The 57671-nt window shown below is 58.1% G+C and carries 36 protein-coding genes, 2 tRNA genes and 1 pseudogene (1 of these 39 only partly in view); 27 read left to right on the top strand and 12 right to left on the bottom strand.

Annotation, left to right across the window (positions count from 1 at the left end; all coding sequences use genetic code 11):
- Positions 1-552: 552 nt before the first annotated feature.
- The 5 genes from AXF13_RS05420 (at position 553) to AXF13_RS05400 (ending at position 5381) form a co-directional block, all read left to right on the top strand.
- Positions 553-1431, top strand: a complete 879-nt coding sequence (locus AXF13_RS05420; RefSeq protein ID WP_062251952.1) for an alpha/beta hydrolase — start codon at positions 553-555, stop codon at positions 1429-1431.
- 48 nt (positions 1432-1479) lie between these two features.
- Positions 1480-2097 carry an aminoacyl-tRNA hydrolase gene (pth, locus tag AXF13_RS05415; RefSeq protein ID WP_062251951.1) on the top strand — a complete coding sequence of 206 codons (618 nt, stop codon included), beginning with the start codon at positions 1480-1482 and terminating at the stop codon, positions 2095-2097.
- A gap of 306 nt (positions 2098-2403) precedes the next feature.
- The gene (locus tag AXF13_RS05410; RefSeq protein WP_008684373.1) at positions 2404-2919 is read left to right on the top strand and encodes a CarD family transcriptional regulator; all 516 of its coding nucleotides are present in this window, start codon (positions 2404-2406) and stop codon (positions 2917-2919) included.
- Between the two features lie 243 nt (positions 2920-3162).
- A complete protein-coding gene (gene rho, locus AXF13_RS05405) occupies positions 3163-4458 on the top strand; it encodes a transcription termination factor Rho (protein WP_008684374.1) in 1296 nt (431 codons plus the stop codon).
- 74 nt (positions 4459-4532) lie between these two features.
- Positions 4533-5381 carry a hypothetical protein gene (locus AXF13_RS05400; RefSeq protein WP_062251950.1) on the top strand — a complete coding sequence of 283 codons (849 nt, stop codon included), beginning with the start codon at positions 4533-4535 and terminating at the stop codon, positions 5379-5381.
- 116 nt (positions 5382-5497) lie between these two features.
- Here AXF13_RS05400 and tpx read toward each other — a convergent pair whose 3' ends face one another.
- Both tpx and AXF13_RS05390 read right to left on the bottom strand, forming a co-directional pair.
- Complete coding sequence (gene tpx / locus AXF13_RS05395) at positions 5498-6001, bottom strand: thiol peroxidase (protein ID WP_062251949.1); 504 nt, start codon at positions 5999-6001, stop codon at positions 5498-5500.
- Between the two features lie 112 nt (positions 6002-6113).
- Positions 6114-6962: a 50S ribosomal protein L11 methyltransferase gene (locus tag AXF13_RS05390; RefSeq protein ID WP_062251948.1), complete on the bottom strand. Its 849-nt coding sequence runs from the start codon at positions 6960-6962 to the stop codon at positions 6114-6116.
- Positions 6963-7231: 269 nt separating this feature from the next.
- Between AXF13_RS05390 and AXF13_RS05385 the strand changes: the two genes are divergently transcribed.
- Positions 7232-7951 (top strand): class I SAM-dependent methyltransferase, encoded by a 720-nt coding sequence (locus AXF13_RS05385; protein WP_062251947.1) that lies wholly within the window; start codon positions 7232-7234, stop codon positions 7949-7951.
- Positions 7948-9684 (top strand): YcaO-like family protein, encoded by a 1737-nt coding sequence (locus AXF13_RS05380; protein WP_083521968.1) that lies wholly within the window; start codon positions 7948-7950, stop codon positions 9682-9684. The genes AXF13_RS05385 and AXF13_RS05380 overlap by 4 nt, the downstream gene beginning before the upstream one ends.
- A 287-nt stretch (positions 9685-9971) precedes the next feature.
- Here AXF13_RS05380 and AXF13_RS05375 read toward each other — a convergent pair whose 3' ends face one another.
- Positions 9972-11174 (bottom strand): HlyD family secretion protein, encoded by a 1203-nt coding sequence (locus tag AXF13_RS05375; protein WP_062251946.1) that lies wholly within the window; start codon positions 11172-11174, stop codon positions 9972-9974.
- 171 nt (positions 11175-11345) lie between these two features.
- On the opposite strand from AXF13_RS05375, the gene AXF13_RS05370 reads away from it, so the two are divergent.
- Positions 11346-12059: a hypothetical protein gene (locus AXF13_RS05370; protein ID WP_062251945.1), complete on the top strand. Its 714-nt coding sequence runs from the start codon at positions 11346-11348 to the stop codon at positions 12057-12059.
- Positions 12060-12342: 283 nt separating this feature from the next.
- On the top strand, positions 12343-14067 hold the full coding sequence (locus AXF13_RS05365; protein WP_062251944.1) for a potassium channel family protein: 1725 nt from the start codon (positions 12343-12345) through the stop codon (positions 14065-14067).
- A 247-nt stretch (positions 14068-14314) separates the two neighbouring features.
- Here AXF13_RS05365 and tnpA (AXF13_RS05360) read toward each other — a convergent pair.
- Together tnpA (AXF13_RS05360) and AXF13_RS05355 are read right to left on the bottom strand one after the other, a co-directional pair.
- Positions 14315-14767, bottom strand: a pseudogene (gene tnpA, locus AXF13_RS05360) (IS200/IS605 family transposase).
- A 182-nt stretch (positions 14768-14949) separates the two neighbouring features.
- Positions 14950-16215 (bottom strand): O-acetylhomoserine aminocarboxypropyltransferase/cysteine synthase family protein, encoded by a 1266-nt coding sequence (locus AXF13_RS05355; RefSeq protein WP_062251943.1) that lies wholly within the window; start codon positions 16213-16215, stop codon positions 14950-14952.
- A 586-nt stretch (positions 16216-16801) separates the two neighbouring features.
- Between AXF13_RS05355 and AXF13_RS05350 the strand changes: the two genes are divergently transcribed.
- The 3 genes from AXF13_RS05350 (at position 16802) to AXF13_RS05340 (ending at position 20022) form a co-directional block, all read left to right on the top strand.
- On the top strand, positions 16802-17749 hold the full coding sequence (locus tag AXF13_RS05350; RefSeq protein ID WP_062251942.1) for a hydrogenase small subunit: 948 nt from the start codon (positions 16802-16804) through the stop codon (positions 17747-17749).
- A gap of 10 nt (positions 17750-17759) precedes the next feature.
- Positions 17760-19442 (top strand): nickel-dependent hydrogenase large subunit, encoded by a 1683-nt coding sequence (locus AXF13_RS05345; RefSeq protein ID WP_062251941.1) that lies wholly within the window; start codon positions 17760-17762, stop codon positions 19440-19442.
- Between the two features lie 88 nt (positions 19443-19530).
- Entirely contained in the window at positions 19531-20022 is a 492-nt protein-coding gene (locus AXF13_RS05340) for a HyaD/HybD family hydrogenase maturation endopeptidase (protein ID WP_062251940.1), read from the top strand.
- A 169-nt stretch (positions 20023-20191) separates the two neighbouring features.
- On the opposite strand, the gene AXF13_RS05335 is transcribed toward AXF13_RS05340, so the two are convergent.
- Genes AXF13_RS05335 through AXF13_RS05325 form a run of 3 tightly spaced genes read right to left on the bottom strand, consistent with a single transcriptional unit; the run spans position 20192 to position 22712 of the window.
- Positions 20192-20659, bottom strand: coding sequence for a 2-thiouracil desulfurase family protein (locus tag AXF13_RS05335; RefSeq protein ID WP_083521967.1), 468 nt, complete (start codon positions 20657-20659; stop codon positions 20192-20194).
- A 2-nt stretch (positions 20660-20661) separates the two neighbouring features.
- Complete coding sequence (locus tag AXF13_RS05330) at positions 20662-20922, bottom strand: hypothetical protein (protein ID WP_062251939.1); 261 nt, start codon at positions 20920-20922, stop codon at positions 20662-20664.
- A gap of 59 nt (positions 20923-20981) precedes the next feature.
- Positions 20982-22712, bottom strand: a complete 1731-nt coding sequence (locus AXF13_RS05325; protein WP_062251938.1) for a YeiH family protein — start codon at positions 22710-22712, stop codon at positions 20982-20984.
- A 261-nt stretch (positions 22713-22973) separates the two neighbouring features.
- Between AXF13_RS05325 and AXF13_RS05320 the strand changes: the two genes are divergently transcribed.
- Together AXF13_RS05320 and AXF13_RS05315 are read left to right on the top strand one after the other, a co-directional pair.
- A tRNA-Gln gene (locus AXF13_RS05320) sits at positions 22974-23048 on the top strand.
- 8 nt (positions 23049-23056) lie between these two features.
- Positions 23057-23133: transfer RNA gene (locus AXF13_RS05315), tRNA-Glu, on the top strand.
- Between the two features lie 118 nt (positions 23134-23251).
- Here the strand turns inward: AXF13_RS05315 and tnpA (AXF13_RS05310) are convergent.
- Positions 23252-23710: an IS200/IS605 family transposase gene (gene tnpA / locus AXF13_RS05310; protein ID WP_062251401.1), complete on the bottom strand. Its 459-nt coding sequence runs from the start codon at positions 23708-23710 to the stop codon at positions 23252-23254.
- A gap of 365 nt (positions 23711-24075) precedes the next feature.
- On the opposite strand from tnpA (AXF13_RS05310), the gene AXF13_RS05305 reads away from it, so the two are divergent.
- Positions 24076-24414 (top strand): Arm DNA-binding domain-containing protein, encoded by a 339-nt coding sequence (locus tag AXF13_RS05305; protein WP_062251937.1) that lies wholly within the window; start codon positions 24076-24078, stop codon positions 24412-24414.
- 244 nt (positions 24415-24658) lie between these two features.
- Here AXF13_RS05305 and AXF13_RS05300 read toward each other — a convergent pair whose 3' ends face one another.
- Positions 24659-31426: a non-ribosomal peptide synthetase gene (locus AXF13_RS05300; protein WP_062251936.1), complete on the bottom strand. Its 6768-nt coding sequence runs from the start codon at positions 31424-31426 to the stop codon at positions 24659-24661.
- A 9-nt stretch (positions 31427-31435) separates the two neighbouring features.
- On the bottom strand, positions 31436-33364 hold the full coding sequence (locus AXF13_RS05295; protein ID WP_223299984.1) for a non-ribosomal peptide synthetase: 1929 nt from the start codon (positions 33362-33364) through the stop codon (positions 31436-31438).
- A gap of 261 nt (positions 33365-33625) precedes the next feature.
- Between AXF13_RS05295 and AXF13_RS05290 the strand changes: the two genes are divergently transcribed.
- The 7 genes from AXF13_RS05290 (at position 33626) to AXF13_RS05260 (ending at position 48578) form a co-directional block, all read left to right on the top strand.
- Positions 33626-34486: a 4'-phosphopantetheinyl transferase family protein gene (locus AXF13_RS05290; RefSeq protein WP_062251934.1), complete on the top strand. Its 861-nt coding sequence runs from the start codon at positions 33626-33628 to the stop codon at positions 34484-34486.
- A gap of 85 nt (positions 34487-34571) precedes the next feature.
- Positions 34572-36386 carry a non-ribosomal peptide synthetase gene (locus tag AXF13_RS05285; protein ID WP_236887155.1) on the top strand — a complete coding sequence of 605 codons (1815 nt, stop codon included), beginning with the start codon at positions 34572-34574 and terminating at the stop codon, positions 36384-36386.
- A complete protein-coding gene (locus AXF13_RS05280; protein ID WP_062251932.1) occupies positions 36383-40567 on the top strand; it encodes a condensation domain-containing protein in 4185 nt (1394 codons plus the stop codon). The genes AXF13_RS05285 and AXF13_RS05280 overlap by 4 nt, the downstream gene beginning before the upstream one ends.
- Positions 40564-43182 carry a beta-ketoacyl synthase N-terminal-like domain-containing protein gene (locus tag AXF13_RS05275; RefSeq protein ID WP_062251931.1) on the top strand — a complete coding sequence of 873 codons (2619 nt, stop codon included), beginning with the start codon at positions 40564-40566 and terminating at the stop codon, positions 43180-43182. The genes AXF13_RS05280 and AXF13_RS05275 overlap by 4 nt, the downstream gene beginning before the upstream one ends.
- A 141-nt stretch (positions 43183-43323) precedes the next feature.
- A complete protein-coding gene (locus AXF13_RS05270) occupies positions 43324-46578 on the top strand; it encodes a non-ribosomal peptide synthetase (protein WP_223299983.1) in 3255 nt (1084 codons plus the stop codon).
- An 82-nt stretch (positions 46579-46660) separates the two neighbouring features.
- Positions 46661-47788, top strand: coding sequence for a class I SAM-dependent methyltransferase (locus AXF13_RS05265; RefSeq protein WP_223299982.1), 1128 nt, complete (start codon positions 46661-46663; stop codon positions 47786-47788).
- Positions 47781-48578, top strand: coding sequence for a thioesterase II family protein (locus tag AXF13_RS05260; RefSeq protein ID WP_062251928.1), 798 nt, complete (start codon positions 47781-47783; stop codon positions 48576-48578). Before AXF13_RS05265 ends, AXF13_RS05260 begins: the two co-directional genes overlap by 8 nt.
- Positions 48579-49105: 527 nt before the next feature.
- Here AXF13_RS05260 and AXF13_RS05255 read toward each other — a convergent pair.
- Positions 49106-50113: a helix-turn-helix domain-containing protein gene (locus AXF13_RS05255; protein WP_008683719.1), complete on the bottom strand. Its 1008-nt coding sequence runs from the start codon at positions 50111-50113 to the stop codon at positions 49106-49108.
- Positions 50114-50140: 27 nt separating this feature from the next.
- Between AXF13_RS05255 and AXF13_RS05250 the strand changes: the two genes are divergently transcribed.
- The 5 genes from AXF13_RS05250 to AXF13_RS05230 form a co-directional block, all read left to right on the top strand.
- Positions 50141-50560 carry a hypothetical protein gene (locus AXF13_RS05250; protein WP_062251927.1) on the top strand — a complete coding sequence of 140 codons (420 nt, stop codon included), beginning with the start codon at positions 50141-50143 and terminating at the stop codon, positions 50558-50560.
- A 59-nt stretch (positions 50561-50619) separates the two neighbouring features.
- Positions 50620-51417, top strand: coding sequence for a thioesterase II family protein (locus AXF13_RS05245; RefSeq protein WP_062251926.1), 798 nt, complete (start codon positions 50620-50622; stop codon positions 51415-51417).
- 45 nt (positions 51418-51462) lie between these two features.
- Positions 51463-53220, top strand: coding sequence for an ABC transporter ATP-binding protein (locus tag AXF13_RS05240; protein WP_223299981.1), 1758 nt, complete (start codon positions 51463-51465; stop codon positions 53218-53220).
- The gene (locus tag AXF13_RS05235; protein ID WP_062251924.1) at positions 53213-54931 is read left to right on the top strand and encodes an ABC transporter ATP-binding protein; all 1719 of its coding nucleotides are present in this window, start codon (positions 53213-53215) and stop codon (positions 54929-54931) included. The genes AXF13_RS05240 and AXF13_RS05235 overlap by 8 nt, the downstream gene beginning before the upstream one ends.
- A 103-nt stretch (positions 54932-55034) precedes the next feature.
- Positions 55035-57671 carry the start of a non-ribosomal peptide synthetase gene (locus AXF13_RS05230; protein WP_062251923.1) on the top strand. It continues 3075 nt past the right edge of the window, so the window shows 2637 of its 5712 coding nt (coding positions 1-2637); its start codon is at positions 55035-55037; its stop codon lies off the right edge, out of view.

The raw sequence follows: 57671 nt of genomic DNA, 5'->3' as shown, positions 1-57671 counted from the left end.
CGCTGGGACCGGCCTCATTTTTAGGGTATTTCAACTTTGAAAATGTTGAAATGCCTTGGCGGCCGCGAAAGCGGACGCCTGCGCCTGAAGCCGAGGTGCCTTTAGCCGTTCGTGAGCAAAGCGAGGGTTGCTTTAGCTGTAGGCGATGCAGGATCCGTACAGATAAGGACAGCAGCGCTACGGATGACGACAGCAACGATAGGTTGAGGGCAGCGTTAGCTTTGAAATTGGCACGATTTCAAAGCTAATCTGCTCTAGGAAGCACTGGTAAGGCGAGCTTGTGGGCCGCATGAATGCCTTTGAGCTGTGCGACGGAAAACCATGCTTGGGGACAAGCATGGATAGTGACACAGCTCGCTCCATATAATCGCTGTCGCCATCCGTAATGCCGCTGTCTTGATCCGCAATACAACTCCGCCGTGAGCCGCTCAAACAAAATTGCCGGGGCGGCAACGGCAGCGGCCTTGGCAAAAATCCTCACTACTCAGCGTTCCCTTTATTCGGGAGAGCCGTCGTCCTGTACGCCGCGCGCTTTACCGGCAGTGATCTTTTATGCGCAACTATGCAATCCAATACCATCGGCTGCGGCACGGCCGCCGGGGCCTGATTCTTGAGCTCTGGCCCAATCCGGGTGCCGGAACCATGCTGTTTTACCCCGGCACCATGCTCTCGCCCTTTCAGTACCGGCCTTTGCTGGCCGCCCTGCGCGAAGCGGGCTTTGCCGTGGCCGCCCTGCATCTGACCGGGCACGGTCTTAATCCGCACAATGTGGGCTTCACGTTTGACGACCTGCTGCACGACGGGCTGGAAGCCGAGCAATGGCTGCACGACGCCGGTCTGGGACCGTTGGCGGCCTGTGGGCACAGCCAGGGCGGCATCCTGACCCTGGCCCATGCAGCGGCCTCCCGGCGGCTGGCCGCTGCTTTTCCCATCTGCGGCGTTCTGCCCCAGCAGGACGAAGCCATCAGTCTGACCTTGTTCCGTCCGCTGGCCGCACGGCGCGAGAAGCTGATGGCCGCCATCAACGCCCTGGCCCGCCGCGTGCCGCGCCTGCCCCTGCCGGTGCCTGCCTATCTTTCCCTGTGCCGGATCAGTGCCGGAGCGCGCCATATCCGCGTCAACCGGCGCAAAAGCCGTTCAAGTTATCCTCTGGCCTTCCTGGCCAGCCTGTTCAACGCCCGCCTTTCCCCGCGCCTGCGCTGCCCGCTGTACCTGTTCAACGCCGAGGACGACGCCCTGTTCACCCCGACGCTGGCCCTGTCCACCTTCGACCTGCTGCGCGCGCCGTACAAACGCCTGATCTGGCTGCCCAACGGCGGCCATCTGGCCGCCATGAACCCTTTGCTCTGCCGCTATATAGCCCGGACGACCGCTGCGGCCTGCTCGGGCCTGGGCCTGCCCCTGCGGCTGGAAGCCACAGACGCGCCCTGAAGAGGCTGCCGCGGTTTTTGCGTCTCAACCATTAAGAGGAACTCTCTCATGGAATATACAGGCGTTCTGGTGGGCCTCGGCAACCCCGGCCCACGCTATGAAGGCACCCGCCACAACTGCGGTTTCGCCCTGGTTTCCGCCCTGCTGGAGCTGGCGGACAAGGAGGGCGGCCTCAGTTCTCTCAACGGCGGCAAATTTTCCTGCGAACTCTGGCGGGTCCGCCTGTCCCAACTGAATGGGACCTGGCTCGCGGCCATGCCCCAGACCTTCATGAACCTCAGCGGCCAGTGCGTGCAGCCGCTGCTGGCCTGGCACAAACTCAAGCCGGAACAACTGGTGGTGGCCCACGACGAACTGGACATCCCGGCCGGAGAACTTCGCTTCAAGCGCGGCGGCGGCAATGCCGGGCACAACGGCCTCAAATCCATCACCGAACTGCTGGGCACGCCCGATTTTTACCGGCTCCGCCTGGGCATCGGCCGCCCGCCCCACAAGGGCGACGTCATCAACTGGGTTCTTGGGCACCCCGACGCGGAGGACGCCGAACGCCTGCGCGCTGCTCTGCCCGAAGCTCTTGATACGCTTTTTGCCTTTGCGGACAAGGGGCTGGAAGCCGCCGAGCGCGAGGCCCGCGCGGCAAATCCGCCCAAGGCGGCCAAAGACTGAATCCACCCGCCGAGGCTGACACGGCGACAAGTAAAATTTCCCTTTCTCTGGACACCCGTTCGCAAATGGGATATCTGTTTTGGAGAGTGGATATTTATATCCATGCCTCTTCACGCATATTTCGTTCTCTTTTCCGCCCTTTTCCCTGTGGGAATCGGCAGGCCGGGCGCAGCCGGCGCATTGCCCAAGGCGGCGGAAATTCGCCGGAAATCCGCTTTCCGCGCGTATTTTGCCTCGTCTGTGAGGCTTCTCAAGTAGTTGAGCAACCCTGCGCAACGGCGTCCCCGTGGGACGCGTGGTGAAATAATGTTCGCACCGGACGATCTCGTGGTTTATCCGGCCCAGGGCGTGGGCAAAATAGAGCGCATCGACCGCCAGAATATCGGCGGCATCGCGTGCGAATTCTATATTGTCCGCATCCGCGCCAATAATATCACGCTGATGGTCCCAGTGAACAACGCCGCCAATGTGGGTTTGCGCACCCTCACTCCCGAGGCCGACGCTCAAGGCATTCTTGAGACCCTGCGCGGCGACACGGATAAGACAATCTATACCGGACAAAACTGGAACCGACGCTTCCGCGAATATTCCGAGCGCCTTAAAAGTCCGGACCTTGCCGTTGTTACGGAAGTCCTGCGCGAGTTGCTGCTCATCAGCCGCAGCAAGGAACTCTCCTTCGGCGAACGCCGTCTGCAGGAACAGGCCATGGGCTTGGTGACCGGTGAACTGGCCGAAGTGCTGCATCTGACGGAAGACTCTCTGCGCGAGGAATTGCTTGAACGCTATGCACCGCCGCCCCAAGCCGAGGCAGCAGCCAACTGACGGGCGTTGCGGCAGCATATGGCAACCGCAGCCGTTGAAGCGGGTTTTTTCCCTCACGGGCACAAGCAAGGCGCAAGGTTTGAGCGGCATATCCTATATTTTTTCCTTGCCATAATGCCAAAGATACGCTAATCGCATTGGCACACGTCTTTTTCGTTCCCTTACACTCTGCCTGCAGTACTACAATGCCTTTTGACATTGTAGATATTTTTTCACGTAGTTGCTTCAAAAAATCGGACCGTTATGCGTAAAAAGAAAACGACCCCCGCACTGTTGACCGACAGCGTCATGAGTCTTACGGATTTAAAGACCCGCAGCATGCAGGAACTCATGGAGCTGGCCGAACAGTTTGAAATCGAAAATGCGAGTTCCATGCGCAAACAGGAGCTTATTTTCGCGCTCCTATCGACCTGCGCTTCGCAAAACGGCGCAATTTACGGCGACGGCGTGCTGGAAATACTGCCCGACGGTTTCGGTTTTCTGCGTTCGCCGCTGTGCAGTTACATGCCGGGGCCGGATGACATCTATGTCTCTCCTTCCCAGATCCGCCGTTTCTCGTTGCGCAAGGGGGATATCGTTTCCGGCCAGATCAGGCCGCCCAAAGAGGGGGAACGCTATTTCGCCCTGCTCAAGGTGACCGAAATAGGCTTTGAACCCCCGGAACACGCCAAAAACCTGGTTCTTTTCGACAACCTCACCCCCATATATCCTGATAATCAGCTCGTCATGGAAAATGGCGAGAAAAATCTTTCCAACCGGGTCATCGACCTCATGGCCCCCATCGGACGCGGCCAGCGAGGCCTTATCGTGGCCCCGCCGCGCACCGGCAAAACCATTCTGCTCCAGGCTCTGGCCAACGCCATCAACGCCAATAATCCCGAAGTCTACCTCATCGTGCTGCTCATCGACGAGCGCCCGGAAGAAGTCACGGACATGGAACGCACGGTCAAAAAGGCGGAAGTCATCAGCTCCACCTTCGACGAACCGCCGCAGCGCCATGTGCAGGTCTGTGAAATGGTGTTGGAAAAGGCCAAACGCCTGGTGGAGCGCAAGCGTGACGTGGTCATTCTGCTCGACTCCATCACCCGCCTGGGCAGGGCCTATAACGCGGTAACGCCTTCCTCGGGCCGGGTGCTTTCCGGCGGTCTGGACGCCAACGCCCTGCAACGTCCCAAGCGCTTTTTCGGCGCGGCCCGCAATATTGAGGAAGGCGGCAGCCTGACCATCATCGCCACGGCCCTCATCGACACGGGCTCGCGCATGGACGAGGTGATCTTTGAAGAATTCAAAGGCACCGGCAACATGGAAATCTACCTGGACCGCCATCTTTCGGAAAAGCGCGTCTTCCCGGCCATCGACATCAACCGCACCGGCACCCGCAAGGAAGACCTGCTGCTGGCTGACGACGTGCTCAACCGGGTCTGGATTCTGCGCAAGATCCTGGCTCCCATGTCGCCTATCGACAGCATGGAATTTTTGCTGGACAAGATGCGCGGCACCAAGTCGAACAAGGATTTTATGAACGCCATGGGCAAATAGCGGCCCACGTTCCCGCAACAACGCAAAAGCCTTTCTCCGGTACCGGGGAAAGGCTTTTTCATCACTGGACGGGCATGGACGAGCAAACACAGAATATGGCCGATAGGGAACTGCCCTGGCCGTCTATGGCGGACAAGGCCACATTGCGCATTGTGGCCGCCGGTTCCTCCCGATCCGCCGGCTTGGCGCGTTTTCTGGCCGCGGCATTTCTGGCTCTGGCCCTGTTGTTTCTGTTGGTGGGCCTGTCCAAGCGGCACCATGCGGCACTGGCCGGGGCAGGCGGATTTCTGCTGGCCGCCGCGTCCTGTTTTGCCGCTTCCCGTCCGGCGCGTCCGGTCTTGCTGCTGAACCGGGAAAAAGGAGAAATCCTGCTGTCCCGCCGCTGGCTGGGCCATTTGAAATTCCGCGCTTTTCCGGAGGACCAAATTGATCTGCGCGCCGAACGGAACGGTTCATTCAGCCGCTTGCGAATTGTTCCGCGCCTTGGAAACGGCGCCAGCGGGCGTTCGCTTGTGAACGGCAGCAGGCATCCTCTGGACGTTTCGGATAAAGCCTGGCAGGCAGGCATGCTTCTGACCTGCCGCGCCGACGCCGGGCCTATTTCAGATATTCTGCGTGCATGGCTGCGGCCCGGCTCAGCTCCGGAGTCCGGAGACGCGGAGGAATATACGGCGGCCCTCAACGGCAGGGAGCTTCCACCGGAAGTGGAGGCCTGGGCGCGGCCCGCATCTTTCAGAGGCAGCCCCAGCTACGCCGCTCCGGCGCGAAACAAGGACGAAACGTCGGATGACGGGGATTCACCCGGCCCTGCCGCACGGCGTCAGGCGGCGGAAACCGTCAACCGTCCCGCGCCCCGGCGGCCGGAAATCCGGCGTGCCGGAGAGTTGCGGGACACGACATGCGGGCGCGACAAGCGTTCCTGAAACGCTTCATCCCAAAGCCGTTTCCCTGAAGGAGAAAGCCTTTTTTGTCAGACTGACGCAAAAAAACCCCGCTTGATGCGGGGCTTTTTTGCACGGACGGATGAACTTTCCCCGTCTTAAACCAGCTTCTTTACCGCAGCCAGGGCGGCATCGTAATCGGGCTCATTGGTCACTTCGGGCACAAGTTGGCTGTACGCCAGACTGCCGTCAGGAGCCACCACGAAGATGGCGCGGGCCAGCAGACGCAATTCTTTGATCAGCACGCCGTAATTTTTTCCGAAGCTCGTGTCCTTGTAATCGGAAAGGGTTTCCACGGACTTGACACCGGCGGCGCCGCACCAGCGGGCCTGGGCAAAAGGCAGATCGCAGCTTACGGCCACAATGCGCACATTGTCGGAAAGCCCGGCGGCTTCCGTGTTGAAGCGGCGCACTTCCATATCGCAGACCGGCGTGTCCAGAGAAGGGACGCTGACCAGAACCAGCACTTTACCGGCGTAATCCTTGAGGCCGCGCGGACTCAAGTCATTGGCGGCCAGAACAAAATCCGGAGCTTTCTGGCCCACGACGGGCAGTTCGCCCTCAAGATGCAGGGGGTTGCCCTGAAACGTGACAGTATTCATATGAAGAACTCCTTATACTATATGTTAGGTAGGAATAGCCTGCCTCAAGCATTTTAAATTGTCAATAATTATTCCTGACAAGCCGAAGTTGACGGCAGCCAGCGGCCCCGGATTACTCCCAGACCAGGGCGCACCATTCTCCCTCAATGACCCGCCGGGCCGTCGGCAGGCCCTGCGCCTTGTAGGCGGCCTCCACGCCGTCGGCCTGGATCTCCAGCAGGCCGGAAAGCACCAGACAGCCGTGGGGCTTGCGGGCGGCGGCCACGGCCGGAGCCAGTTCCATCAAGGGACGGGCCAGGATATTGGCCAGCACCAGGTCAAAGCTGCGGCCCACAGCAGCCTCTATGCCGCCGAGTGCCGCGTCAAAACCGCTCACTTGATTGAGTTCCCGGTTTTCCAGGGCATTGTCCACAGCCAGCGGATCAATGTCCAAACCCAGGCCGCTGAGTCCGCTTTTGCAGCAGGCTATGCCCAGCACGCCGGAACCTGTACCCAGATCCAGAAAGGTCTGGCCGGACGCGATACGTCCCTGATCCAGCAGATCGCTCACAACCCCCAGGCACAGGGCCGTGGTGGCGTGATGTCCGGTACCGAAGGCGCTTTTGGGCTCGATGAGAACGGGTGTGCGGCCCGGAAAGTCCGGGCTTTCGGCCAGCCAGGGCGGCAATACCACAAAACGCGAGCCGCAGCAGACCGGCGTGAAAAACTGCCGCCAAGCCGAGAGCCAGTCCTGGGCCTCAAGCGCCTCCAGGGTGCAATGCGTCTCGGGCGCGGCGCGCGACACGCTTTCCCGCAATTTCTGGAGAAAGTCTTCCTGTTCACAGTGTACGCGGAAGCGCGTTTCACCTGTGGCCAAGCTTTCCTCCTCCCAGCCGAAAGACACCCCCAGCGTCAGCAGGCCGCTGATGCGGTCAAAATCCCCTTCCTGAGCCACAATATCCAGACGGAAAATCTGTTTCATCCGATCCATTCCTTTCTGTCGTGCGCGGCTTGTCCGCCTCCGCGCCAGTCCGGGCCGTCTTCATCCGGCTGCGGCAGGCCGGGGCCGTCCCCTGCCCGCTACGGACAAGCTATGGTAGCCGCGGCCGTGCGGAAAAACAAGGACGGGCTTACGCCGGAGCCGCGGCCGCCCGGTCCGTCGCGCCGCCACGGATTGATTTGTGGCCGAACTCGCTGTACATACCCAGTTCATCCCACCGCATATTACAATCACAGCGCCAAGGAATACCCATGCCCCAGACTGACGATCTCGACAGCCTTCTTGCGGCCATCCGCACGACGTTTGATGTGGATTTCGAGCCCCTCCAAGTGGACGACGGCGCTCTGGAAGTGCTGACCATCCGCAATATGCAGGCCCACTTGGACGGCCTGCTGCAACGCAAGGCCATCCATAATCCGCTCAAGGATCTGCCGCTCTGGGCAAAAGTCTGGCCGGGCTCCTTTGTACTGGGCCGTCTGCTGCGCAAGTATGAACCCGAGGGCAAAAATCTGCTGGAACTGGGCGCGGGCTGCGGCATCCTCAGCATGGTGGCCGCGCGCTACGGTTTCAAGCGCATAGTCCTCAGCGACATTGTGGAGGACGCCCTGCGCTTTGCCAAGGCCAATGTGCTGCGCAACAACCTTCAGGATCAGGTGGAAGTCCGTTTTGTGGATGTGACCACGCCGGGCCGCGACCCGCGCTTCAGCGAGGGCTTTGATCTGATCGCCGCCTCGGAACTCCTTTATCTGGACGAACTGCACCGGCCTTTGCTCAAATTCGTGGACCGGCATCTGGCCCCCGACGGCAAAGCCCTGTTCTGCACGGATCTGGCCCGGGCCAAGCCCCATTTCGCCAAACTGGCGGCCAAATCCTTCAAACTCATGGAAGGCCGTATCGGCGTCAAAAGCCGCGACGAAGACGGCGAGGAACAACGGCGCATCTACAGCATCCTGATTCTGGAGCGGCCATGAGCGAAACCCTGCCGATCATCCGACTGACCCCTTGCCCCAAGGGCTACACCAAGGATCTGGACAAGGCCGTCAGCCCGGCCCAGACCATCGCCCATGTGCAGGAGCGCCTGGCCGCCGTGAATCTGGACATTCTGGCGGAAACCCGCCGAGTGGACGTGGGCCGTCTGGGCATTCCGGTCTATCTCAGCGTCTGCGGCGCGGACGCCCGCGAGATCATGCCCACCCGCAAGCAAATGGGCAAGGGATCCTCGCCGGAACAGGCTCAGGCGTCGGCCCTGATGGAGCTTATGGAGCGTTTCGCCTTTTTCAGCTTCTGGCAGGAGCGCCCGCACATGATCCGGGCCACCTGGAGCGAAGCCGAAGCCCGTTTCGGCGACCGACTGCTGCCTCTGGAAGCCATGCTCCGCTCCGTGGACGACCGGCTTGCCCCGGAACAGGCCCGGCGTGTGCTGGACCTGACGCCCTGGCAGTTCTACCCGGCCACCCATCTGCTGAGCGGGCGCACGGTCTGGCTGCCCCTGGACTGGTTCAAGCTGCTCAGCGAATTCAACGGCACCTCGGCGGGCAACAGCGCCGAGGAATCCCTTTTGCAGGGCCTGAGCGAACTGGTGGAGCGGCACACCTGCTGCCGGGCGGACCGCGAACGCCCGCAAACGGCGACCATTGACCCGGCCGGTTGCGACGACCCGATTTTGAAGGAACTGCTCTCCGCCTTCGAACGGGAGGGCGTGCGCCTGGTCCTCAAAGATTTTTCCCTAGGCATGCCGTTGCCCACTGTGGCGGCCCTGGCCTGGGATCCGGCCACTTTTCCGCAGAGTTCGGAAATTGTTTTTACGGCGGGCACAGCGGCTTCTCCGGCCAAGGCGGCCATCCGCGCGGTTACCGAAGTGGCCCAGCTGGCCGGTGATTTCTGTACCCAGGCCTGCTATGAAGCCTCGGGCCTGCCCAAGTTCACCAGCCTGGAGCAGGCCGCCTGGCTGCTGGAAGGCCCGGTAGCGGCGCTGAGCAGCCTGCCCGGCGTGGAAAGCGGCGATATCCGCGATGAGCTGCTGGCAGCCCTGCGCGGCCTTGCGCCGCTGGAAGTCTATGCGGTGGAGACGACCCACCCCGGTCTGGGCATTCCGGCCCATTACAGCATTGCGCCGGGCCTGTCCTTTCGCGAACGGGACCGCAACCAGAGCCTGGGGCTCTTTGTGGGCCGCAAGTTGGCCGAGGAAGCCGACGCGGATCAGGCCCTGGCCGGGTTGGCGGTGCTGGAGGAATGCTATCCGCAGGCGCACTTCCTGCCTTTTTTCCGGGGTATGCTGGCCCTGCGCGCGGAACAGTGGGATGCGGCGCGCGATCTCTTCAACGCCGCCCTGCCCTTGCAGCCGGACAACGACGCCGCCGCCTTGGCCGCTTTTTATGCCGGGTACGCGGAGACCTTGCAGGGCCGCTGGCAGGAAGCCCTGCCCGCCCTGGTCCGGGCCGTGGAACTCTGCCCGGAAATGAAGGAATACGGCAATCTTCTGGGCGTTGCCCGCTTCAAGGCCGGGCGTTACGCCGAAGCCGCCGAAGCCTTTGCGGCGGTGCTCAGAGTGGACAAGGGCTCGGCCCTGGATCTGGCCAACCTGGGCCTCTGCCGGAAATTCCTGGGCCAAAAGGAAGAAGCGGCCCGGCATTTGCGCACCGCGCTGAAACTGGATCCCTCCCTGGATTTCGCCCGCAGGCATCTGGCGGAACTGGAAGCCTGAACATGGGCCGGGCGATACACTCTGGAGCAGAAACGCTACACGTTTCAAAGGGGTCATTCCGGCAAAAAACGCGGTTGCCGCTGCTGTAGATCCCCATATGGTTCCGTTGTCGCCAACGGGGACAGCCCTTCGGGCTGCCTTCGATTGCTTTGCCGGAATCCACGCCGCGTTGCTCTCGATGCCTGTACGCCCTTTGGGCTACAGGCACGGCCCTACGGGCCGCCCATCGGGTTGGTCTTCGCGGCGCCTCACCGTGTTCGGCGTAGAGCATTTCAAGCTGAAATGCTCTAAAAGCCGCTGAATCCCAGAATACTGCGCGTCCTGACAACGCAGTCCACCGACTGGCCCGGCAGCAGACCGGCGGGCGGGGGGGCGTCAAGCCTGATCCGCACGGGCAGAAAAAGCGTTGCGCCGCTGACTTCCGTTCTGCCCTTTTGCGTCAGTCCCCGCGTCATCTCTTGTGCTTGGCCGCTGGGCAGGGGCTGCGGCGCAAGCACTTCGGCCACTGTGCCGCTCAGGCGCATGCCGTCGGGCGTGAGCCGGACCTCGCAGACCTGCCCCGCCCTGATGGCTTCTCCGGCGGCCAGAGGAAAGTAGGCCTGTACCCAAAAGGATTGCGCCGCGTCCGCGCCTTCCGGCAGAATCAGCAGTACGGGCTCGCCGCCCTGCACCACCTGGCCGGGTGCGGCGCTGCCCCGCAGCACGTGGCCGTTCACCGGCGCGTACAACGTGCCGTCCGCCCGCACGGGCAGAGGCGCGGCCGTACGAGAGCTTCCAGGCGCGGCATAGCGGTTGCGCGAAGCCAGCTGCTTGGCCCGCAACACCTCATCGCGGACCCGGCCCAATTCCTGATCCATGGCCGCACGCATGCGGCTGACCTGTTCAAAATCCGCCTTGGCGTCTTCCATGCGGGCGCGCGTCTCGGCCTCGGCCCGTTGCGCCGCGGCATAGCGGCTTTTGCCCGCCGCGCGCTCGCCGCCCTGACTGTCCAGAGAGCGCAGATTGAGCTGAGCCCGCACATGTTCTGTCACGCGCTCTTCGCGCCGGCGCCGTTTGGCTTCTTCCTCGTGCCGGGCCTGGGCCAGGCGCTGCACCATATCTCTTTCCGCTTCCTGGGCCTGCCTGAGGCGTCCGGCCATTTCCGCCATATCCGGCGGGCGCAGGGAAGCCGCTTCTTGCCCGGCTTCCCGCAAATGCCGGGCGTAATCGCCCGCGTCCATGCGCCCTACGGGCTGGCCCGCCGTGACACTATCGCCCTCGCGCACGCTCAGGGCTTCCAGCCGGGCTGAAAATTCCGGCGAAACCGTGTAGACCATGCCGTCCAGCACGGCCCGGACGCTGTCCACCCGACCGCCAGCCAACCACCACCAAAGCGCCGCCAGCAGGGCAAACGCCACAGCCAGGAAGAGAACAAATCGAACCCGGCGAAACAGCCCCCCGGCCGGGGACTTTTTCCGCGCGGGCATTTCCAGATACAACGATTCCGCCATATATGCCTCGGCAGATCAAAATGTCAGAAAAACAGAACTGAAAAAAATATGCAGATATTGTACCAGCATTCAGTTCCACCCTTTACAAGCCCGGTCCGGACGCATACAAAGGCGAAGTTTCCGGAGCGGCAGGGAATATCCCGATAACGGCGCTTCGATACAGGAGAAATCATGTCCATACCGCGTTTGTGCGCCCTGTTCTGCCTGGGCGGGCTGCTGTTCGGCTGCGCCACCCGCCCTGTGGTTGTGGTGGAAAAAGAAGAATTCGTCCAGATGGCCCGGCATATGCCCAAGGAACTGCAGGCCCGCCGCCTGCTGGACAACGACGGCGCCTACGTGGCGCCCTTCTCCTTCGCCGGTTTCAGCAACTACGGGGACACGCTCTTCCGCAGGCTCTCGCCTTCCTTCATGTTCGGCGATTCCGGCCATGTCTACCTGGGGGAAAACTTTGCCGCCACCCTGCAACCCGACAGCCGGGTGAAACACTGGCCCAACGGCTTCAGCATCAACCACGCCACCCAGAAACTCACCGTCAATATGGTGGCCATTGCCGATTGGAACGATGACGGCGAAGACGAGTGGATCGTCTCCTGCATGGTGGAGCCCAAGATGGGCGGGCGCACCCGCACCTATTACGTGCTCGTGCCGCCGCCGCGCAACGAGCGCGAGCCGCTCAAGGGCACGGTGGCCGCCGTATGGGAATGCTTCGGCCTGGCCTGCAATCTTTACGTGCGCAACAGCAAGGTCATTGAGCGGGCCGCCGCCGATCCCCTGCTGCCCTCCACGGAGGTGCAGGATGTGGTGCCCGGCCTGCAAACCGTTACCGAACCGCCGAAAAAAAACCCGGCCGACAAGAGCGACGGCCTGGAAGAACGCAGCCTCTGATTATAAAACGCGCTGCGGCATTGTCTGCAAACCGTTGCCGCGAAATGCGAGCAGGCGGGCTTTGCTCGCCGTAAACGAGCATTTCAAGTCTTAAAATTCTAACGTTGAACTGCTCCGGGGTTCCGCGCAGGCCGACGCCGCAATGCGTCGGCCTGTGGCGTATCCGGCCCCGGCGCGCCATTCCGCGCTTGACGGAACGGCCCGGATTGATGACAACCTCTCAGGAGCAGCTTCGTCCGGGTTCCAATGTCCTTCACCTTCACCATTCCCCTCTTGAGTCGCCATGAAATTTCTTTCGTCCCAGATCGCCCTGTTTATGCAGCAGCACAGCGTGCGCCGCAACATGGGTTTTCTGCTGCGCTTTTTCGCCATGCTGCTGGGCCTTATCGCCCTCTACAGCATTTTGTTTCACTACATCATGCAATACGAGCACCGCAGCTTCTCCTGGGTGACCGGCGTGTACTGGACGCTGACGGTCATGTCCACCCTGGGCTTCGGCGACATTACCTTCACTTCGGATCTGGGACGGGTTTTCTCCATCGTAGTGCTCATGTCCGGCGTGCTGCTGCTCCTGATCATGCTGCCCTTCACCTTTATCCAGTTTTTTTACGCCCCGTGGCTGGAGGCCCAGAAAAAGGGCCATACGCCCCGCTCCATTCCCCCGGATACCAAAGGGCACGTCATTGTGGTCAGCACCAGTCCCATTGCCCTCAACCTGGTGGACGATCTGAAAAATTACGGCGCGCATTGCGTGCTGCTCTGCCGTGACAGCCAGACCACCCTGGACCTGTTGGATCAGGGCTATGACGCGGTGGTGGGCGAACACGACTCTAGCGAGGTCTACCGCAACCTGCGCCTGTCCGAGGCCGCCATGCTGGTGGCCCTGGACAGCGACGTGCGCAATACCAACATCGTGTTCACCGCCCGCGACGTGGACGCCAAGGTGCCCATTGTGGCCGCGGCCCAGAGCGAAGACGCCATCGACATCCTGCAACTGGCCGGCAGCAGCCATGTCTTTCAGTTCCACAAACTGCTGGGCGAAGCCCTGGCCCGTCGCGTGCTCAACTCCCAGGCCCGCTCCAGCGTGATCAGCCGCTTCAATGAACTGGTGGTGGCCGAAGCCCCGGTCATGCGCACGCCCCTGGTGGGCAAATCCCTGCGCGAAAGCGGCCTGCGCAAGGCCACCGGCGCCAACGTCATCGGCCTGTGGGAGCGCGGGAAATTCGTACTGCCCGCCCCGGACACGGTGTTCACGGACACCATGGTTATGGTTATTGCCGGTACCTACCAGCAGATCGACGCCGTCAATCATCTGCTGGGGCCGTGCGATCCCGCCAAGCATACCTGCAATGACGCGTCGGTGGTCATCCTCGGCTGCGGGCGGGTGGGCCTGGCAGCCGCGCGTCAATTGCACGCCAGCGGCCGCGAGTACAGCATTGTGGACAAAAATCCCAAACCCCGCGTCCAGAAAGAGCATATGGTCGTGGGCGACGCCGCGGACCTGGACGTGCTGGAAAAAGCGGGCATCCGCACCGCGCCCTCTGTGCTCATCACTACCCATGACGACGACACCAATATTTATCTGACCCTTTACTGCCGCCGCCTGCGCGAGGACATCCAGATCATCAGCCGCGCCACGCTCGACCGCAACGTGGGCATCCTGCACGCTGCCGGGGCGGATTTGGTGCTCTCCCTGGCATCCATGGTCACCAACAGCATCATCAATCTGCTGGCTCCCGGCAAAGTGACCATGATCAACGAAGGTCTGAACATTTTCCGCAGCGCCGTGGGCAAGAGCCTGGCGGGTAAGCCGCTCATGGGCAGCGGCATCCGCAGCCTGACCCATTGCAGCGTGGTGGCCCTGCGCGACACGGACGGAGAAATGCATATCAACCCCGATCCCGGCCACGTTTTTGAGGAAGGCGAGGAAATGTATCTCATCGGGGATTCGCAGGCGGAAAAGGCCTTTTACGAAAAATTCGGCCAGGATTCCGCTCTGACGGATTAAAACGCCGGAAGGAAATACACGGCGGACGCTATCATCGCATTGAAACTGTCTGACCGCTCCCTAACATACGCGTTTCGCTCAGGTTCCCTGAGCGGAATCCGCGCCCGGCACCATCCCGCTTGCGAGCGAAGAACAAAAAAAGCGCAATCAGCACCGCCCCTTCAAGGGGCGGTTTGATTTGGCCCTATAAGGGCCTGTTACTCGTCCGCCCCCTGAAGGAGGCCAGACCTGACTTCCGCCGCTATTTCTAGCGACCCATAAATGGGTCTTTATGTTCAAACAAACTATGCTGATCGGCTATGTTGTCTCGTATCTCTTGCTCACGAATATACTTCAAAAGGGTGGCTTCATTCACCCCTACCGTGCTGACAAAATAGCCTTTGCACCAGAAATGGCGGTTCCCAAACTTATATTTCAAGTTCGAAAACTGCTCGAATATCATTAACGCGCTTTTTCCCTTCAAGTATCCCATGATTTATGCCACGCTATACTTGGGAGGTATTTTTATGCACATGTGGACATGATCAACACATGCATGCGCTTCTAATATCTCAATCTTTTTGTACTCACACAACCTCCTTAATATCAGGCCAATTTCTTTCTTGTATTTGCCATAAATAATTTTGCGCCTGAATTTCGGTGCAAACACAATATGATATTTGCAATTCCAACGCGTGTGCTCTAAACTTTGATCATCCATTGTCGCTCTCCTTTGCTACTACGGAAGTCAGGACAACTTTTTTGTAGCAAAGGAGAGCTTCTTTTTTGACAGCTATAGGCTTCGCCTTTTTGGAACTCCCCGCTTAGCGGGGAGTTTTCGCTCATAAAAAACGTGGGAAGGCTCCAGGCCTTCCCACGTTACACGTCGCCGGACGGAATGACTCAGGCCTGTTCGAGGGCCTGGTCCAGATCCGCCAGAATGTCGTCCAGATTTTCCAGGCCCACGGAAAGACGCACCATGCCTGGCGTAATGCCCGCCTCCCGCAGCTGTTCGTCGCTCAACTGGCGATGGGTGGAGCTTGCCGGATGCAGCACGCAGGTGCGGATATCCGCCACATGCACCTGGAGGGAAATCATTTTCAGGCTGTCGATGAAGCGCGCTCCGGCTTCGCGTCCGCCCTTGAGCGAAAAGGAAACCACGCCGCTGCATCCCTCAGAAAGATATTTATCGGCCAAGGCCTTGTTGGGATTGCCGGGCAGACGGGGATACTTCACCGACTCCACCTTGTCGTGCCCCGCGAGATAGTGGGCGGCGGCCTCGGCGTTGCGGCAATGTTTTTCCATGCGCAGGGGCAGGGTTTCCAGCCCCTGATTGATGTAGAACGCGCCCTGCGGTGTCTGGCAGCAGCCCATGTCGCGCATAAGCTGCGCGCGCGCCTTGACGATGTAGGCGGCCCTGCCGAAGGTTTCGCTGTAGATCAGGCCGTGGTAGGAGGGGTCGGGCTCGGTGAATTCCGGGAATTTTCCCGAGGTCCAGTCAAAGTTGCCGCTGTCCACAATGACGCCGCCCATCTGCAGGGCATGCCCGTCCATATATTTTGTGGTGGAATGCACCACGATATCCGCCCCGAAGGCAAAGGGACGGCAGAGCACGGGCGTGGCAAAGGTATTGTCCACGATCAGCGGCAGCCTGTGCCGGTGAGCCAGTTTAGCGAAACGCTCGATATCCAGCACGTCCATGGAGGGATTGGTCAGGGTCTCGCCGAACACCGCTCTGGTATTGGGCCGGAAGGCCTTTTCCAATTCTTCGTCGGAAGCGGTCTGATCCACAAATGTCACTTCAATGCCCAGCCTCTTCAGGGTCACCGCAAAGAGGTTGAAGGTGCCCCCGTAAATGCTGGAGGCACTGACCACGTGCTCGCCGCTCTGCGCCAGGTTCAGCACGGCAAGCATGCTGGCGGCCTGGCCCGACGAGGTGCACAAAGCGCCCACTCCGCCCTCCAGAGCGGCGATTTTTTGCTCCACGGCGTCCACGGTGGGATTGCCCAGGCGGGTATAGAAAAAGCCCGCTTCGGCCAGATCGAACAGTTTGGCCACCTCGGCCGTGGAGTCATATTTGAAGGTCGTGCTCTGGGCAATGGGCAATACGCGCGGCTGGCCGTTTTCAGGGCTGTAACCGGCGTGCAGGCAAAGGGATTCCAGTTTCATGGCGTTACGTTCCTCGGAAATAGGGCTGAATGTCCGCGCGATCTGGGGCATTTTCATTCTGAAAAAAATAGTTCCAACAAGCAATATCGCCGGGCATCGTAAGCAATTTCATTGACAAGATGCTCCGACGCCGGAGATGCGGAACCGCTCCACAGCGTACCGGCGGGCCGCCGATATCACGTCATACAGGCATGGCGCGGCAGCAAACTATCCCATGCGCCCGGCCAAGGCAACTGTCCGGCTTTTCCCTTGTGACGATGCGCGCAAATGACAACAAAAAAATTTTCTCCCTATTGACCCTTCATCTTTCAGGGTATATTCTCAATTGCAAATGGTGGTTGTCCCCTTTGTTCGGGACAGGACAGGGCAATGTCTCCGTAGCCGCCATTGACCGTGAGGATGGCACGCCATCCGAAAGTGATTGCTGACATCTTGCACAGACAGCCGCCGCAGACGCAACGGACATTAACATCCCGGAAGCGTACCGCTCTTTTCCGCGACGGATATCTGCCCTGTGCTCAGCAAGGGAAACTCTGTGGCAGGGTTTCCGTTTCAGCTTTTCACTCACCTTTGCCAGGAGGCTATTATGCGTATTGCCGTGGGTCTGGGCAAACAAAGCGGAGAGGAGCGTTTAGAACGCCAGGGCATCAGCCGCCGCGATTTCATGAAATTCTGCACGGCGGTGGCGGTGACCATGGGCATGGGCCCGGCCTTCGCCTCTGACGTGGCCGCGGCTTTGACAGGCCGCCGTCCTTCGGTCGTGTATCTGCACGCCGCCGAATGCACGGGCTGTTCCGAAGCCCTGCTGCGTACTTATAAACCTTTCATCGACAGCCTGATCATGGATACCATTTCCCTGGATTACCATGAAACCATCATGGCCGCCGCCGGCGAAGCCGCGGAAGAGGCCCTGCACCAGGCCGTCACCGCCCCCGAAGGCTTTATCTGCATCGTGGAAGGGGCCATCCCCACGGCCATGGAGGGCAAATACGGTTACATCAGCGGCAAGACCATGTACGACATCTGTAAGGGCATTCTGCCCAAGGCCAAGGCTGTGGTAAGCATGGGCACCTGTGCCTGCTACGGCGGCGTGCAGGCCGCCAAGCCCAACCCCACGGCGGCCAAGGGCGTCAACGACGCTTTCGGCGACCTGGGCGTCAAGGCCATCAATATCGCCGGCTGCCCGCCCAACCCGCTCAATCTGGTGGGTACCCTGGTGGCCTTCCTCAAGGGCCAGAAAATCGAACTGGACGAAAACGGCCGCCCGCTCATGTTTTACGGCCAGAGCGTGCATGATCTGTGCGAACGCCGCAAACATTTCGACGCCGGCGAATTCGCGCCCTCCTTCAATTCCGAAGAAGCCCGCAAGGGCTGGTGTCTGTATGAAGTGGGCTGCAAAGGCCCCCAGACGTACAACAACTGTCCCAAGGCTCTGTTCAATCAGACCAACTGGCCGGTGGGCGCCGGACATCCCTGCATCGGTTGCAGCGAGCCCGGCTTCTGGGACGAAATGACGCCATTCTACCAGAACTAGGGGGGAAGTTATGAGCGAAGTCATTAAAGCGCCCCAGAGCGATTACACCGGCCCTGTGGTAGTGGATCCGCTGACCCGTATTGAGGGGCATCTGCGTATTGAAGTGGAAGTGGAAAAGGGCAAGATCAAGGAAGCCCGCAGCTGCGGCACCTTGTTCCGCGGCCTGGAACTCATTCTCAAGGGCCGCGACCCGCGCGACGCCCAGCACTTTACCCAGCGTACCTGCGGCGTCTGCACCTACACGCACGCCCTGGCCTCCACCCGTGCGCTGGAAGACGCCATCAACAAGCCTATTCCGGCCAACGCCACCTATCTCCGCAACCTGGTGCTGGGCATGCAGTTTCTACATGACCATCTGGTGCATTTCTATGCTCTGCACGCTCTGGACTTTGTGGATGTGACCGGCGCCCTGCAGGGCGATCCGGCCAAGGCGGCCAAGATCGCCACCTCCATTTCCGCGCGCAAGGTTACGGCCGACGATTACAAAGCCGTCCAGAGCAAACTCAAAACCTTTGTGGACAGCGGCCAGCTCGGCCCCTTTACCAACGCCTACTTCCTGGGCGGCCATCCGGCCTATACCTTGAGCCCGGAACTCAACCTGATCGCCACGGCCGACTATCTGCAGGCCCTGCGCGTCCAGGTGGAAGCGGCGCGGGCCATGGCCGTTTTCGGGGCCAAAAATCCGCACACCCAGTTCACCGTAGGCGGCGGCGTGACCTGCTATGACGCCCTGACCCCCGAGCGGATCAAGGAGTTCAAGGAACTCTACAAGAAGACCCGCGCCTTTATCGAAAACTACTACATCCCGGATCTGCTCGCCGTGGCCGCCAACTACAAGGAATGCGCCACCTACGGCGGCACGCACAACTTCATGGCCTTCGGCGAATTCCCGGCCCCCGGCGGCGAACGTGACCTGCAAAAGCGCTGGCTCAAGCCGGGCGTCATTCTGGACCGCAAGATCGGCAATCCCCAAGGCTTTGATCCTTCCAAGATTGAGGAACACGTCCGCCACAGCTGGTACGAAGGCGACAAGGCTCTGCCGCCCTATCAGGGCGAAACCAAACCCGCCTTCACCAGTATGGGCGACACGGATCGTTACTCCTGGCTCAAGGCCCCGCGTTACGACGGCATTTCCATGGAAACCGGCCCCCTGGCCCAGGTGCTGGTGGCCTACACCCAGAACCACAAGACCGTGAAGCCGCTGGTGGACAATGTGCTCAAGACCCTGAATGTGGGACCGGAAGCGCTCTTCTCCACCTTGGGCCGCACGGCCGCGCGTGGTATCGAAACCCTGGCCATTGCCCAGCAGATCGAAACCTGGCTGAATGAATACGAAGATAACATCACCAAAGACAAGCAGATCGTGGAGAACTACGACGCGCCCAAGGACGCCAAGGGCGTGGGCTTCGTCAACGCGCCGCGCGGCGGCCTCTCCCACTGGCTGCGGACTGATGCCGACGCCAAGATCGCCAACTTCCAGCTTGTGGTGCCCACGACCTGGAACCTGGGACCGCGGGACGGCAAGAACGTGCCCGGCGCGGCCGAGGAAGCCCTGGCGGGTACGCCGGTGGCCGATCCCAAGCGTCCGGTGGAAATCCTGCGCGTCATCCACTCCTTCGACCCCTGCATCGCTTGTGCCGTACATGTGATCGACGGAGAAACCAACGAAGTGCACAAGTTCAAGGTTCTGTAGAGCAGGCTTTGCACAGTCTATACAAGGGCGGGGTAATTCCCCGCCCTTTTTCTGATCCTCTCCTTCTCCAAAACCGTCAGGGGGACGCATGAACGACAAAAGGATACTGATTCTGGGCGTGGGCAACATTCTGCTGACGGATGAAGGCTTCGGCGTGCGGGCCGTGGAATACCTGGAAGCCCACTACCGCTGGCCCGCGCATGTCCGCCTGATGGACGGGGGTACCCAGGGTCTGATGCTGATGCCGGAACTGCAGGAGTGCGATTTTCTAGTGGTGCTGGACGTGGTGCTGGGACCGGAAGCGCCGGGCACGGTCTACCTGCTGGAGGGCGAGGATTTGCGCAAGAGCCTGAGTTTCCGCGACTCCATGCATCAGACGGACCTGCTGGACACGCTGATCACTTGTGATCTGGCCGGAAACAGGCCGGAGGCGGTTGTCATCGGCCTGCAGCCCTTTGATTATAAGACCATGCATGTGGGACTGAGCCCGCAGGCGGAAGCCCTGCTGCCGGAGTTCTGCCGCAAGGCCGTGGCGGAAATGGCCCGGCGCGGCATCCTGGCCGAGCCCAAGGCGGAGTAATGCTGAAAGACTCTGCAACGCGCTGATCAGAAAAACGTGACTATCGCCCGAATCGCGCGGAGTTTGAAAAACAGAGGATAAGAAGATGTAAAGGCGAGGCATCGCGCCGGAAGGGTTGTGAAATGCTCCGCAATCACCTCTACTGAACAAAAAAGCCGCTGAGCGCGGCTTACAGCTGTTTTTTCTTTTCTTCGCCCAATTCCGGCGGCAACGACTCTTCGCTGTACAGTTTTATGCTCGCTTCCCGCAAAAGCCGGGCCCATACCCCCTCGCCGGTACACAGCCTACGGCTGAACGTACCGTCATAGATCAGGCCGAAGCCGCAGGACGGCGAACGGCTCTTGAGAATGGCCGCCACGCAGCCCTGCTCCAGCGCCTCGCGCAGGGCCAGTCGCGCGCCGCGTAAAAAATCTTCGCTCAGATCCTGTCCGTCGCGGGAAAGCACCCGTCCTCCCACCTGTTCACAGGGTGGCCGGGGAATCGGCAGTGCGGCCAAACCTTCCGGGCATGCCGGAACGGCCCGCCCCTCTTCCACCAGACGAATCACCGTCGGGCAGGGATTGCTGCCGCCGTCATAACGGCAAGCCTGCCCGGCCAGACAGGCACTGACCACGTAGCGCATTCGCTGAATCCCCATCGTCAACGTCCGGCCGCCAGCATGTGCCGTTCCTGCATGCCGGCGCGCACGGCGCGTCCCACGGCGTCCGCAGCCTCCTGCGTGACGGGCACATCGGAGTAGTACAACGCACCACTGTCCAGGCCGTATTGTTCCTGCACGGCATCGTAGTGTTGCCAGGCGGGCGACAGCGCTACCAGTCGCGGGGTGAGCACTGCGAAAAAAAGCCAGAGGGCCAGTGCCCAGCTTCCCATTTTCAACAGATTGCGTACGGCAGGCGGCATACATTCTCCCATTACGGGCCGCCACGGAAAGCCCGCGGCGGCCCGCCGTCAAACACACACTAGATCTTGGCGGTGATTTCCGGGAAGACCTTGTAGAACATAATCCAGGCCATGAGCAGCGTCAGGCACAGGTTCAGCGACTGACCGCAGATGTAAAGGATGATGGGCTTGCCGCCCTTGAAGTACTTGCCCAGTTCGCGGAAGTTGGTGGTCAGGCCGATGGCCACGAAGGCCAAACCGAAGAACCAGCCGCGCAGGGGCACGGAAACCTTGTTGGTGCCGTTGTCCACCAGCATCTTGCCGAAGTCCGCACCGAGACCGCTGCTGATCAGCGAGAAGATGATGGAAACCGCCAGGAAGCCGATGACGAACTTGGGGAAACGATGCCAGATTTCTATGGCGCCCACGCGCTGGCCGCAGGCCTGCGCGTCCACCTTGGTGCACCAGTACAGGGCCACGCAGAAGGCGGTCACGCCGATAAGCACATTCTGGATCATCTTAACCGTGGCGGCCACCTGCAGGGCCTTGGGGCCGATGAACGCGCCCGCCGCGGCCACGGCGCCCGTGGCGTCCACGGTGCCGCCGATCCAGGCGCCGCCCAGCACTTCAGGCATGCCCACCCACTTGATGAAGGCGGGCATCACCACCATCATGATGGCCGTAAAGGTCAGGGACAGACCGATGGAGAGGGTCAGTTCCTCTTTTTTGGCCCGAGCCGCAGCCGCCGTGGCGATGGCCGCCGAGGTGCCGCACACGGACATGTCGGCCGAAATGACGATGTTCAGGGTTTGGGATGGCATTTTCAGCACCTTCTGGCCGAAAATGTAGGTACTGACCAAGACGATGGGCGTCACCACCCAGGCCACGAAAATGCCGGGGATGCCGATAGCCATAATCTTGTGGAAAAGTACTTCCGCGCCCAGCAGCACGAGACCGGCCTTGATGAAGTATTCCACCTGCGCGCCCTCTTTAAGCCATTTGGGCGTGCCGAAGGTATTGGCAATGATCATGCCGATGGCGATGGACCAGATTTCGGCATTGATACCGTAAAGACGCATGGTCTTCTGGTTGCCCAGGATATTGGCAAGCACGCACAGCAGATACACGCCCAGGAAGGCCACAAAAAACTTGCCCACGTTGAAGCCCATGAATTTGGCGCCGATGGAAGTCAGCACGGCCAGCGCGAGCCCCAGCACAATCAGGGTGGGAATGCGGTTGAAAGGCTTGACCAGCTTTTTAGAGATGTCGGCGGTCGCTTTCTTGGCGGCCTGCCATTCACCGATGGACTTTTCAGCGGCGGCGTTCAGCGTGGCGTCGCCGAACGTGGCGGCCGCAGCGGCGGCCTGCGCCTCTTTGGCCTGGGCCAGAGCGGCGGCTTCGGCCTGTTTGGCCGCATCCACTTTCGGCATGACGGCTTCATTGGCCTTGTCGGCCTGGGCCTGCGACATCATCAGGGCGTCCAGGGGATTGGACTGCCAGCGGGCCGGTGTTTTCAGCTGATTGATAAGCAGCTTGACCGAAGCCAGATTCTGTCCCTGAAGCCCTTTTTGGGCCGCGGAAGCCTGATACCATTCTATGGTTTTGAAAGGTTTGGCGGATTCGGCTTTCATAACCGCCGCGTACTGCTCATACTTGCTCTCCAGCTCCTGACGGCCGCCGAAGACCAGGCAACTTGCCACGATCAGAATAAAGAAGCCGATCCAGATGGCCCAGTAATCTTCCTTTTTCCACAGGTCGGACCATTGCGACTTAGCCCTGTCGACAACGATCGCCGAGCTTTCTTGAGACATTCACTCCTCCTTATCAAGACCATTGTTTTCAGACATTCCCCACATATCGGGAACGTCTCACCACCATAAGTAAATTGAACACTGGGATTGCATGGGCTACTTTACAATACAAACTAATATAAAAATTTTCAAGTCACAAATCTTTGGAACCCCTACCCCACGGAATGACACTGTCCATTTCATCGTCGGAAAAACTTTCTGCGCTTTGACCAAAAATTTATTGACAATCCCCCCAACCTCATCTATTTTTCCACCTCGTGTTGGGCTGTCGTTCAATTGGCAGGACGGCGGATTCTGGCTCCGCTAATCAAGGTTCGAGTCCTTGCAGCCCAGCCAACACATGCGTCCCCATCGTCTAGCCGGCCCAGGACAACGGCCTTTCACGCCGTCGACAGGGGTTCAAATCCCCTTGGGGACGCCAAATTTAGGTACAAAAGGAACCCCCCGGCATAGCCGGGGGTTCTTCATATGCGCCTGTAAGGCTTTCTTACCAGCTGCGCCCTAGCAGGCGCTCTTGCGATCTGACATTTGCATTTCTGTTACTTGCGGCCCGTAAACGGGCTCCTTGGGTAGGGTAGGCTCAACTGATCGCCAAGTTTATCCGACTCCAGCTGATGCTTGATGTAATCCTGAATCTTGGCCTTATTCTTGCCCACTGTATCGACGTAATACCCACGGCACCAAAATTCTCGATTGCGGTATTTGAACTTCAAATCCCCAAATTGTTCATAGATCATGAGACTACTCTTACCCTTTAGATAGCCCATAAAACTCGACACACTCATTTTGGGGGGAATCTCAAGCAGCATGTGGATGTGGTCTGGGCAACATTCTGCCTCCACTATTTTTACATCCTTCCATTCGCACAACTTGCGCAGAATTTCGCCAATGGCGCGCTTCTTTTCACCATAGAACACCTGGCGGCGATATTTAGGCGCAAAAACAATGTGATATTTGCAGTTCCACCTTGTGTGGGCTAAACTTTTGGCGTCACCCATCGTGACCTCCTTTTGATTTGTTGACTCGCAGTTGCCAGACCGCGAGACTTTTTAACAAATCAAAAGGAGTTTTACTGACATGGGCAAAGCTGTAAGCTTTTTAGAACCCCCCGCCTAGCGGGGGGTTTTCTCCATACAAAAAAGAATGCCAAGGTCTAAAAGACCTTGGCATTCTTTGGTTTTTCCTTCCGGTATGGTTTCCCAAAGTCCAGCCTCGTCCGCTTGCATCCAAACATTTTATGGGTATATCCGTAGGTAGAAATGTGGTACGACATTTCTGGTGCCTACATGAATAACCGCGCGGAATCAAAAATATTTTTATCCATGTGGGTATCACTTCGTCCAACGACAGCCAAGGAGTGCCCATGCCTCTTACCGATACCCACATCCGCAGTCTGAAACCCGACGTGAAGCCCCGCAAGTATTTTGACGGCGGCGGTCTGTTTCTCTTCATCCCCGCCAACGGAAGCAAACTCTGGAGAATGGCCTACCGTTTTGACGGCAAAAGCAAGCTGCTCAGTTTCGGGGAATATCCCACCGTATCGCTCAAGGACGCCAGAGAACGCCGCGAAGAGGCGAAGCGCATGTTGTCCAGGGAGATTGACCCGTCAGACCACAAGCGACAGCTACGGCAGGCCAGAGCCATCGCGGAACGCGACAGCTTCCAGAATATCGCCAGAGAGTGGCAATGCAGGCAGCTGTGATATCTCTTCCGTCACAATGTCGCGGTTGCTTTTTGAACTGGCTGTCATGAGACCTCTTCCCGGTTTTTCCAAAACAGGTCATAGGCGACAGATGCGTCTGCTTCATACAAAGGCCCTTCTTTCCCGGTCCCTATCCCCATTGCCACCGGACGGGAAAAGACAGAGTTACGGCAGGCGGAACAAGTCGCTCGCCGGAGTTCGCCAGTGCCGATAAAAACCAAGCCGGTATGCAGCCGCTTTACTGTCAAATCTCTTCCCATTCGCCGACACTGCCGCGTTGTTGTTCTTCAATGTAGGTTACCATCCCAGAAAAACAAATTAAGCTATAAATCTGGCGCACCTGCATTGAAACGCCGAACTCTTTTTCCATGAAATGGACCAGCCGTACCGCCAGCAGGGAATTTCCCCCATCGCTGAAAAAATTGCTGTCACTCTCCGGTTGAACATGGAGCACATCGCTCCACCAGCCGCTAAGGGCCTTGGCCACCTCGGAATCGAATTCGGACGGTTGTTCCCTGCTCCGCTCGGCCAGTCGCGTCATTTCTTCTTTGCACATGGAACGCAAAGCGGCATGGTCGATTTTTCCCGTATGGATACGCGGCATATCTTCCATCCAGAGAACATAACGTGGGATGAAAGCGGCAGGCAGCCTTCCCTCCAGTTGCGAGCGCAGGACCGCCGACAAGAGCTCCAACACAGGCATTTTTTCCACGCGGGACATATTTCCGCGGTCAGCTGCAAGGCATGCCACAAGGCTGTCGTGACCATTGTCATCCATGCAGAGCACCGAGGCCTGCTGAACGCCGGGCAGAGCAAGAAGCAGCCCTTCCACTTCCTGAGGAGCGATCTTTTGTCCACGGATCTTGATCTGCCGGTCAGTTCTTCCAAGGCAAATCAGATTCCCGTCTTCCGTCCAGACTCCCATATCACCGGTGCCGAAGGCGGGTTCTTCCTTATGCCTGAAAAAAGCGTCTGTTTTGATTATGCTGCCGTTTTCCTGAAGATAGCCCTGGCAAACCATTCTGCCGCATACGCAGATTTCCCCGCGCATGCCGGGAGGAAGCACGGCTCTGGTCTTGTCCATGAGAAGGATACGGCCACCGGCGATGGGTTTTCCGGCCGGGACAGCTGATGTGCCTGTGAGGGAGGAAGAACAGAGATGCCATGCGGCATCGCAGGTTATCTCGGTGCTGCCGTAAAAATTATAGATTTTCGCTGCAGGGAAGGCGCGTTGCAGGCGGTGCGCCAAAACAGAAGGCAGAGGTTCGCCGCTGGACACAATATGCCGCAAGGCGTCCGGAGTCCCCTTTCCTCGTTCCGCCATGGCGGCAAATTCACGCAGCAGGCTCGGCACCGCCACAAGCCGCGTGATTTTTTCGGTCTTCAAAATTTCATACAGCGTATCCACATGGGCGATGCTTTTTTCCTCCATGAAAAACACGGGGAAGCCATAAAACAGCGGCCCGAAAATTTCGCAAAAGCAGTCGCCGAATGCCATGTCCGTCTTGGAGCATCCCTTGTCCTGCACGGTTGGCGGCATTAATTTTTCTCCCCATTCAAGCCTTCCCACAAGACCGGCATGGGAGAGAGCCACCCCCTTGGGCCTGCCGGTGGAACCGGAGGTGAAGATCACCCAGGCAGTTCGCTCCAACATCCCGGCTGGACGTTCGGCCGCGAGAACCGCTGCCCCGGCGTTTCCCTGCACAATATCGCTCCCCAGCACAACAGGACCTGTGAAAGCCCTTTCCAGGCACCGGCCCCAAAGTCCTGCCAGGTCTTGCGGACAGTTTGCCACAAGCGCAACGGGACTGGCGTGTTCCAGTATGGAAAGCGCTCTTTCGGCGGGCAACGTGACGCTGATGGGCATGACCGCCGCTCCCAGTCGCCATGCCGCGAGCATGGCCGCCGCAAGCTCGGCTCCTCGCGGCATGTAGAGTGCGATGAGGCGTGGATGCTCCAAGGGAGTTTCGGCTGAAAGGGCGGGGACAAGGTTTTTCATTGTTTCCGCCATGCCTACGGCCCGTGAAAATAACTCAAGGTAGCTGTATTCCCGGCGGTCCCGGCCCGCATACTCCATAATCGCGACCTGATACGGATGGCGGCGTGCCGTCTCAACAAACCAGTCCCATAGGGATGCATGCCGCAGGGGAACGGCCGCCTGGCAGTTCACGCTCTCAAGCAGCGCCTCATCCCGGTCAAGGCAATATCGCATTTCTGAAAGAGCCATATCCGGTTGGCGGGCGCATTGAGCAACGACATACTCCAGCCTGGCAAACAGGTTTTCCACATGTTTGCGCTCCATCACGGCCTCATCAAACACCACAACGAAGCTCAAGCCGCCATCAGCCTCATGCAGAGCAACCTCCATGTCCATACCGCTCTTGTGTTCTCCTCCCGCCGCAATGGATAAGGTCACGTCCCCGGCCCTGACCAGGTTTTTGTCGGTATTGTCCTGGCTGAACGTTATGGAGAAAAATGTCTTTCCGGCGGATTCCATGCTTGAGTCGTCGCTTCTTACCAGCAGTTCAAAAGGGGCGAGCTCATGTTGCTTGGCCAACATCAGTCCCTTATGGGCGGCTTCCAGAATATCCTCAAAGGTTTGGGCTCCGGCAAAATCAAAAGCCAGGGGCTGCGGGTTGACCAGCATACCCACGATACTTTCCAGGTCGGGAAGAAAACGCTGCGCCGAGTAAGTGCCCAGAAGAATGCGCTCACTTCCAGAGTAGCGTGAGGCCAGGAGGGCGAAACCGGCCAGAAGGAAAATAAAGGGCGTTACTTTTTCCTGCGCCGCCGCCCGACGCACCTGCTCCGCCAGAGCATGAGGAAGGGTATGCCGAAAGAAACTGTGGCTTCCGCCTCCCCCTCTTGCCTGTGGCCTTGCCCCGGCCAGGCTTGCGTGAAAAGAAGCCGGCTGCGCATCCAGGCTGCGCAGGGCCGCAGCATAGGCGTCCGTGTGCTTCTGCATGGCGTCCATGACTTCCGGCAGACGTTCCCAGCAGGCAAAATCGCCATATGAATATTTTGCCATGGGCACTTCCGTGCCTTCCATGGCCAGGCGCCACTGGGCCAGAAAGATCTTCATGGACCAGCCGTCAAAAACCGCATGGTGGACCACAAGCAGCAGCTCGGCGGCCTGGGCTTCCCCCTCCTCCACCGGCATGAGGGCAAGGGTTCCCCGTACAAGAGGCCCCTCCAGCATAGTCAGAGCCTCCGCCCCTCTCTTCCTGGCGGCGTCCGTCCACCTGCCGGCGGCGCTTTCCGGGGAGAGGTTTCGCAGATCCAGCACCTCAAAAAGCGCTTCGATCCGAGGCAGCACCCGCTGAACAAGCAGCATGCCCCCGGCGGCGTCCGGCCTCTCATCAAAAACAGTGCGCAATGCCGGATTCGCGTTTATCGCCGTCCCGAACGCGGCAATAATGCGGTCAGTGTCGATCCGACCCCGCAGACTGAACATGAAAGGCAGATTGTACAGCCCGTTGACAGGCTGAATCATTTCGTCCACGTGGATACGTTGCTGCGCGCGCGAAGCAGGGTACAGGCCGGAAGCACTTTGCAACTGCGCCGCCTCACTGAGGGAAGGCAGTTTGTTACGCTCCTCCCCTGCACCCAAACCGGCTATATATCCGGCAAGCGCCGCAAATGAAGGGTGCTGGAATACGCTCAGTATGCCCAGATGCGGAAAACCGGCGGACATGAGTTTGTTGAGCAGACGAATGGCCGAAATGGAGTCGCCGCCGCATTCAAAAAAATTGCTTGTCTCTGATTCAGGCCTGCGGCCAAGCAATTCTTCCCATATTTTTGCCAAGGTTGAGCGCAACGGCGTATCCAGCCGCACGTCCTCGCCAGTCCGGGGCAGTTGCCATTCAAGAATGGCCTTTCTGTCCACCTTGCCGTTGGAGGTCACCGGAAAAGACGAACACAAGCCGATAAACGGCGGAATCATGTACGAAGGAAGAAAGCGCAGAAGATGGGCTCGAAGCTCCTTCAGACAAATATCTTTGCCTTCTCTCGCCCTGACCCAGGCAACCATGACAGGAGAACCCGCCGGGCCGGGCCGGGCGAGAACCACAGCTTCCTCCACGGCGGGAAAGGTCTGGAGATGGTGTTCGACCTCGCTCAGTTCAATGCGGTAACCGCCAATTTTGACTCGGTTGTCCTTGCGCCCCACGAATTCCAAAACGCCGTCGGCATGCATACGGACCATATCGCCCGTTTTGAACAGGCGCTCGCCATTTTTCCCGCAGGTGGGAAAAAGCTGTTGGGTCAGGCGGTCGTCATTGGAATATCCCGGCGACATAAAAGGACCCGTGCAGCACATTTCCCCCACCACCCCGCGCGGGCGGATATTGCCTGCCGCGTCCACGACGCGGCAGCCGCAATTGGCTATGGGGGTTCCGTACGGCAGGCTGTTCCAGCAATCCTCCACCCTGGTTACCGTATGGGTGACATTCCAGATTGTTATTTCCGTGGGGCCCCCAACCGTAACGATCTTTGCTCCGGGCGCCAGACGGAACAGCGTCCGGGCGGTTTCCAGCGGCGTCCAGTCGCCGCCGAGGCATACGACACGTAATGATGCCAGAACGCTTTTGACCTTTTCTTCAGACAGTCCACGGCAATAATCCACAAGCATGGTCAGCATGGCGGGCACGGTATGCCAGAACGTCACGCCGTGCTTTTCGATCAGCTCAAACCAGTGCCGGGGATCCTTGCGCAGGCGGGGATCGGGATAAACCGCGCACATGCCGCACAGCATATTGCCCATATACTCCGGTATGGACATGTCGTGTTGCAGGGGCGACAGGGAGAGAACCACGTCATCGGCCCCCAGCCCCAGCCTGCCCATGTGGGCGCGCACGTTGAGAATACCGGCAAAAGGCAGTTCCACCCCCTTGGGGACGCCGGTGCTGCCCGATGTGTGGATGACGCAGAAGACGCTCTTGTCCCACACTCGCCGCCCGGTCGGCAGGGCTGTGCGCACCAGCTCACCCGATGCCACATCCAGCATGGGCAGGCCGAAGGCCGCCGCTTTTTCCCGAAGCGACGCGTCGGTCACAACCATGGCCGCGCCGCAACGCCGCACGATTTCTTCCAGCCGCTCAACGGGGCTTTCCACATCCAGCGGAATGCACACGCCCCCGGCAGATCTCACGGCAAAAGGCATGATGCTCTGCCAGCGGCCTTTTTCCAGAAGAATGGCCACCCCTTCGCCGGGTTTGAGGCCGGCCTCGCACATTCGGGCTGATGCGCCGCACACGAGTGCGGACACGTCACGCCACATCAGAGCGCCCCGGACATCCTCAATGCAGACATGCTCCGCGCGCGTGGAAGAAAATTCGTCAATGACGGCGGCAACGTCCATGTCGGCAATCGCGCAATCTCCCCCCCAGGTCAAACTGTACGGGACAGGGAGGGCAAGAACAGACAGAGGAAATGCCTCATGCCAGATGTCGTCCCTGTCGGCGCAGGCGCGCACCAGGGCCTCAAAAGCGGCAAACATGTTTTCCGCAAGCCCTCTGGGGAAAACGCCATCCAGAATATCCCATGAAAGGCGCAGCTCTCCGCGCACCACGGCATACTGGGCATCAATCCAAACTTGCGGCGTCTGACTGAGCCCCTTGCGGATACGACCTATGCGTTCAAGGGGTTCCATCCAGGAAGAGCTCGCGCCCTCTCCCGAATCCGTTTCACTCGTAAAAACAAAGGGCATGCAGGCTTCCGGCCCCAATGCATTGGCCTGACGCCATTCACGCAGGATGGCCACTCCCGACACATGGCAATATTGCAGGTCTTCCAGCAGTTGAGCCATGACAAGACGGGTCCTTTCCAGAAGACTCCCGCTCGCCATGCAGTCGTATTTCACCAGCGTCATGCTGGCGAATTCACCAACGCACGCATTCACATCCGCATGCACGGGCAGCCTGTTGCCCCAGGGCACATTGATGGTGAACGCGGGTTCTTCGGACCAGTGCCCCAGGGTCTCCGCATAGCAGGCAAGCAAAAAGGCGGCCAAGGTCACTCCCTTGCCGCGCAAGGAATTTCTCAGCGTTTTGAGTCCTGCTTCCGAAAGTCTTGCTTCCAGACGATAGGACTTCACGGGGTCGTTCGAGCTCTTTTTACCGGAGCCACGGGCCTCCGGACGATAGCCCCGCTTTTTTTCAAGCGGCAGCATGGGCGCTGCCGGCAGGGTGGCCACTTTGGTTTTCCAGTAGGAAAGACTGGCCTGATAGGCGGAGGAATTCCGGAAGGACCGCATGGCAAGTACATAATCCCTGAAGCTCAAGCCCGGCGGGGGAGGTAGCGTCAGGCCGTGATACAGGGCGGCCAATTCTTCCATGAGCACGCGGTAACTCTGCCCGTCCAGGCACCATGTGTCCTGGCTGGCAAAAAGAATGTCAGTTCCGTCCGGCAGCCGCACCGCGTGAAACGCGCACTGAGGCCATGTTTCGAGCGAATAGCAGCGGCAGGACAAATCGCGGCGGATGGAGTCCAGCGTCTTGTCCGCTTCCTGGGCGGACAGGTCCGAGGCGTCCGTACGCATTATCCTGATGGGGGAATATTCCCTCAGGATGCGCTGCATGCCGTCACCGACGACCACAGCATGCAGCATGTCATGCCGCTGCACCAGCGTATTCAGGCATTTTTCCAGGCGCTCCACATCAAGGCCCGGAACCTCAAGCTCAAAGTATGCGTGAATGCCCACCTGCCCATATTGCAGCGTGTCTCCGCGCCCGATCCAGTATGCCTGCTGGTTGTCCGTCAGCGGAAAGGGCATAAAACGGTTTTGGACATCCGGACTGAGTTCCGGAATCTCCTGCCGCAGGGCCCTCTCTTCTTCCTCAAGCAATTGCAAAAGCTCCCGCTTACGCAGCCTGAGAGTATCCAGACGACTGCTTGTCAGGGCCTCTCGCGGGCCGCGGCAGACAATCTCCCCCTCTTCAGCATATAAGACTATGCCCTGACTGCGCAGTTCAAAAACAAATTCGAGAAGTTCCGCTGGATACCCGGCATTCATGGCATACCCCTAAATCTTGACGGTCAGTTCGTCCTGGGCCTTAAGCCCTGTGCCGCGGACGGGCAGGAGCCGCGCGCCCGCACCGCTCCCGGCGGCCGTCGGGCCGTTCATTCTGGCATTTTCAATGAAAAGCCTGACCATATAGGCGGTACGCGGATGTGAAAAAAGTCTGAAAGGAACCGCCACCTGAAAGACGGAGCGGAAAACGGCAATCAGTTGCGCGGCAAGCAATGATGTGCCGCCGTGATCAAAGAAAGCGTCATTTTCGCTGAAAGCCTCAGACCGCAACACTGCCTGAAAGGCCGCGCAAACGTCACCACCGGAGGAAAACGGTTTCACGGCAGGGGGCACCGGCAGGCGCTTTTGATCAACTTTGCCGTGGGCGGTCAGCGGAATGGATTCCACAACGAGGATGTGTCCGGGAACGAGATGGGCGGGAAGTTCTTCCGCAAGAGCCTTGCGCAGGTTCTCAGCGAAAATCTCGGGTTCCATGCCGAACGCGGAGCCGTCGGCCACTACATAGGCGACAATGGTCGGGTAGTCCCCGCGCACAAAGGCGACATGCACATTGGACACGCGGGGTTGGCGCATGACGGCCGAACTGATTTCACCGGGGTCCACCCTTTTGCCCCCGATCTTGAACTGCGCGTCGCTTCTCCCTACCAGAACAAGCCGCCCGTCAGGTTGCAGATAGGCCATATCACCTGTCCGGTAGCGGCGTTTTCCGCTCCGGGGGTCAGTCACAAAGCAACGGGCCGTCCGTTCCGGATCATTTATATACCCGAGCCCCACGCCCGGCCCGCCGATGAGCAGTTCCCCCACCTGCCCTGCGGGCAGAGGCGCAAGATCGTCATCTACGACCAACAGCTCCGCATCGCCAAAGGGTTTTCCCACTGCAAGGGGACCTTCGGGCAGAGGAAGGTCTATGTTTCCGGCGGCGGCGACCGCGCAGGTTTCCGCCGTCCCGTAAGAGTTGTTCATTACGATGCCGGGGCAGGCGCGCATGATCTTTTCTATACGGTCCTTATTGGGCAATTCTCCGCCGAAAATCAGGACTTCAAGACCGCTGAAAACGCTTTCATCCTGTGCGGCAAGCGCGCTCATGACGCTTACAGGCATGGCTGCCGTATTGATCTCCCATTTTTTCAGATGCATTTTCAGACTATGGGCATCAAGCAGCGTTTCTTCCGGGGTAAGCACGAGCGTGCAGCCGTTCAGCAGGCTGATCCAGAGCTCTATAATGGAAAGATCAAAAGTAAGTGCCCCTCCGTAAAGCACTCTCTTGCCGGCGCTGAATCCGGGCATGCCCCGTGAGCCGACAAAATTGGCGCAAATGCCGTCATGGGGCAGGGCCACCCCCTTGGGTGTTCCGGTGGAGCCCGAGGTGTGTATGACATACAGCGGCGGGGGCATATCCCCATACCGGGCCCGCATCACATCTCTCATTTCCACTCTGCTCCAGGATGAAACAACCTTCCCGGCTCCAAGCAGATCATCGGTATAAACAACGGGCGTTTCACCGCCCCAGCCGGACACGGACATACCCTCCTTATCGCACACAAGCAGACACATGCGACAGTTGCCCCTGACCGCTTTCAGACGGTTGTCCGGCCAGTCGCAGCCCAGGGGCATATAGGGAATGCCCGCTTTGGCGGCCCCCACCGCGGCCACGACATGCCGCGCCGAGCGGCAGTGATAGAACCCGATGACCGGCAAGGTATCTATCGAGTATGGCATCTCTCCCTGCAGAATCCCGGCATCGCCGGCACGGGTAAAAATTGCGGCGGCTCTGTCGGAAAGCAAATCGAGATCCGAAAACGACAGGCACAGGTCAGGTCCCATAACCGCCGGAACGGCTGGGTTGGAGCGCGCCACTTCTGTAAAGCGTCTAAGCAGATCTGTTGCCATGACTCCTCTCTTACTGGACGGTAAAAACAATCCTCACAAAGCAATGTGAGAAGGTTTGTCTATGATACACGCGATGCACTCGCTGTCATGCCCATTTTGGTTATTTTTTTGCCCATAATGACAAGATATTCACGGCCATATATGGAGGATAACTATCCATATATTAATTAAAAATTCCCATAACTTTTTTTGGGATAAAAAAAATACAAACATGAGCAGCCCCCATGTCGGATCATGCGATATCTTGGATCGCGTCTGAAATGCAGCATGCCTATCGCAAGGAGAGCTGGCATGAAAAGCCCACGGGAAAATCCGACCAAGCCGCATGTTGCCCTGCGTCCGGCCCCCTTTGATACAGAGACTGAAGGCGAGGAGAAAGTGCACGTATACCTTACCCACGCCCGCGACCTGATGGACTTGGCCTCCCCGGCGCAGCAGGGGCACGGCCTGGAAGCGTTGCTGGAACGCGAAGATCCGGCGTCCACGCTGGGTCGGGCTTTTGCCCTGCTTTCCCCGCAGGAACAATACAAAGCGCTTCGTTTTCACCGACTGAATGACGGAATCCTGTATATGGCGTCCCATGCTGCCCTGCGCATGTTATTAAGCCTGGAAAAAGGCCGCCGTTTGCCGCATGAGTGGCTTTTCGCCTCCAGCAATTACGGTAGACCCTACCTTGTCGCCGACGCCTTCTGCGACTTTAACCTTTCCCATTCCTGGCCATGGGCCGCTATTGCTTTCTGCCGCCACGGACGCTGTGGAGTGGATGTGGAGCTTCAAGAACATCTGGGCGACTGGCAGGCCCTGATCCCCCTGGTATGCCATGAAAATGAACAGCAGCGCATGGAGCAAGCCGGACGCCCGGCACATCAGTTTCTTCGGCTCTGGACTGCCAAGGAAGCCGTTTCAAAAGTCCTTGGACTGGGACTTTCGCTTCATTTTCCTTCCATGGAAACGGATATGAGTACCGGCAGCATCCGCATCGACGGCCGCCCCGCGCCGGTGCGTTTTGTCCACTTGGCGAACAGCGTGGAAGAAGGGGTTGTATCCGTGGCTTGGGCGGGTACTCCGGAAAAATCTTTTTGTTGCCGCGTAAGTCAATTCAACGTGACCACGGGATGTGTCGCACACGTGGGTGAACATCATGTGCAATAACAACGCATCGCTTGAACTGAACGAGACAAGACTCATCGCTTCATTTTTGGAAAATGCACGGCTTTTCCCCGATCAGGAAGCCGTAGTGGACGGAGAACAGAGCATCACCTATGCAGAGCTTGATGCAGTGTCCAACCGCATTGCGGCGCGCCTGCAGCGGTCATACTCCCAGACTCCTGAGCAGCCGGTCAAGGTTGTGGGTGTGCTGCTGCCCCGTTCGATCGGCAACGTGGCCTGCTGGCTGGGAGCGGCAAAGGCGGGCATCGCCTATGCCCCTATCGGGCTGGACTGGCCCCCGGCGAGAATTCAGGGCATCCTGCGCCGCTGCAGCATAAAGGTCGTGCTCACCGGCGGGGATTGCGCGGCAATCATTCCACGGGACCTGCCGGTCGAGGTGCTGGATGTTGCGGATTTTTTGGACATGCCGGACAACGCCCCCGCTATTGAGATACGTGTCCAAAAATCCCGCGATGAAGAATCCCTGCCTCTGTATGTCATCCACACTTCGGGTTCCACCGGAGAACCCAAGAGCGTCGCCCTGACCCATGCCAACACATACGCAGTACTGCAAAATCCCTCGGAATACGGCGTACGAAAACATGACCGCATGGCGCACGTCATCGCCGTCACATTCGACCTTTCCATGATGGAGGTCTGGGGCAGCCTTCTGCATGCCGGAACGATCATTGTAACGGAAACAGAAGTATCCCTGGATGCGGAACGCCTCAAATCCCACATCAGCCGCTACGACATTTGTTGGGCCATACTCTCCACTGGAGTTTTCAACATTCTGTCCACACAGGACGTTACGACCCTGAAAAGCATGCGCGACGTATGCATTTGCGGCGAAATGCCCAATCGCGAAGCCATCATGAAGGTATGCGCGGCATGCCCCGGCACCACTATCCACAACTGCTACGGACCGGCGGAATGCACCATATACGTCACGCGGGAGAGTATCACCCCGAAAAGCCTTGAACCTGCCGTAGTTCCTGCGGGCCGCCCCATTGCAGCCGCCGGAATATTTATCGTGGACGACGACATGCGCCCGCTTCCGCCCGGTTCCGTGGGCGAAGTACTCATAAGCGGACCATGCGTGGGCCTGGGCTACATCGGGGATGCGAAGCGGACGGGCCGCTCCTTTGTGCACTTGCCGTACCTCGAGGGACGCGTTTACCGGACCGGCGACTACGGAACCCTGGACGAACACGGCAGCCTGACGGTCTTCGGCAGAAAGGACAACCAGATAAAAATATCCGGACGCCGCGTGGAACTTGGAGAAATCTGCTCCACAGCCATGGGGGCGCCGGATGTAAAAATGGCCTTCATCTCCCTCACGCAGGGCACTGACAGAGAACTTGTCGCCTATGTCACGCCCGAATCCCCCGCGATGCTGACCGACCGGAATCTTCGGGCACGTTTCATGGCCGGTCTGAAAGATCACATGCTTGCCCGTCTGCCCGAATACATGGTTCCCAGGCACTACATCCTGGTGGACAGTCTGCCCCTGAACACGCACGGCAAAGTTGACCGCAGCCGCCTTCCCACGGTGCCCACTCCCACGCTGGTCGAAGACGGCAGTATCCTCGGGATGTTCCGCGAAGTTCTCGGCAACTGTGACTACAGACTCCAGGATTCCTTTTTCGATGCGGGTGGCACCTCCATCAAGGCCGCACGCCTCATCGGTGAGATCAGACAGGCGACACAGGTCCCGGTGCCGTTCAGTCTGCTTCTTGAAGACAATACCGCCGCCAAAGTACAAGCCTATGTCGAGAGTGCCCGGAATTCCGGTGTGAACACGTTTCATGACGCCCCCAAAACGGAGCCGGTCAGGTTTTCTTTCCACAGGCGCACAAGGCGGCCTTCTTCTCTTGAGAAAGCTGTGGGAGACGAACAATGAGAGCGGAAGACATCCTCCGCCGGTGCGCGGACCGCAACATACAGGTTGAAGGGAAAAACGGACGGCTTCTTGTGAATCCGGCCAGCGCATTGACGCCGGATCTGCGCATGGAACTCAAGCGCGGCTCGCGTATGCTTCTCAGACGGCTCGAAAGCGCGAACGCCTCTCCTGTCCTGCGCTTGCCGCCGCCTTCCACTCGTTATGCGGAAAAAGCCCCTCTGTCCCCCTATCAGCTGGGACTGTACAATCTGCACCTTGATGAGCGCGACAATACCAATGTGCTGAACCAGACGGGAGTTCTCGACCTGCTTTTTGTTCCTACGGAGCAGGAGGTTATGGCGTCCTTTGAAAAGCTGCTTGAGATTCACGGGGCGTTGCGCCTGTCCATCAGGATTTCTACTGACGGCAAACCGGAGCAGTTTCTGGACGTGCGACGCCCTGTACGTCCTGAGATCCACCAGACTTCGCCGGAGAATTTCAACGACAAGATTGCTGAAATTCTGGAAGCATATAAAAGAACCCCCTTCTCCATGGCTTCCGACCCCTTGATACGGGCGTCCTATGTGGCTGTGCCGGAGCAAAGGGCCGCTTTCGTACTCTGCGTGGATCACCTGATCATGGACGGATGGTCGGTTGGGATACTTCTTGAAGACTGGCAAAGACTCCTCTCGCCTGAAGCCGGATCCATTGCAGCCGCGCAGCGGCAACAGGAGCTTCAGTATACGGACTACGCCGCATGGGCCGCAGAGATCCTGCTGCCAGCCGTCCGGGAAAAACAGGCCGCATACTGGCGCAACGTGCTGCCCCTCGGGTCCGCTCCACACGCCTTTCCCACAAAAGTCGCCCGAGGCAACGACTCCGTCCGGAGCTGCGGGCTTATCCAAACGCGCCTCCGCCCGGAACTGCTTACGGAACTGCGGCAATGGGCGGCACGGCACGGCTGCAGTCTCTTTGCCGCCCTGCATACGGCCCTGCGTGTGGCGCTCTACCGCGCGAGCGGGCAGGAGGACGCTCCCATCCTCACCGTTTCCGCCAACCGGCAACAACTGGAAGGTACCGCGAGGATGGTGGGCTGCTTTATCAATGTGCTGCCCCTCTATTGCCCGCTGGATGGCGATGCCCCTCTATGCGAAGAGCTCCGGCAAAGCAATGCCGCCGTGCTGGCGGCGCTGGACAACCAGGATATTCCGTTCTGCTCCATTGTTGATGCCCTTGGGCTGCCCCGTGTCCGGGCATGGCAGCCCATCGGTCAGATAATGTTTCTGCTGCAGAATGCCTTTGCAGGCCGCAATGCCGGAAAAATGCGCGTACGCCTTCCTGACCATCCTGTCACCGAGCATGAGCTTTCCTTTATCGTGTGGGATTTCGGCGTTGAAAATACCTGGCTGCACGTGGAATACAGAGAAGATCTTTTTGAAAAAGAACGTATCCAGCTCCTTATGGACAACTTTTCCCGCACCTGCGAAGCACTGCCTCATGCCGAAGAACATACTGCCCGTGGCCTGACATCCGATGCCCGCCCATATCCTGGGCCGAAAGAGCATACGGAACCCGCCAAGGGACTACGGCGTCTTCTGTCCGCCCTGCGCACAGATGAAAATGCGGCGGTTCTGGGTCGCCTGCTGCAGGCACTCGCAACGCATTTCCCTTCAGCCCGGCCGTCGGAAGTGCTGTGCCTGTGGCGGGGAGGCAATACCCAGGCGCGACATATGCTGCAAAAAGCCTGCATACTCGGCGGGATTACACTTGCTCTGGCTTATGAGGATGAAGACGTTTCCTCCCTCATAACAGCTATGCGGCATCCTCCGCTGGGCGTCCTCGCGGTAGGGGAAAAAAGCTTGAGCCGTCCGGCCATGCCGGAAACAAAATATTGCGAAATTGTGAACGTCCTGTGGGAAGACCTGCTGCAAATCACGGACCTTCCGGCTGGAGATGCTCTTTTCCACGAGGGAAAAGGCATTCCTCCGCTGTTGGTCAATGACGGGGAAAGTCCGGCTGCATGGCAGGCTTATGACGCGAACGCTTTCATGGCGGGTCTGGAGGAAACCTGCCAAAACCTGAGCGGAGGGCAGGGGCAGATCCGCTTTCTTGAAAACGAAGATGCCGACCGCGCCGGCATTGTGGCTCTGGCCGCCCTGCTTCAGGGAATAATTCCTGTCTGGGGCCATCCTGACGACGCAATATGTGAAAACGCGCTTCCCGTCACAACAAACTGGGAAAGTGCGCTGCGCCTGCTGCAAAACGGCGTGCAATCGCTATGGATCATGGATGATCTGCCCACAGCCGCCTTTCTGGCAAAAAACCGGTCCGCACTCGACCGCTGCCGGCTTTTTTTGCGTATCCCCCGCAGCCTGCGCTGGGCAACAGCATTGCTCGACGGACAGGGCTGGCAGGGCGACGAGCGGTTCTGCCGGGCCGTCATCGGAAAGAATATCCTTCCCGCAGACTGCGTCTGCGGCGAACCGGCGGCTCTGGGCAACCTGTTCCGCGCCGTGCCCCTGTCGTCCGACACGCTGTCCATTCCGCTGCCGTCCGCCATTGCCGACCACCTCTGGTTCAAGGGACGCTCTGTGAACCTTGATGCGCTGACCGATTTTCTGCTGGCGGACACGCCGGGCTCTTCGCCTCATGCGGCCCTTGCTTTCGCAGCTCCTGAAACGTCTGGTTCCCTCTTGGATATAGGGGGCGAATGCATCCTCTGGCATGACGGGAGCGTTGCTTCCGATGCTGTGAAAAACCTTCTTTCCCGCATACCCCCCTGGCTACCTTGCGCGCACGCGGTCGAACTGACGCAAATACCGCTTATCCGGGCTTCTCACAACCGGGAGTTGCGTCCTGACCGGCATTACCTGTCACTGCTTCCGATCGCGACAGAAGAGCTTCTGAAGCGTTTTTTCCAGCGCTATTCTCACAGCTCTTTTGCACGGCAAGGGCTGTACATTGCCGAAAACGACTTTTTTGCGGATCAGGTACAAAAACTTGCCGTCGCCTATGCGGTGAAAGCCACAGATCCGCACGATCCGGAACCCTTGACTCGCGATGTGCTTTTTACGCAAGGGCCCGACCGTTTCGCGCGCCCAGTCGTGCCGGACGCCGCCTCCGTGCCCGACTGGGATCGTCCCTTTGCACCCGATCGCTTCTGCCTGCTGATAAATGGGGCGGGAGATGAAGGGCGCATGCTGGTCCAGGCACTACGACAACGGTCCACAGCCCGCTTTTTTCTTCTGGAACAACCCGGCTCTTCCGATTCGGCACTTCCCGACCAGACCGTCAGGCAAGCCCTGGAACGAGGACGGCAAAGCTTCGATGCCCTCCCCGGCGGCCTGCTGCATCTCGTGCACAGCCCCCAGGGCAACGGCAGGCATATTTCCCCGGAAAAACTGGGAGAAAAATTTTACCACCCCTTTCATCTGGAGGCTCCGGAAGCGCCGGTTATCTGCCTTTTGCGGGATGGATGCTCGCCCTCATTCTCTTCGCGGCACCGGGCAGGCATGGCGGGAGAAGACTTTGACGCCCTGTGTGACTATTTCGCCGGACAAAACAAATTTGCCCCGCATACCCATCTGTGCCTGTGCCTCCCTGTCTGGCGCAATGCGGATACGGCACGACTGGCGGCCAGCCGCATCTTTCGCATGCTGCAAAGCGGCCATGACAACGTCATTGCAGGAAAAAGCCCGGCGGATGCGATTGCATCCGGACATATGCAGGGCTTTGCCTACCCCGCCCGCTATCTGCACATCAGGGTCAGCCGGGGCGATGCACTCCCGCCGTTGCCGCACCCCCTGGCCTTGGCCGCGAGCCTGCCGACAGCGCCGCGTCTTGTCGCCCATGCCCCCGAAAACGGCGCATCCGAAGTCTGGCGAACGCTCGTCCAAATCTGGAAGGAAGTTCTGGAGCTGGATGATCCTGATCCGGAAGCCAACTTTTTCGATGTGGGAGGCAGTTCCGTGCTGATTCCGCCTCTTCGGGACAAAATCCGGCGAAACCTCGGCGTGGACATCGGCATGGCAGGTATATTCACCTACTCCAACCTTAATGACCTCCACATGCACATTGCATCACTGGCAAACAACGCCGCATCTCCCGGCCCGTTGCCCTCCGGAGCTCCCGCGCCATCCCGGGAAAACTTCCAGCGCAAAGTCCGGCAACAAAAAAAACGTCAGCACGAGGTATTTTCATGAGTGCAACTTCCCCCTGGGAACAGGAAGCGTATGCCAACGCCATAGCCATTGTGGGCATGGCTGGGCGCTTTCGCGGTGCCGATACCATTGAAGCTCTGTGGGATGTCTTGCGCGACGGCCGGGAAACCCTGCACCGCATGACCGGAGAAGAGCTTGCGGCGCAAGACTGCCCGGTTCCGATCATGGAGCATCCCTGCCATGTGCCTGTCACCGCGCAGCTGGAACGAGCGGACCTGTTTGACGCGAACTTTTTCGGCTTTACCCCGGCCGAGGCCCGTGCCCTTGACCCACAATTGCGGCTGATGCTGGAAACGTCCTGGCATGCCTTTGAGGATGCCGGCCATATCCCGGGCGATGAGCGTGCCGGCGTTACGGGCGTATTCGCAGGTGCGGCTCAGAGTTTCTACTGGCTTTTTCACACCCGGCCCACGGTCCGCGATCACCTGAGTGCGGCATTCGGTCAAAATCTGGTTTTAAGCGGGCAGGGTTTCAACAGCACATGGATATCCCACAAACTGAATCTCACCGGTCCGAGCCTGAACATCAACACGGCCTGCTCCACGGGGCTTGTGGCGGTGGCCTCAGGCTGCCAGAACCTCCTGGACTACAGTTGCGATCTTGCCCTGGTCGTCACCGCTTCCGTTTTCAGCCCGCGGCACTGGGGCTATTGGGCGGAGCCGGGCGGGATTCTTTCGCCCGACGGGCATTGCCGCCCGTTTGACGCGTCCGCCAACGGCACGGTCATGGGCGAGGGCGTCTGCGCGCTGCTTTTGCGCCGTCTCGGGGATGCCATCAACGGACGCGATCATATCCGGGCGGTCATACGCGGCTATGGAATCAACAATGACGGCGCGAGAAAGGCCGGTTACACCGCGCCCAGCGTCAAGGGCCAGACGGAAGTCATACGCATGGCGCACAGATCCGCAGCCGTAAGCAATGCGGACATAAGCTATGTCGAGGCTCACGGCACCGGCACGAATCTCGGCGATCCAGTAGAATTCGCGGGCCTGCGCGCGGCTTTTGACGCTCCGAGGCGGCAACCCTGCCGAATCGGCTCCGTAAAGGGCAATATCGGCCATCTTAACATCTCGGCCGGGACAGCGTCGCTTATCAAAACCGTTCTCATGTTCGAAAATGAATATATGCCCCCCCTTGTCAATCATCATCAGTGCAATCCGGAGATCGACATTGAAAACAGCCAGTTCCGGCTATGCGTCAAGGGTGCGGACTGGCCCGAAGACATGCCGCGCCTTGCCGGTGTGAGTTCTTTCGGCTTTGGGGGCACCAACTGCCACCTTGTGGTTGAACAAACGCCCGCATGGGCCCGTGAAAGCGGCATATCGGTCCCGCACGCCCGGAGCGCCCCGCCGAACGCCGTGAAAGACAGAAATGTTCGGCCCCTCTACCCCCTTATGTTCAGCGCCCCCGACCATGACAGCCTGTGTCGGCAGCTTCAAACCTTCGAGATATGGTTCGCGCGACATGCCGATGCCGATATGGCTGCTGTGTGCACCGCCCTTTGCCGCCACAGAAAACATTTTTCCCACCGGGCCCTGCTCATGGTTTCCACCACCGATGAGGCGGCTTCCGCCCTGCGCGACGGGCACATCCGCATGGCTACCTCGCCGCAGACGGCACGCCTCGCGGTTGTTCATCCGGACTACGGCTTGCAGTCGGCCGATTGGCTGCTCGCCGTCTCGATGAAATTACTCGGAGAATATCCCGAGCAACACGACGTTTTCTCCTTCTGCCTCGCCCCGTTGGGAATAAAGCTGGAACAACTGTCTTCATCCCTTCCCCGGCTGGAGGAAAACGTCCTGTGCAGAAAAAGTCTGGCGCTGGCCTTGGGGTATGCGCTGTCCGATATGCTGCGCCGAGCGAAGCTGCCCATATCTGCTGTCGTGGGACAGGGAACCGGAGCCATTGCAGGTATGTGTCAGGCAAACATCCTGTCGCGGGAGGAAGGGTTGCGCGAGCTTGCCCGGTTCCAGACCGGAAACCGGGCATGGCGGGCGGCGGACGCAGGAATCAGCTTCTCCACGCTGCCTTTCCATGCATCCGTCGAAGAGGTCGGAATGACGGACGGAGCGCCCCTGACATTTCTTGAATACCGGCTGGAACGCGACAAAAATGCGCCTCTGCCGGGGACCGCGGCCGTCTTTGACCTGACGGACGCGCAAGCCTCGCCCGCCCGAAACTGGGCGTCTGTCCTTGGTGAGCTTTTTCTGTGCGGCTTCTCTCCGCTCCTGCCCGATAAAGAAGCGCCCCGCATTTTCCTGCCCGGCTATACGTTCTCTCCCGACAGCCACTGGCTGCCCCTGAGCTATGACGATCAGCCCCCCCTTTCTCCGTCCCGGCCATCGAGCGAGGACGATACGCCTCCAGCCGAGCGGCTTCTGCTTGATATCTGGCGGGAAGCCCTGGGCATCGGCGATCTGGCCGCCAACGACGATTTTTTCCGCGCGGGCGGCACCTCCCTGACCGCCTTACGGATACTCGCGGCCATCGAGCTTCAGCTCGGAATCAAGCTCACTATGGGCACATTTATGGAGGCCCGTACAGTTGACGGGCTTATTCGGAAAATCGCCGAGCGGCTCGACGCGGCGGAACAATAGCATAAGCGAGGCCCTTTCATGCAGTCAGAGCGCATCTCCAAAACTGCCTTGTCAGGCATGGAAAAACTGAATGCTCTTGCCCGGAGGGCAAAAAACAAGAAACTGCCTTCCCGGTGGGTTGTCAAAGCAGCGCCGGATGCCATGTATAAGCCCTTCCCATTGAGCGACATGCAGCAGGCCTACTGGATTGGCAGAGACAAGGATATCGGCGGAGGCGGTGTTGCCATGCAGAGCTATGTGGAAATAGATTGTCCGGCTCTGGATGTCGCGCGGCTGCAACAGGCCCTGGACACGCTCGTCTCACGCCATCCGATGCTTCGCGCGGTCGTGCTGGAAGACGGGCGACAGCAGGTTTTGCCGCTTCCCCGTCGCCTGTCCGTGCGTGAAGAGAATCTTCAGCATCTTGACGCCGAGGCTCGGGAGCAGCGCCTCAACGATATCGCCATGGAAATGATCGCCACGGTCAGCGATCTTTCAGTCTGGCCCCAGTCCGAGGTGCGTTTCAGCCGCCTGTCCCCTTCCGGAGCGGGCAGGCTGCACTTCCGTTTTGACCAATGGGCCATAGACGGCAGGAGTTTTCAGATTATTTTCGAAGAACTGGGCACACTGTACGCGTCTCCGCAAACCGCTCTGCCCCCCTTGCGCATAACCTTCCGCGACTATCTGACCGCGCTTGAGCAGTCCAAAAACGGCGTGGAATATTTTGAGAGCGAACGTTACTGGATGGACAGGCTCAAATCCCTGCCTCCGCCCCCTCCCCTGCCCAGACGGAGTTCCCCCGCCTCTCCGGCCACACCTGACATGGTAACGCGGCGGGCGGATATTCTGACGGAAAAAGAAACGCTGGCACTGAAGAGTATCTGCGCTGAAATGGGCCTTTCCCATGCCTCCGCCCTGGGGGCGGCCTATGGAGAGGTTCTGGCCCTCTGGAGCGGCACCCGACGCTTTACGCTGAACACCCCCCGTTTTAACAGGGAGTTGAGCTGGCACCCCGACATCAATAACATCATCGGAGAGTTCGCCACATTCACCCTGCTGGAATTTGACGACGCTCAAGGCGTATCTTTCAGGGACAAGGCGGCAAAGTTTCAGGAGGAAACTTGGACCAGCCTCCGCCACGGGCAGGTTTCAGGCATGTCGCTGCTGCGCGAACTGGCGCGGATAAAAGGTTCCGCCGAGTCCGCCTCCATGCCCGTTGTGTTCACGGCTATGCCCGACGGCGCTTCCGACGGCGCGGACCTGGATGAGCATATACGCGCCATGGGCATTCTGCACCGCCTGTACGGCTCAACGCCTCAGGTCCACCTGGATTGCGTTTTTTCGATTTTTTCCGGTAAACTGCATATATATTGGGATTCCAGAGACAGCCAGTTTCCCGACGGACTTATTGGGGATATGTTTCAGGAGTTCATGCGTCTTGTCCGTCTGCTTGCGTCGCAAAAAGAAGCATGGGAGCGGCCAAGGCTGGCGGAACTGCCCGAAACACAGAAAAAGGCGCGCCAGACAGCGGCGGCGGCCCCCGAACCTTTACCCGACACCGACCTGCTGCGCCTTTTTTCTCACCAGGCTTGGAGCCATCCGGAGAACATCGCCATTTTCTGCGGCGAGGATGCCGTTTCCTACCACGCCCTGCATGATGCAGTCTTCCGTGTTTCTCAACAGATTCAAAAGATGCTGTGCGGTGTCGTTGCAAGGCCGGAACAGCTTCCGCCGCATGGCGGATGCGTGGCCGTCCTCATGCGACGCGGCTGGAAGGCCGTTGCCGCTGTTCTGGCGGTTATGGCGGCTGGCAGACCCTTCCTGCCCCTTGACGCCTCCTGCCCTGCCGCGCGTCTCGAGACCCTCGTGCGCATCGGCGGCGCCGTGGCTGTCATCACGGATGAGCCATGCAGCCATGCGGCGGAAAGTCTGCGCCTGCCCGGGCTCGTTTTTGACTCGTCTTCCCCGGAGGCGGGCTCCGACCGACATTACCCGGTTCATGAGCGACAGTTCCTTCACGCGCCACATGCAGCGGCCTATGTCATGCTTACCTCCGGGACCACCGGAACGCCCAAGGCCGTCACCATCGGGCAGAAAGGCCTTATGAATGCCGTGCTCCATTCAAACAGACGCTTCAAGGTGACGCGGGAAGACAGGTTTTTGGCCATTACCGCCATGCACCACGACATGTCCATGTATGACATTTTCGGAGCGCTGACGGCCGGAGCGGCCATAGTTATCCTTGCCCCGGAAAAGGCTTCCGATCCCCGGCACTGGGTTGAAACCATAATGCGGCGCGGCGCTTCCATCTGGAACAGCGTGCCCGGATTCCACTCCGCGCTCATGAAACATTGCCGGAAACAGGGGATTCAGCTTCCTCTACGACTGCATATTCTTGGCGGAGACTGGATTCCCCCCGGCACCCTGGCGAGCATAGCGGAATTCTGCCCCGGCTCGGAACTATACTCCTGCGGCGGTCCCACGGAAACCACCCTCTGGAACATCCTTCACCCTGTGCGGAGGCTTGACCCGGAGTGGCCTTCCATTCCCTACGGCGTCCCCATAGCCAACAACAGTTATTATATCATGGATTCTGCCCTGAATGAGCTTCCTGACTGGGTTGCGGGCGAAATGTACTGCTCCGGCATAGGGGTATGCATGCATACCACCGGCGGGGATGAAAATTCTTTTGTCGCACATCCCCGTACGGGCGAGCGCCTGTACAGAACCGGCGATATGGGGCGCTACCGGCCCGGCGGCATTATCGAAATCCTGGGCAGAAAAGATTTTCAAATAAATATAGGTGGCTACCGCGCTGATCCCGTCGAGATTGAATCGGCTCTCACAACCTGCTCCGGCGTCGTGCGCGCCATTCTGTTGCCGGTGTCCATGCGCGCCGACGGCAGCGACGGGGAAAGCAGGACCGTGCTCGGCGCCTGGGTCGAGACGGACGGCAGACGCCCGCTCCCCGAAGAGTTGTCGGAGTTTCTGCAAAAATCCTTTCCCCTCGCCATGATTCCACGGCTTTGGGCCATAGAAGACCAAACGCCCATGACCGCCAACGGCAAGGTGGACAGAAAGGCCGTGGGGCGTCTTCTGGCAGAAATCGCCGGAAAGGGGAGCATGAAGGGGAAAAACATCCGCCGTCCGGCGCAGACGCCTCTGGAAAAACTTGTGGCACGCCAGTGGGCGGAAGTTCTGGATACGGAGGAGCCTCCCCTTGACGCCAACTTTTTCCACTCCGGCGGTGACTCTCTGCGCGCCATGCAGATCATCGGACGCATCAGGGAAGTTATCCCCGTGCCTCTGCCGCTTTCTGTCTTCTTTATTTCTCCCACTGTGGAAGGTGTTGCAAACGCCATCCTCGAACGCCTGGCCGTTGAAGCCCCGGCTCAACAGGCCGCGCAGGAAGCCTGACATGACGGAACAGGAACGCCGGCAGCGAATCCGGCAATGGGCCGCGGTATATGAGGAAACATACCGGCAAATGGATAGCTCCATGCCGCTGCTTGAAAACTTCTCCCTCTGGAAAAGCGCCTGCACGGGCGACCCCATTCCCGGCAATGAAATGCGGCAATGGCTGGAAGATACCCTGGATGCCATAAGAGACCTCCACGCGGATTCCATTCTTGAAGTCGGCTGCGGGCATGGCCTGTTGCTGCTGCGCCTGGCCGGCGAATGCGCACGCTATGTCGGTGTGGACTTCTCGGCCGCCGCGCTGAACCGCCTTTGCAAAGCACTGGAAAAACTCCCGCCGGAGCAGCTTGAGAATCTCGATGTGGATCTCTGCCAGGCAGAAGCCGCCGATCTGGCCTCCGTCGGCGAAGAAATCTTTGACGCCCTCGTATACAATTCCGTGGTACAGTATTTTCCTGACACGGCGTATCTGCTGCATGCGCTGGAGCACGGCCTGAAACACATCCGGAAAGGGGGCAAGGTTTTCATAGGAGACGTCAGAAACGCCGCCGCATTGCCGTTGTTCCGAATATCCAGGCTCTTATGCGAGCTCCCCGGCGGCACAAGCGCCGCGCGATTCCGCGAGGAGCTGAATTCCATGGCCGACGAAGAAGAACTTCTTGTGCCCCCGGAGTTCTGGCACTCTTTACAGGGGGAACGTCTCGCACGCATGCGTGCTTTCACCAGGCCCAAACCGGGTTCCGCGTATAATGAGCTCATGAAATTCCGCTATGACGTAACCCTTGTGGATGAGAAAACCCCGCCTCTGTCCGCGAAACTGGTCCTGCCGTGGGAAAAAATTTCGGAGGCGGGAAAGCCTCAGGACATTCTGGCCGGGATTCTGGCCGGTCTGTTGCTGCCTGTCCCTCAGACATGCGGTTTAAGCGTCACAGGTATTCCTGACGCCAGAACCCATAAGGAAAGAAGCGTTTGTACCAGCATGCTCGCAGAAGGGTTCTCCCCGGCCCCGACACTTGCATCAGCCCTCGATCTGGCGGAAAACGCGGCAGGGTCAGCCCGGGAGCTTGGGCTGTTGCCCGCAGAAATACACGCCTTGGCCCAGGATCACGGCATGAGGGCGGATATTCTGCTTGATCACCGGGACGGCCTCTCGCTGACCGCTCTTTTTTACGCCCAAGACCCGGAAAAAATGGAAGGCGCACATGCCTGACCAATATTCTTTTCCGGCGGAAATAGCCGCCTGGCTGCCGGACGTGCCTCTTGGGAGGCCTCTCTTTCCACCCCTGTTCTGCTTCGCTCACGCCGGAGGCAGCGCGGATATCTATCGCCAGTGGCAAAAAGCACTCAGCGGGTCCGCCACCATATATCCCATGGAACTGCCGGGCCGCGGACGGCGCATGGCCGAGCCATTCTGTCCTTCAGTCGCCTTGGCGGCCCGGAGAGCGGCGCAATGCGTCGCGGCCTGCGTGCCCGACAGCCGCTATTTCATATTCGGACACAGTCTGGGCAGCATCATCGCCCTGGAAACCGTGAGAGAAATTGAAAGTCTGGGCATTCCCACTCCCGCGTTGCTCTTTGTTTCCGGCAGATATCCGCCGCATGTGATGCAGAATCATAAGCAAGCACTGTTCCGGGCTCCGACGCCAAGCCTGCTCGACGAGCTGCGCAGGCTTGGCGGAACCCCGGAAGACATTCTTCAAAACAGGGATTTCCTTGATGTGCTGCTACCTGTGGTGCGTGATGACTTCCGCTTGGTGGAAACGCATACATCCGCAGCAAGTCCACCCGTCTCCTGCCCCATTTGTGTTTGCTGCGGCGACAGGGACCAGGACTCGCCCCTGCCCCTCCTTGAAGAATGGGCAAAGCTTACCACCGGCGGCTGCACCATCCATCTCTTTCCCGGCGAACATTTTTATCTTTACGATACAAAAAATGATATGCCGGACTTTCTGGCCCGGCGCATCATGGGGACGGCAGCTCAAGATCTTACGCTTCGCTGATACGGACATGCCGTCCGGCACGAAACTTCAGCGTGGCGGCACAGTGATCTGAAAAGAGAAAATGCCCGGCGAACCGGGCATTTTCTCTTTAGAGCATAAATATTGCACAGTTCAAAATGCACGCTGTCCTCTGCCGCAAAAAACGCAATTTATCGCGGCTGTCGATACCCTGGGGCTCGCCCTGCCCAATGCGCACCAGGACCTGATACTACTGTGATTCTGTTCGCTCCGCTCTTGATGTGCGTATGGCGCTGCACGCCTACAGCCACGGCTTCAACTCCTTTCAGGTCGGTCAGGTAAGGAGAGCGAGACTTTCATAAAAGAAGTGTATTCTTGCCTCAACCGTTGCAGCAAGCTGCCTACGGATAAAGAACGCAGTGCCGACAGGTCCTAGAGCAGATTACCTTTGAAACACTACACGTTTCAAAGGATTCATTCGGGAAAAACGCGGTTTTTCCCCGAATCCACGCCGCTTCGCGGCACGCCTCACGGTGTTCGGCGTTAGAGCATTTTAAAGTTAAAATGCTCTAATTGGACAGTGTCGAAAATTGGCGCATTGTCTGCTTGGGTGTTATACCATAAAGCTTTTTATATGCGCTGATAAAGTGTCCGACATTGGAATAGCCTATGGCAAACGCGCATTGACTGACGTTCATCCGACGCTTTTCCAGCATTGAATAGGCATATTCCATTTTGCATTTATGAACAAACTTGGCGATACTTACTCCATAAAGATGCTTGAAACCCTGGTTTATTTTCGATCTGTTTATGCCGACTTTTGAATACAATTCCTCAACAGTGTCTATCATCAGAAATTGATTCTCTATTTCATTTTTTAGTTTTTTTATCCTGCATATCTCATCGTCCATAAAACAAACGTCAGAGCTTTCCATCCTTTTTTCCGCGCTGCGCATAGCCTTGAAAAAGAATTCGAGGATGGAGTATTTAACATAGAGCTCATTATTATTAAAGCATCCCCTGTTTTCGATGAAGCACCTCACGCATTTCATGCATTCCGCGCTGGCGATGCCGGCAGCCATTATGGGCGTCCTGCCGTTGCTTCCCATTCCGCGCAGCACTTCTTTCAAATGTGCATAGGCTCCCTGCCCGAAAGTGCTTTCCAAAAAATTCCTGGAGATGAAAATGCCGACATGCCTGTAATCATTCTGTCTCGGCAAACGCAGCGCGACATCCACATCCGAAAGCTCCCCAAGCGCAAACATATTTGAAGTTACAGAAACAGTATTTTCAGATTTGCAGTCAAACTCTATATGCGTTTCGCCTGAAGCGACAACAATGCATACCAGCACGGAGGATTCACAACGAAGATGGGAAACCTTTTCCCGTGTAACAGTGATTGGACCGCAAACCCCAAACTGAACGCCCTTAAAAGGCTCAAAGGCCACACCGCTTCCCTCTGCCCAGTCGCAGGAAAACGAGACATTTCTCGGCTCTTCATGGCAACGATGCATCCGGCTGATTTCAGCAACACGGGAAAGAGTAAAGTCTCTTTCAAACAAAGTCTTTGCGTCCATTCAGCAATCTCCTGAAGGCTGTATCTGATGTTCATTGATTTTCTTAAAACCTATTTGCCGCCCTCTACAGGCAAATTCGATATTTCGGGCAAGGAACTGCGTGCAATTGGTCTATATAGGCAGAACCAACGCCGCAATGAAGGGTCGGGCGGCGACTGGTCGGCCTTGCTCAACACCGCCCTGCGCATTCACAAAACAATCTCCGGCGAGGTCCCCCTGCCATTCCGGGATTCCGGCGCACAGAGGGATTTTTCAGGCAAGGCGCCGCAACGGCAAAGGAGGGCTGACATCACGAATCCATTCGGTTACTGCCGTCCAGACACCAGGCAGTCACAAAAAACCAAACTTTGTTCGCACGATAGATTATTCGACATTGAAAGTCAATTTCATTCACTCCTCAAGATTATTTCCTCTCTCCCAAACTGGATATTTTTATTGCCCTTTTGAGCAGAGGGAAGCGGCACTTTTGGGATAAGCCTACTAAAAACACAAACAGCAGGATACCTATGTCCCTTACCAAGACGTCTGCCTTTCCGGGCACGGCTTCGGACAAATGGCTGACCCAGGCGCCGGACGAGAACGACCAAGCCGCAATCATCGCATTCCCATACGCAGGCGGAGGGCCATCCGTATTCCATGGGTGGGACAAGTCACTGCAACCTTACCGTTTGCGCCTCTGTCCGGTGTCCCTGCCCGGCAAGGAAAAACGCCGTGCCGAAAAACTGCCCGACGACATTCATGAACTGGCACAGAGCATTGCCGCATCCGTTCTTGCCCACATCCATAAGCCCTATGTCATGCTCGGCCTCTGCTACGGGGCCAGCCTCGCCTACCTGACAGCCCAGCTCACCACCGCAGCCGGACGCCCTCCCGTGGGCATCATTGTTGCGGGCGGCAGGGCCCCGCACACTCCCCCTCCTGTACCCGTCAGCGACATGACAGATGATGATTTTATCAGCACATTGCACCGGCTTGGATTTATTTCCGATATTGTGCTTAGCAACAGAGAACTTCTCGATCTATACCTACCAATGCTTAAATCAGATTTTATAATGGACGAAAAATTTATTTTACCATATCCAAAATGCAAATTTTTATTCCCAATATCAGTATGTTACGGAGAAAAAGATGCAATAACTCCTGAGCATGATATTCTTGAATGGAGTATATACACGAGCAATCTGTTCATGGCTCAAAAATTTAAAGAGGATCAGTTATTTTTCGCAAAAGAATATGACAGATTCATTGAGTACATTGTTGAAAAAAGTCTTTCTCTTGTTGAGAACCCCAATTTTATAGAATAATCAGGGAGAGAAAACATGTCTGGCATATGCGCTATACGTCATCTCATGAAACTGGCACCCGAAAGCGTTCCTCCTATGCGCCAGGCCGTCTTCTTCGCCGCAGCGGCGGCGTTTTTTTATCCTATTCCCATCTTTATGGCCTGGATGGTTTTCCGCAGCCTGCAAAACGGTACGAGCAACAGTTTGATGGCGCTTTTTTTCGCCATTGCAACTATTGCTATCATCCTGGTCTTCATTTGCAGGGCGCGGTGCACGGCCTTTGCGCATAAGGCTTCTTTCATATTTGGGACAAAAATCTGTGCGGTATTGATGGACCATTTGGGAAAAATTCCCCTGCACTGGTTTTCAAATAAAAGCACTGGAGAATTAAAGAAAATTCTTAAACATGACATCGAATTAATGGAGTATTTTATTGCTCATAACATATCTGACAGCATAGCCTGTGTCTTACTTCCCATACTGTGCATATGCATCCTTTTCTTTATCAATACAACACTTTCCTTTGTAATCCTTTCAATAATAATAATTGCAATATATATTCATTATATAACATTTAAACTTATGAAGAATACAACTCTTAATGATGAATATTTCAAAACAGTATCAATACTTCATTCTGATACAATAGAGTTTATACATGGAATGCAGGATATAAAGATATTTAACAGAACAAATGAGTCATATCGAAGAATGGACGATGCAATAAAAAATTTCAAAAAAATACAAATAGATATACAAAAAGTTTTTTTACACAGGTGCATGTATTTTCTTACCATAACCGCAATGGCCTTTGTTATTACAGCCATAGCAGGCGCCTATTTATACAAGTCCGGTTACATTCAGCTTGATATCATGCTGTTGTTCATAATGGTGGGGTGGATATCCTTCGTCCCTCTTACGCGCATGCCCCGCTTCATCACTTTTTTGTGGAAGGCGGGTGTCGGTTACCATGGCATGAAACAGCTTCTGGACGTGCCGGAAGAAGTACGGGGCGACCGCAAATACGACAGCTCCATTGTGCCGGACCTCAGGGTTGAAAATCTGTCAGTGAACTATGACGACAAACCTGTGCTGAAAAACATAAGCTTTGAGGCCCGCGCATCCGCCATAACCGCCATTGTCGGCTTTAGCGGTTCCGGCAAGAGCACTCTGGTCGCGGCCCTTGCAGGCATGGAGCGCCTGAGTTCCGGCCGAATCACCGTGGGCGGCATAGATCTGCAGGAGTTCGCAAGCGGCGAACTCGGCAAACTGATGGCTCTGGTTTTTCAGAATCCCTTTATTTTTTCGGGAACAGTAAGGGAAAATCTCTGCCTTGGCCTGGACAACCCTTCACAGGAACAAATTGAAGCCGCCGCCCGCATGGTCCAGTGTGACAAATTCATTAAAAGCCTGCCCAACGGTTACGACACCCGGATCGGTTCCGGCGGCGAAGTCCACCTCAGCGGCGGCCAGCGCCAACGGCTGGCCCTGGCCCGCATGGCTCTGCATAATGCCCCGGTTGTTTTGCTTGATGAGGCCAGCGCTTTTGTCGATCCCGAAAGCGAGGAAGCCATTCAGAAAGGACTGTCAAATTTCCTGAAAAACAAGACCGTCATCGTCGTCGCGCACCGGCTGTCGTCCATCGCCCATGCCGACAACATCATCGTGCTGGACAAGGGAGCCATTGCAGAAAGCGGAACCCATGCGGAGTTGCTACAGCAGAACGGCGTATACAGCCGCATGTGGGATGCCTGGCAAACCACACGCTCGTGGGAACTCTGTTCTCCTTCTGAAAAAAACAGCTCCGGGGGCAAAGATGCTTAAGAATATACTTGCCTTTATCCAGGGAAAGCAAAAGCCCCTGTTACAGGCCATTGTACTGACTTTTTCCGTTCAGGCAGTACAGACCGCAGCCTATCTTCTGGTATTCTTTTTAATGCTCTATCTGACGTCAGATCCCACATACATCGGCATTCATGCATTCAGCCTCGCTCTGCTCCTGCTCGCGCTGGGGTACTACTTTGTCAGCTTCGCGGCATCATCCGCTTCGCTGAAATCGGGCTATGATATTGTCGCCGACATAAGGGTTCGCCTTGCCGCCCACCTGCGCACACTGCCGCTCTCGTACTTCAGGCGCACCAACAATGCCAAGATCAGCGGCTGCTTTCTGCACGACATGGTCGACGCTGAGTCCATTTTTTGCGTATACATTCAAGAGATGGCCGCCTGCATAGCCATTGTTCTCATGCTGGGAATCGCCACGGCATTCGTGACCGGCCCCCTGAGCCTCATCCCCCTGGTGGGGATTGCAGCCTCTTTGCCCATCCTTTACAGGGCCTACACCGCCACCGGCTCAAAAACGCAGGGGTTCCTGGACAGCAGAGCTCTGGCGGACAGCACGCTCCTGGAATACCTCGGCGGCATCGCTGAGCTCAAGGCCAACGGCATCACGGGACGCGGCTTTACGCCCTGGACAATGGCCAACGCCCGCTTTCGCAAGCTCGCCCTTGAGCTGGAAATCAAGGTCGGCGACCTGTGCCGCTCCTATATCTCTCTGTTGGATATAGTCTTTATCGCTACCGTGGCTGTCGGCGGGTGGGCCGTTTCCACTCACAGGGCTGATGCTGCCGTACTGCTTTTCATCCTTCTTATCAGCGGCAGATTTTACGAACCATTGCAAAATATTGGCGTCTTTTTGACGGAATTCAGATTCGCTACGGAATCCTTGCGCCGTATTACGTCGATTTTTCAGGAAAAGAGCTTACCCCAGTTGCCCGGCTACACGCCACCAGCTGATCTGAACATTACTTTTGACCGTGTATCATTCTCCTATGGGCAACGCCAGGTCCTGAACGATATATCATTTCACATGCCTCAGGGTACGGTTACCGCCCTTGTCGGGGAGTCCGGAAGCGGCAAAACCACCACAGCCAACCTCCTGCTGAGATTCTGGGATGTCAGCGGCGGATCTATCCGTATCGGCGGAACCGATATTCGGACGTTTTCGCAAAACGATTTCTACAAACTGTTCAGCGTGGTATTTCAGGATGTATACCTGTTCAACGATACCGTGCTGAACAATATACGCATGGCCTCTCCCCAGGCGAGCGAAGAAGAAGTGATGGAGGCGGCCCGCAAGGCTCACTGCCATGAATTTATCATGGAACTGGAAAACAAGTACGACACCATGGTCGGGGAAGGCGGGGCTCGCCTTTCCGGCGGCGAGCGCCAACGCATTGCCATAGCCAGAGCCATTTTGAAAAACGCTCCCCTACTGGTGCTTGATGAGGCCACAGCCTCCGTGGACCCCGAAAACGAGCTCCTGATCCAGGAGGCGCTCAAGACCCTCGTCAAGAACAAGACTCTGCTGATCATCGCCCACCGGCTGTCCACCGTGCGCGGGGCGCATCAGATACTCGTGCTCAAGGAAGGCGGCATTGCTGAAAAAGGAAGCCATGAGGAACTAATGCGCCTCAAGGGCATTTACTATCAATTCTGGCAATGCCAGGAACGCCTGAAGTCCTGGAGCATTTAGCCGCGACCGGCCATGGGAGAATCATTACATCGGCCCAGGCACTTAATGAAAATGAAATTAAAATTCTTTTCTATAACATCAAAGATTACTTCCCGAGGTCGTCATGGACTTGCCCCCCAATATTGAAGAGGTTTTCCCCGTAACTCCGCTCCAGGCCGGTATGCTCTTCCACGACCTTAAAGAGCCGGGTGCCTCTGTCTATATCCAGCAGTACGCCTTTGCCGTCAGGGGTCGCTTTGACATGCGAAAACTGGACGCGGCCTGGATGCTGACGCTCCAAAGGATCCCCTCCCTGCGTACTTCCTTTCACTGGGAAGGACTGAGCAAACCCCTGCAGGCGGTGCATGCCAAGGTTGACTACAGATTTCACCATGAAGATCTGCGCGCCCTGTCTCCGGATGAACAGGAAAAAAGACTGCGCCGCTTTATGGAAGAAGACCGGGCCGGGAGCTTCGCACTCGACAGACCGCCGCTGGTTCGCTTGGCATTCCACCGCCTCAAGGATGACCATCTGCATATGCTGCTGACATTGCATCATATTGTGGCGGACGGCTGGTCAATCGGTGTGCTTTTCGAAGAGTTTTGCAAAGCCTATTCCTGCGGATCTTCTCCACTACCGACCGGCAGAGGCAACCTCCCCTCCATGCGCGCATATGTGGCCTATTTAGGAGCCAAAAACAGCGAAACCTCCTTGCGCTGGTGGGCCGCCAAACTTGACGCCGCCCAATGCCCTCCCCTGCCGCGGAGGAAAAAACATCCCCGAGACGACGGAGAAGAAGCGGATCAAAGCGGCATGCCGGGCAGGCTGGAGCATTCACTGACTGAGGACGAAACGGCGTTTCTGACACAATCCGCCGCCGGGCTGGGCCTGACCTTGAATGTCTTTTTTCAGGCGGCATGGGCGCATGTTCTTTCCGTAAACTCAGGCCGTGCCGACGTGCTTTTCGCCTCAAGCTTTGCGCTCCGCCCAGCCGAAATTCCCGATGTTGAAAAAATCTTCGGCCCGCTGCTGAACGTTCTTCCCATTCGCATTGCCTTCAACGGGCAGATATGCCGCGACTGGCTGCAATCCATCCAGAATGACATGATTGAAGCAGCCGAGCACGGCCATGTGTCAGTCACCGCATTGCGTGAACTCTGCACCGCCAGCGCAGACGGCAGTTTTATCAATACTATGACCGTATTCGAGAATATTTCCGGCCAAGGCAATGGGGAACTTCCCTTTGAGATGACCGTTGAGGAAAGCTTTGAAAAAACCAGTTACCCCCTGACCGTCATGGGCTTTCCCGAACATACGCTTCGCCTGGTGCTCATCTATGACCGTCGACTTTTTTCCGACTTCGATGCGGAAACCATGCTTCTGCAAATGAAGGAGTTCATGCTCGCTCTGGCGCATGGCCGGGATCTCCCTCTTTCCCAGATCACCACCGCTCTTTCCGCAGCCCCTGCGGACAAGGCTGTTATACTTGCCGGGGAGGAGCATATTTTCCCCCCCTTTGATCCCTGGCTTGTTTTTGATTCCCTGGTGAAACGGAAAGAGGACGAACCGGCCCTTATACTGGCGGCAGATCCGGCGGACAAAAAAAGTGGCAAAAAGCGGGATATCATTGTCAGCTACGGCGAACTGCACAAGAAGGCGGATCATATTGCCGCCCTGCTTCATGGCCGAGGATTCGCCGCCGGAGACAAGGCCGGAATCCGCGCTGTACCCGGCACCGACATGATCGCCGCCATGCTGGCCGTATGGCGGCTGAACGGCGCATGGATGCCCCTGCCCCCAATCTATCCTGAAAGACAATCAGCGAGAATAATTGAAGATTCCGGGATAACCGTTCTTATTGCCGGGCAAGGCCTGTGGAATGACCGACACATGCCCGGCTCCTTGAACAGCGTTCTCTTTATTGACGGCTTCGACAGCGACGCCACGGACGATGCGGGACGCTCTCTACCCTCGCATATTGCGGCAGACCAGAGGGATGTGGGCTGCTTACTGTATACCTCCGGCTCAACGGGGCGGCCCAAAGGGGTTTGCCTGAGCCACGCCGGTCTCGGCAACCGCCTTCAGTGGATGTGGAAAGAGTACCCCTGGCAAAAAGGCGAGCGGGCCTGCGCCAAAACGACCACTGCTTTCGCAGACTTTTTCTGGGAAATTTTTGGCGCTCTTTTGGCGGGCACGCCCGTGGTGATTCCCAGCGCCGACTCCGCCAAGGACATTGCCTCTCTCGCGGAACTTGTCCACGAGCATGCTGTCAGCCGCCTGGTCATCACGCCCTCGCTGCTTTCCGCCCTAGTGGGCTCCGGACTGTTCGGCAGGTGGATGAACTGTCTCAGCCTTTTGTCCTGCAGCGGCGAGTCCCTTTCACCGAGGCTGGTGGAAAGCATACTCGCCCAAGTTCCGGAAGTGCGCCTCCTGAACCTCTACGGCTCGACAGAAGTGACGGCGGACGCGACCTGGCATGAAGCTTCCGCTTCCGGTAGCCTGGGCGACACGGTCTCCATCGGCAAGCCCATTGCGAACACCCTTGTCGCCGTCGTGGATGAAAACGGACGCCCCCTGCCACGCGGGGAAGAGGGAGAGATTTTTGTTTCCGGGGCCTGCCTTGCCACAGGCTACCACAATAACGAAGACATGACCCGCAAGTGCTTCCGCAAATTTCCGGCACTGGAGGCATTCAGTCCCGGCGCGACATGGTTCTCCACCGGCGACCTGGCCCATATAGGTCAAGATGGCCTTCTCTAT

The organism is Desulfovibrio fairfieldensis (assembly GCF_001553605.1).
GTDB lineage: Bacteria > Desulfobacterota > Desulfovibrionia > Desulfovibrionales > Desulfovibrionaceae > Desulfovibrio > Desulfovibrio fairfieldensis.
Note: the sequence above shows the minus strand (reverse complement) of the source record. Positions and strands in the feature narration are given on the sequence as shown.

Excerpts from the sequence above, each read along its gene's own strand:
- AXF13_RS05265 (WP_223299982.1), top strand. The coding sequence starts at position 46,661 with ATGCCGCTGCTTGAAAACTTCTCCCTCTGGAAAAGCGCCTGCACGGGC.
- AXF13_RS05410 (WP_008684373.1), top strand. The coding sequence starts at position 2,404 with ATGTTCGCACCGGACGATCTCGTGGTTTATCCGGCCCAGGGCGTGGGC.
- AXF13_RS05345 (WP_062251941.1), top strand. The coding sequence starts at position 17,760 with ATGAGCGAAGTCATTAAAGCGCCCCAGAGCGATTACACCGGCCCTGTG.
- pth (WP_062251951.1), top strand. The coding sequence starts at position 1,480 with ATGGAATATACAGGCGTTCTGGTGGGCCTCGGCAACCCCGGCCCACGC.
- AXF13_RS05330 (WP_062251939.1), bottom strand. The coding sequence starts at position 20,922 with ATGCCGCCTGCCGTACGCAATCTGTTGAAAATGGGAAGCTGGGCACTG.
- AXF13_RS05340 (WP_062251940.1), top strand. The coding sequence starts at position 19,531 with ATGAACGACAAAAGGATACTGATTCTGGGCGTGGGCAACATTCTGCTG.
- AXF13_RS05400 (WP_062251950.1), top strand. The coding sequence starts at position 4,533 with ATGGACGAGCAAACACAGAATATGGCCGATAGGGAACTGCCCTGGCCG.
- AXF13_RS05280 (WP_062251932.1), top strand. The coding sequence starts at position 36,383 with ATGAGAGCGGAAGACATCCTCCGCCGGTGCGCGGACCGCAACATACAG.
- AXF13_RS05350 (WP_062251942.1), top strand. The coding sequence starts at position 16,802 with ATGCGTATTGCCGTGGGTCTGGGCAAACAAAGCGGAGAGGAGCGTTTA.
- AXF13_RS05235 (WP_062251924.1), top strand. The coding sequence starts at position 53,213 with ATGCTTAAGAATATACTTGCCTTTATCCAGGGAAAGCAAAAGCCCCTG.
- AXF13_RS05390 (WP_062251948.1), bottom strand. The coding sequence starts at position 6,962 with ATGAAACAGATTTTCCGTCTGGATATTGTGGCTCAGGAAGGGGATTTT.
- AXF13_RS05335 (WP_083521967.1), bottom strand. The coding sequence starts at position 20,659 with ATGGGGATTCAGCGAATGCGCTACGTGGTCAGTGCCTGTCTGGCCGGG.
- AXF13_RS05305 (WP_062251937.1), top strand. The coding sequence starts at position 24,076 with ATGCCTCTTACCGATACCCACATCCGCAGTCTGAAACCCGACGTGAAG.
- AXF13_RS05300 (WP_062251936.1), bottom strand. The coding sequence starts at position 31,426 with ATGAATGCCGGGTATCCAGCGGAACTTCTCGAATTTGTTTTTGAACTG.
- AXF13_RS05245 (WP_062251926.1), top strand. The coding sequence starts at position 50,620 with ATGTCCCTTACCAAGACGTCTGCCTTTCCGGGCACGGCTTCGGACAAA.
- AXF13_RS05365 (WP_062251944.1), top strand. The coding sequence starts at position 12,343 with ATGAAATTTCTTTCGTCCCAGATCGCCCTGTTTATGCAGCAGCACAGC.
- AXF13_RS05255 (WP_008683719.1), bottom strand. The coding sequence starts at position 50,113 with ATGGACGCAAAGACTTTGTTTGAAAGAGACTTTACTCTTTCCCGTGTT.
- AXF13_RS05290 (WP_062251934.1), top strand. The coding sequence starts at position 33,626 with ATGAAAAGCCCACGGGAAAATCCGACCAAGCCGCATGTTGCCCTGCGT.
- tpx (WP_062251949.1), bottom strand. The coding sequence starts at position 6,001 with ATGAATACTGTCACGTTTCAGGGCAACCCCCTGCATCTTGAGGGCGAA.
- AXF13_RS05385 (WP_062251947.1), top strand. The coding sequence starts at position 7,232 with ATGCCCCAGACTGACGATCTCGACAGCCTTCTTGCGGCCATCCGCACG.
- AXF13_RS05275 (WP_062251931.1), top strand. The coding sequence starts at position 40,564 with ATGAGTGCAACTTCCCCCTGGGAACAGGAAGCGTATGCCAACGCCATA.
- AXF13_RS05260 (WP_062251928.1), top strand. The coding sequence starts at position 47,781 with ATGCCTGACCAATATTCTTTTCCGGCGGAAATAGCCGCCTGGCTGCCG.
- AXF13_RS05380 (WP_083521968.1), top strand. The coding sequence starts at position 7,948 with ATGAGCGAAACCCTGCCGATCATCCGACTGACCCCTTGCCCCAAGGGC.
- AXF13_RS05420 (WP_062251952.1), top strand. The coding sequence starts at position 553 with ATGCGCAACTATGCAATCCAATACCATCGGCTGCGGCACGGCCGCCGG.
- AXF13_RS05240 (WP_223299981.1), top strand. The coding sequence starts at position 51,463 with ATGAAACTGGCACCCGAAAGCGTTCCTCCTATGCGCCAGGCCGTCTTC.
- AXF13_RS05375 (WP_062251946.1), bottom strand. The coding sequence starts at position 11,174 with ATGGCGGAATCGTTGTATCTGGAAATGCCCGCGCGGAAAAAGTCCCCG.
- AXF13_RS05270 (WP_223299983.1), top strand. The coding sequence starts at position 43,324 with ATGTATAAGCCCTTCCCATTGAGCGACATGCAGCAGGCCTACTGGATT.
- tnpA (WP_062251401.1), bottom strand. The coding sequence starts at position 23,710 with ATGGGTGACGCCAAAAGTTTAGCCCACACAAGGTGGAACTGCAAATAT.
- AXF13_RS05370 (WP_062251945.1), top strand. The coding sequence starts at position 11,346 with ATGTCCATACCGCGTTTGTGCGCCCTGTTCTGCCTGGGCGGGCTGCTG.
- AXF13_RS05355 (WP_062251943.1), bottom strand. The coding sequence starts at position 16,215 with ATGAAACTGGAATCCCTTTGCCTGCACGCCGGTTACAGCCCTGAAAAC.
- rho (WP_008684374.1), top strand. The coding sequence starts at position 3,163 with ATGCGTAAAAAGAAAACGACCCCCGCACTGTTGACCGACAGCGTCATG.
- AXF13_RS05325 (WP_062251938.1), bottom strand. The coding sequence starts at position 22,712 with ATGTCTCAAGAAAGCTCGGCGATCGTTGTCGACAGGGCTAAGTCGCAA.
- AXF13_RS05250 (WP_062251927.1), top strand. The coding sequence starts at position 50,141 with ATGTTCATTGATTTTCTTAAAACCTATTTGCCGCCCTCTACAGGCAAA.